Source organism: Asticcacaulis sp. EMRT-3 (genome assembly GCF_030027245.1).
In the GTDB taxonomy this organism is placed as follows: Bacteria; Pseudomonadota; Alphaproteobacteria; order Caulobacterales; family Caulobacteraceae; genus Asticcacaulis.
Map to the genome: position 1 here is coordinate 1,377,747 of NZ_JASERT010000001.1, position 57,671 is coordinate 1,435,417.

Consider the following 57,671-nt stretch of genomic DNA (forward strand, 5'->3'; position numbering starts at 1 on the left):
GAGGGTCACGCCGACGCTGGCCCAGTCGGGGCCATCCTCATGCGGGTGCGCCTCGATCACCCATTGCGTAAAGGCTTCGCGCTGGATCGGCCAGGCATCGTCATGGCCGATCATCTCGGCCACACGGGCGCGCAGGGCATTGTCGGTGGCGGGGGTGATCGAATCGACCATGGTGCACGGGCAGACCAGTTCCGCTGCGATCCAGTCGGCCAGCGCCTTGTCCTGCCGCCCGGCCAGCGCCACCACGGCGGCCTTCAGGCGATGGCCGTTGCTCGGCAGATTGTCGCAGGCGATCAGCACGAAGGGCGACTGGCCATTCTGGTGACGGCGACGCAAGCCCTCCACCACATAGCCGATGAAGCTTTTCGGCGCGGCGGGATTTTGCACGTCATGCACAATGTCGGGATGGGCGAAATCGAGCGTGAAATCAGCACCGAGGCAGTAGCCTTTTTCGGTGACGGTTGAGGTGACGATCCGCACGGAAGGCTTTGTCAGGCGCTGGAAAACCGCCTCGCGGTCTTCAGGCGCCACCAGCACCTCACGCAAGGATCCGATCACCCGGTAGCTGATCTCTTCGTCGAGAATGGCCAGTGTATAAAGGCCGTTCTGCGCTTCCAGCGCATCGCGCACGCCCGCCGAATGCAGCGACACGCCGCAAATACCCCAACGCGGATCCTTGGCCAGCAGCGCATCGACATAGGCCGCCTGATGGGCGCGGAAAAAGGCACCCGGCCCGAAATGGACGATGCCGGTCTGCACAGAGGCCGGATCATAGGCGGGCACGGCAACAGCTTCGGGCAGGCGCGGCAGTTCGTTGAGCGACAGTCTCGTCACAAGGTGACTCCATTTTTCCAGATGGCGATCTCGCGCTCATCATTGATTTCATTGCGGCAGGTTTCGCCCGAAGCGATGGCGAACAGCCTGTCCATCAGCGCATCGGCGGCGGCTTCCACCCCCTCGTCCAGCGCCACACCGGCGTCGAAATCGATCCAGTGCGGCTTTTTGGCCGCCAGGGCCGAATTGGAGGCGATCTTGACCGTCGGGGCCGGAAAGCCGAGCGGCGTGCCGCGCCCGGTGGTGAACAGAACCATCACCGCGCCCGCCGCCGTCAGCGCCGTGGACGACACCGCATCATTGCCCGGCGCTTCGAGCAGGCTCAGGCCCGGCGTATGGACGCGCTCACCATAGCGCAATACGTCATTGAGCGGACTGGTGCCACCCTTCTGCACCGCGCCCAGCGATTTTTCTTCCAGGGTGGTAAGCCCGCCAGCCTTATTGCCCGGCGAAGGGTTTTCAAAAATCGGCTGGTTATGCTCCAGGAAATAGGCCTTGAAATCATTGACCACGCTGACCACGCCGTCAAACGTCGCCCTGTCGCGCGCCCGCGCCATCAATTGCCGTTCGGCGCCGAAAATCTCCGGTATCTCGCTCAATATCGCCTTGCCGCCCGCAAAAGCCACCTTGTCGGCGATGCGTCCGACCACCGGATTGGCAGTCAGGCCGGAAAAGGCGTCCGAACCACCGCACTTGACGCCGATGACCAGATCGGAAGCATCGCACGGTTCGCGGCGGTCTTTTTCGGCCACCGTCACCAGCGCTTCCAGCGCTGCCATGCCCGCCTCGTTTTCGTCATCCACCATCTGGGCGGCGAAATAAGCAAAGCGATCCGAGGGCCGATCCACCAGCTTGATCAATTCGGATAACTGATTGTTTTCGCAGCCTAAGCCTACAATCAGCACGGCCCCGGCATTGGGGTGCGAGGCCAGCGAGGCCAGCAGTTTGCGCGTATGCGACAGATCATCGCCCAGTTGCGAACAGCCCATCGGATGGGTGATGGCGTAAACCCCATCCACCCGGCCACTGAAGCGCTCATGCGCCTGACGGGCCAGCCGCTCGGCCGTGCGCGCCACGCAGCCGACCGTACATAAGACCCAGATTTCATTACGGATACCAACCGAATGGCCGTCACCGCCCCAGTTGCGCTTATAGCCCATAAAACTGCCCTTGGCCGGACGGGGCGTAGCAGGCGCTTCGGGGGCATAGACATAGTCTTCGAGGCCGGTCAGGGCGGTCTTCAGATTATGGTTGTGGACGTGCTGGCCGGGCGCAATATCCGTGGTGGCCAGACCGATGCGGAAGCCGTATTTGCTGACCGCCTCGCCCGACCGGATCGGCACGAGGGCCAGCTTGTGGCCCTTGGGAATGTCATCGCGCAGAACAAGCTCAAGGCCGCCGAGGCGCACGGTTTCGCCCGCTGTCAGATCGCTTAAAGCAACAGCCACCTGATCGGCGGAATCGACGCGGATGGCCCCGGTGATCGGGGCTGTGGAACTGGACGGTATTATTGACATGGTACTGAAAGGGCCTTGCCCGGACTGAGCGCTTCTAGCTTAAATAATTACCCATTGCGGAAACCGGTGTCATAAATCCAAACACCTGCCTTTGGCAAGCTGTTCTTTTATCGTGGTGCAAAGCGCGCGACAATTTATGACTTTAGAGCGCTTTTCGATCTGATAGACCTTTTCGATCTGATAGACTCAGATCGGCGCTCTAAGTTTTTGTTTTTTCGCTCTTCCTCATCCAAAAAGTGGATCCACTTTTTGGGGAAACGCTCTAAGCCTGCGGCCTGCCCTATATCCGGTCGTCATTTTTGACATGAATTTGACGCCAGCCGATTCAAATCTGTTGCCAAATCAATTGACACCGGTTACCTAGGCGCGGGAAGCCCTTGCCGAACAGCGCGGTTCACGCGCGCGGACGCCACAGGCCTCCACTGAACCAGAGTTTCGCACCTATATACGGTTACGCTTATGACCAAGCCTCTCCTCGTGCATGAAGATCGCCTGTTTTCATCCGACCCGACCCAGCGCGGTCTTGCGCGCGAGCTTTATGCGCTGGTGAAGGATTTCCCGATCCTCAGCCCGCATGGCCATACCGATCCGGCGTGGTTTGCCGATAATGCCGGTTTCGGCAATGCCACCGAGCTGTTCCTGGCGCCGGATCACTACATCTACCGGATGCTCTATTCGCAGGGCATCTCGATGCAGGATGTCGGCGTAGGCACACGCTCTGGCCCCTCGCCTGCCGATGCGCGCACGGCCTGGCGTCTCTTCGCCGCCAACCAGCACCTGTTTCGCGGCACGCCGACCGCGATGTGGATGTCGTACGTCTTCGCCAATATCATGGGTTTTGAGGTAGCGCTTGATGAAAGCACGGCGGATTTTTACTTCGACCGCATCGGCGAACTGCTGGCCTCGGACGCCTACAGGCCGCGCGCCCTGTTTGAGCGTTTCAATATCGAACTGCTGGCCACCACCGAAGGCCCTACCGACACGCTGGAGCATCACGCCAAAATTAAAGCTTCCGGCTGGAAAGGCCGCGTCGTCACCGCCTATCGTCCCGATCCGGTCATCGATCCCGAACATGAGGATTTCCACGCCAGGCTCGACCTGTTCGGCGAACTGACCGGCGAGGATGTGCGTTCATGGAAGGGCTATCTGGCCGCCCACCGCCAGCGCCGCCAGTTTTTCATGACGATGGGCGCCACCTCTACCGATCACGGCCACCCGACGGCGCGCACCGCCAATCTGTCGTCCGGCGACGCCAAGAATCTGTTCCATCGCGTGCTGAAAAAGCATGTCAGCGCCGAAGACGCCGAACTGTTCCGCGCCCAGATGCTGACCGAAATGGCGCGCATGTCGCTCGATGACGGCCTGACCATGCAGATCCATCCCGGGGCCTACCGCAACCACAACCGGCAGGTTTTTGACACCTTTGGCCGCGACAAGGGCGCTGATATTCCGATGCAGACCGGCTATGTCAACGAACTGAAGCCGCTGCTCGATGCCTATGGCAATGAGAAAAACCTGACCGTCATCCTGTTCACGCTCGATGAAACCTCCTATGCGCGCGAACTGGCCCCGCTGGCCGGTCACTATCCGATCCTCAGGCTCGGCCCCTCATGGTGGTTCCACGACTCACCCGAAGGCATGATGCGTTTCCGCGAGCAGGTGACCGAGACGGCGGGTTTCTATAATACGGTCGGCTTTAATGACGATACGCGCGCCTTCCTGTCGATCCCGGCGCGTCATGATGTGGCCCGCCGCGTCGATGCCAGCTTCCTGGCCCGTCTGGTGGCCGAACACCGGCTCAATATGGATGATGCGGCGGAAGTGATCAAAGATTTGACTTATAATCTTCCCAAGGCGGCTTATAAGCTCTAAAGAGATCGAAAATGCGCCGATTTGATCGAATTGGCGCAAACAGACCCTGACCGGAGACTCCTACCCATGTGCCAGACCTCGCTCTACAGCAAAATCTATCACGCCACCCACCCCGACATGATGGCCGGAGCGTCGAACGAAGACCTGCGCGAGAAATATCTGGTGCCGGGCCTGTTCGCACCGGACGCCGTGGTGCTCAACTACACCCATTTCGAGCGTTTCGTGATCGGCGGCGCGGCCCCGGTCAAGGGCGCGCTGAAGCTGCCCGACCAGACCGAACCGGCTTCTGCGGCGGGCCATCCGTTTCTTGAACGCCGCGAACTGGGCGTGATCAATGTCGGCGGCGGTTCCGGTAAGGTCACCGTCGATGGCACCATCTATGATCTGGTGCCGAAGGACGGCCTGTACATCCCGATGGGCACGAAGGATGTTCTGTTCGCTTCGGACAACGCCGCCAATCCGGCCCTCTTCTACCTGACCTCGACCCCGGCGCATCAGCGCTATGAGACGGTCAAGATTTCGATCGATCAGGCTGTGCCGCTGGCGCGCGGTTCCTTGGAGCAATCCAATGAGCGCGTCATCTATCAGTATATCGTGCCGTCCACCGCCAAATCCTGCCAGTTGCTGCTGGGCCTGACCATCCTGTCGCCCGGTTCGGTGTGGAACACCATGCCACCGCACCTGCATGACCGCCGTTCGGAAATCTATTTCTACTTCGGCCTTGGCGAAAACGACCGCGTCTTCCACTTCATGGGCGAGCCCGACAAGGCGCGTCATATCGTGATGAAAAACAACGAAGCCGTCTGCTCGCCGCCGTGGTCGATCCATATGGGCGCGGGCACGTCGAACTACGCCTTCATCTGGGCGATGGGCGGGGAAAACCTCGACTATACCGACCTGAACGTGCTCGATATTTGCCAACTGGCATAGGCTCATAACCTCCTATCCCTCCCCGTTTACGGGGAGGGGGGACCGCGAAGCGGTGGGAGGGGGAAAACGCGGACACTACCCATCCCCCTTCCGTCTTGACGCCAAGGCGTCAATCCACCTTCCCCGCAAGCGGGGCAGGATGAAGAAGGGAATTTAAACATGCCTAATCCATTCGATCTCAGCGGCAAGGTGGCTCTGGTCACCGGCGCCAATACCGGCCTCGGTCAGGGCATAGCCCTCGCTCTGGCCGCTGCGGGGGCCGACATCGCCGCCGCCGGTATCGTGCCGGCTGATGAAACCGGCCAGAAGGTGACGGCGCTTGGCCGTAAATTCATCAATATCGACGCCAATCTGATGAGCATCGAGCCGGTCGAGCGCATCGTTTCGGAGACGCTGTCGGGCCTTGGCGGCCTGCATATCCTCGTCAATAATGCCGGCCTGATCCGCCGTCAGGACGCCGTCGATTTCTCGGAAAAAGACTGGGACGACGTGATGAACGTCAATATCAAGGGCGCTTTTTTCATGGCCCAGGCGGCGGGCAAGCACATGATTTCGCAAGGTTACGGAAAGATCATCAATATCGCCTCGATGCTCAGCTTCCAGGGCGGCATCCGCGTGCCTTCTTACACGGCGTCGAAGTCGGGCATAGCGGGCATTACCCGCCTGCTGGCCAATGAGTGGGCGTCGAAAGGCGTCAACACCAACGCCATCGCGCCCGGCTATATGGCCACCGACAACACGGCCCAGATCCGGGCCGACGAGGTGCGTGAAAAGGCCATTCTTGACCGCATCCCGGCCGGTCGCTGGGGCGATCCGGCTGATCTTGGCGGCACGGCAGTCTTCCTGGCCGCCCCGGCTTCGGATTACGTCAATGGCGCCATCATCCCGGTCGATGGCGGCTGGCTGGCGCGATAAGCAGATTTAAAAAAGCCCCGGTTTATGTGACCGGGGCTTTTTTGTATCCACAGATGAACACAGATGTTTCGGCTCATCTCACGCTACCGCTATCTCTTTTATGAGCGGGGGCGAGTTTTTCGCCGTTGCACGGCATAGAAGCGTGTCGATAGCGGTAGCGTGAAGCCTATCCACAACATCTGTGTTCATCTGTGGATTCCCCCGCCTATTTCGTCGCCGGTGCGCCCCTGGCATGGGCCGTTGATAACAGGCTGGCGCAATTGGCGTCGGGCGCACCCTCCAGATTGACGAAGGGCAAGGCGGCCAGCCCCGCGCTGACCGTGCCCAGCACCACGCCGATACCGCCCTGCGCCAGAGCCGGCCCAATCTTGACGCCGAAGGTCGGCGCGGTCAGGTGACCGCCGATCATGATGGGCGTCTTGATGCGCACGAGGCGGAATTTTTTCGCCTGCCCCCTGAAGGCCAGATTCAGGCTTTCATCTTTGAGATTGATACTGCCCGACCCGTTGACCACCACCACGCCCGTGTCGAAAACGATCTGCTGCGCCTGCATTATCCCATCTTGGATACGGAAATTGGCGACGGCGCAGCGCACATCGGTCTGGTGCGGGTCTTTTGACAGCAGCATGAACAGCCCCTTGCTGGCGTCGATCCCCATCAGTTCGGCCAGACTTTGCCGCACTGTGCCGCCCGGCATGACCAGCGCGAACTGACCATCGGCGCTGGCGGCGGCCTTATGGATCGTATTGCCGGTGCCCTGAGCGCGAATGCGGGCACTGATCACGCCCTCCAGCGGCTCGCTGCCCTGAAAGGCCGGTACGAAATCCTGAACGCGCAGATGGGTGACGCGAAAATCGACGGCGTCCTGCTGCACGGCCTTGCGGGCGTCGATGCGCGCCGTGCCCTCCAGATGGCCTTGCGGGAAGCTGAAAACGATTGGATCAAGCGTCATCAGCCCGTGATCGAGCCTGATGCCCAGACTGACCCCGCGCAGCGGCAGATGGGGTGCCAGCACCGACAGAGCCTTATAATGGACATCGGCGTCCATGCCGCGCACGCGCTCAACATCGAGCGGCACATCGGGCAGCAGACGGCGCACAGCGGCGGTGGCGTGCGGATCGGCGGACAGTTTCGGGGCCTGAGGCGCATTGGCAGCGGTGGCCCCGAACAGGGTGCCGAGATCTTTGAAATCGAGACGGCGCGAACGCAGATCGCCGGTCAGGTCGGGGCGGCCATCCGTGGCGATTTTTACCTTCAGCGCGCCAGCCAGATCGCTGCCGCCGACACGACCATCAATGCCGCTGATCGTATAGGTGCGGTCATCGCGCTTTACCTGCGCGGCCAGGCTATAGGCGGGGGTATCGGGCAGGGTGAGGCCCGTGAGGTAATAAAGATCGGCCAGATTACCGCCTTTCAGCGTCATGGCGGCGTCAATCTGGCCAAGATCGAACGGATGCAAAACGCGCCCGCGCGCCGTGATTTGCGTCTCGCCCGCCCGGACGGCCATGTCGAACGGATAAGGCACGCTGGTGCGCACATTGAGCAGAGGCCCGCCTGTCGCCTGCATCTCAAACACCTTGCCATTGAGGCTGCCCTTGCCGTTCAGGCCAAAAGCCTGCCCACCCGCATCGGCCTTTTCGCGGGCAAAAACAGTGCCGGAAAAGCGCAATTTGCGTGACAGGCTGTTCATGCTGATATGGCCGTCATGGATGATGAAATTCTTGATCAGCGGCAGGTGCCGGGGCTGACCCTTATTGGCGCCGTTGCTGAAATCCCAGTTGGCGTGACCGGCGGCGTCCTGAAACAGGGTGACGACGGGCCGGTCGATCTGCAAACGCGGCAGGACGATGCGGCCGATGAACAAAGGCATCAGTTCGGCCCTGACGGCGATTCCGCCGATGTCGGCCAGATCGGCCTTCGGCGCGTCCTTGACCAGGCCGGAAGGTTCGCCAATTTTCAGGCCCTGCAAACTGGCCTCAGGCGTGAAGCTGAACAGATGGACGCGCAAGGGGCCATCGATGCGCACCGGGCGATGCAGACGGGCCGACACGATCGAGGAAAGGGCCGGACGGAACCAGTTCCAGTTGGGCAGGGCCAGAAAGATGATGACGGCCAGCATGGCCACGATGACCGCCGCCGCCGTCCAGCGCACGGTGCGCGATGTGGCGTTCCAGCCGCGATGCAGCCGTTCGGCAGCCCGATGCGGCCACGGACGCATATGCGCATACAGGCTGCGCAGCCGTTCCGTCGACCACTGGCTGAAGGTGCGTGCGTTGAACATGGATTTTTCAGGCTCGTGCGCTTTGTTTTTACAAAGTCCGCATTATCGCTGCGTAGCTGTAAAAAGGCACCACCCGCCACGGCCTGCCTCATAAGGTCTTGATGTGGAGACTGGCGTGGCGACCGAAGGATTGCGGTTGTCAAAAAAAATCTGCTACGCGCCATTTAGCGTCTGGCATTTGCCACAATACGAGACGATAAGCGGATTACAGATTCCCTGTCACATTGACTCTCATGCTCAAACCGATTTTTTACGACCCCAGCGGGCGACGCAGGCGCACCTCCCTGATCGGCGTCCTGAGCCTGATCGGACTGGCTATTGTGCTGTTCGTCGGCCTGATCCTGTCGATCCTGATCGTACCCGTGCCGCAGGGCCTTGACCTGCACATGGAATATCCGCAGGCCCATGCGTCCAAAATCGTGCTCAACCACGCCAATCCGCGCCACCCGGCCCTGACGGCGCGCGGCGGCCATGCCAGTGTGACCCAGACCATCACCGCCTTTTACACGCCGTGGGACGACGCCAGCAGCGTTTCGCTGGAAAAGCACATCAATAATATCGATATTGTCGTGCCGGTTCTGGCCTCGATCACCGGGCCTGATCACAAATTCATCTATCAGGCCGACGATCATTTCAACTATCTGATGCAGAATGCGGCGCACCGGCCCGAAGAACTGATCATGGTGCAGAATGTCAGCAATGAGGCGTGGGACGGCCCCAATACCGCCAAATTGCTGGCCAGTCCGGCGGCCCGGCTGAAACTGATCAACCAGATCGGCGACATGCTGCGCAAGGAAAAGGCGCAGGGCGTGGTGTTCGACTTTGAAACCCTGCCTGACAACAGCCTGAACGCCTATCTGGTGTTTATCCGCGAGTCCCGCACGATCCTGGGCAAGCAGGGCTTCGCCGTCACCCTGACCGCGCCGGTCGATACCGATGTGTGGAATCTCAAGGCGTTTGCCAAGGCTTCGGATCGCCTGTTCCTGATGGTGTATGATCAGCATTCGATGGTCGATCCGCCGGGGCCCATCGCCGCCCAGAGCTGGTTCAACGAACGCCTCGCCTATGCGCTGAAAAGCGTGCCGCTCGACAAGGCCATTATCTGTATCGGCTCGTATGCTTACGACTGGACGAAAATGCCCGATGGTTCGATCAATGCGACACCGCGCACGGTCGAGGAATCGTGGCGCATCGCGCGTGAATCGCAGGCGCAGATCGAATTTGATCCGGTATCGGGCAACGCGCATTTTTCCTATGAAGAGAACGGTCTGACCCACGAGGTCTGGATGCTCGACGCTGTCAGCGCCTGGAACCAGCTCAAATCGATCGATGCCTCCAATGTCTGGGGCGTGGCCCTGTGGCGCATGGGCACCGAAGACCCGGCGGTGTGGCGGGCCCTGCGTGATTTCCAGACCGGCAAAACGCCCGACCTGACCAAGCTGTCGCCCATCGGCGATGTCGATGTCGAGGGCAATGGCGAAATTGTCCATATCGACGCCACCCCCACCAATGGCAGCCGCACGGTCGATTTCGACAAGCACGGAATCGCTCAGGACGAAACCTATCAGGTGCTGCCTACCCCCTATGTGGTGCGCCGCACCGGCTATAGCCCCGGCAAGCTGGCCCTGACCTTCGACGACGGCCCCGATGCGCGCTGGACGCCGCAGATCCTGAAAATCCTCAAAGCCGAGCATGTGCCCGCCACCTTCTTCGTCATCGGCGAAAAGGCGCTCGACCATCCGGCCCTGCTGCGTCAGATGGTGGCTGAAGGCCATACGATTGGCAATCACTCCTATACCCATCCCGACATGTCGAGAGTGCCGCCCGAATGGGTCAGGCTGGAGCTGAACTCGACGCAGCGCGTGGTCGAGGCCTATACGGGCCGTTCGATGCGGCTGTTGCGCATTCCCTATTTCGGCGATGCCGAGCCGACCACGGAAAACGAACTGGGCCCCGCCCTCGCCGCGCAGAATCTCGGCTATACCAATGTGGGTCTGCACGTCGATTCCGAGGACTGGCAAAGGCCGGGCGTTCAGACCATTATCCATAATGTCCTGCAAGGGGTCAAAGACGGCGAGGCCAGTCAGCAGACCGCAGCCTGCAAATATGATTCGTCCGAATGCCGTTCGGGCGAGATCATCCTGATGCACGATTCCGGCGGTAACCGTGAACAGACGATCAAGGCCTTGCCCATCATCCTGAACACGCTGAAGGCCGAGGGCTATACCTTCGTGCCGGTCGGCGATCTGGTGGGGCTGACCTATGATCAGACCATGCCGAAACTGTCGGGCAGCGAACTGTCCGAGGTGCGCTTCGATGTCGGCGTCTTCATGCTTCTCGACTGGGCGGGCGTGGCGCTGAAATGGATGTTCGTCATCGCCATCATCTTAGGGATCAGCCGCGCCCTGATCCTGTCGGCCCTGGCCATCTATGCCGAATATAGCGGCCATATGGATGCACCCGGTACCGGGGACGACAAAGCGCAGGCCGATGCCGTCGTCGCCTTTGTCGAGGCCAGCTTCGTCAGCGTGATCATTCCGGCCTTCAATGAGGCGCGCGTCATCGAGGCCTCGGTGCGGCGCGTGCTCGAAAGCCGTGGCGTGGCGCTGGAAGTGATCGTCGTCGATGATGGCTCAAAGGACGACACCTCGGCCATTGTGGCCGCCGCCTTTGCCGACGATGCGCGCGTCAGACTGATCACCCAGGCCAATGCCGGTAAGGCCACCGCCGTCAATAACGGCATTGCGGCCTCAAAAGGCAGCCTGATCATCGCGCTTGACGCCGATACGCAGTTCGAGCCGGAAACCATCGCCCGGCTGGTGCGCTGGTTCATCCGCCCGGAAATCGGCGCGGTGGCCGGCAATGCCAAGGTGGGCAACCGTTTCAACTGGGTCACCAAGTGGCAGGCGGTCGAATATGTGACGGCGCAAAACCTCGAACGCAGCGCCCTGGCCACCTTTGGCGCCATGATGGTGGTGCCGGGTGCCGTAGGTGCCTGGCGGCGCGCGGCGCTCGATGCCGTGGGCGGCTATCCGCATAATACCCTGGCCGAGGATCAGGATCTGACCATCGCCGTGCAAAGACTGGGCTGGCAGGTCGCCTATGATCAGGAGGCCGTGGCCTGGACCGAAGCGCCGGAAAGCTTCCGGGCGCTGATGAAACAGCGCTTCCGCTGGGCTTACGGCACGCTGCAATGCCTGTGGAAACATAGCGGCTTGCTGCGTTCAGGCAAACCCAAGGGTCTGGCCTTTATCGGCATTCCGCAGGCCTGGGTGTTCCAGATCGGTTTTTCGGTGATCTCACCGCTGATCGATTTCGCCCTGATCGTCAGCGTTTTCGCCACCTGGGTGCAGGTCTATAATCACGGTTGGGCCCAGACCGACAGCGATATTGGCCGGATGCTGATCTACTGGGTGGCCTTCCTGACGATTGATGCCCTGTGCGGTGCCATCGCCTTCTGGCTGGAACCACGCGAAAAATCCTATCCGGTCTTCTGGCTGCTGTCGCAACGCTTCGTCTATCGCCAGATCATGTATTATGTCGTGATCAAGGCCCTGCTGGCGGCGGCGCGCGGTATGGCGGTGGGCTGGGGCAAGCTGGAACGTTCGGGGCGCGGCAGCAAGCTCAAGCGGTAAACAGCCGGGGCTGCTGCCGTTTTCTGACCCGGCAAGGCGCGATAAAAGCCCATGCCATTACATATTCCGTCATGGCATTTTTATTTCCGGACGTGCTTCCTATCTATGCGAAGCCGTCAACGCGAAATCAGGAGCCCCCATGCCCGATAAGCCCGTCAGAATCCCCGGCCCGGATCATCCGATCACTATCCGCCCGGAGCCTTCGCGCATCGTCGTCACCGTGGCAGGCAAGGTGGTGGCCGACAGCCGCAACGCCTTAAGCCTGAAGGAAGCCAGCTATCCGGCGGTGGCCTATATACCGCGCGCCGATGTCGATATGTCGCTGCTCACGCCCACCGACCACACCACCTATTGCCCCTATAAGGGTGATTGCCACTATTTCAGCATCCCGGCGGGCGGCGACAAGGCGCGCAACGCCGTCTGGAGCTACGAACAGCCCTATGAGGCTGTGGCCGAGATCGCCGGACATCTCGCCTTCTACCCCGATCGTGTCGATTCCATCGAGATCCTGCCCGCGTAATGTATTTTTAGCTCAGACGCCGCCACCCTGCTTTTTAAGAATGGGCTCCTCGCATAGGCTCGGGCGGCCATTTCGTTAACAAGCAAGTCGGCCTTGCCAAGATGCGAAAAAGAAAATTATCGCATCTTGTATAACCTTTTCGCCGCGTACCGCGTATCTTTTCCTACCCAACCGCCGGGAAGGCCATCCCATGAAACTCTGCCCGATGCGTAAGCCTGCGCCCGCCAGCCGCCGCGACCGCTATCAGGCCGTGCGTCAGCGCAGCCTCGACCTGATCGCGCCCCTGACGCCGGAAGATATGGTGGTGCAGTCCATGCCCGACGCCAGCCCGGTCAAATGGCACCTCGCCCATACGAGCTGGTTTTTCGAGACGTTTTTGTTGAAGGCGCAGCCCGGCTATGCGCCCTTTGATCCCGACTACGCCTTCCTGTTCAACTCCTATTACGAAGCTCTGGGGCCGCGCCAGCCGCGCGCCGAACGCGGCCTGATGACGCGCCCGCCGCTCGATGAGGTGCTGGCCTATCGCCGCCATGTCGATCACCATATGCAGGCTCTGCTCGATACCGATGCCGACACCGAAGACCTGCTGGCGCTCGGCCTCGCCCACGAAGAACAGCATCAGGAACTGCTCTTGATGGACGTGCTGCACCTGTTGTCGCGCTCGGCGCTCAAACCGGCCTATGACGCAGACTGGCCCGCCGATGCGCCCGGCCGCAAGGGGCATTTCCAGCTTCGCCCCGGCGGTCTGGTCGAAATCGGCGCGGCGGAAGGCTTCGCGTTTGATAATGAAACCCCGCGCCACAAGGTCTGGCTGCCACCGTTTGAGATCAGCGACCGGCTGGTGCGCAATGGCGAATGGCTGGCCTTTATCGAAGACGGCGGTTACCGCCGCCCCGAATTCTGGCTGTCCGATGGCTGGGCGCGGGCGCAAGCCGAGGGCTGGGACGCACCGTTTTACTGGCAAAAGAGCGATGCCGGCTGGCAGGAAATGAGCCTGCGCGGCCTGCATCCGCTCGATCCCGAGGCCCCCGTCAGCCATGTCAGTTTTTACGAGGCCGACGCCTTTGCGCGCTGGGCCGGGGCGCGCCTGCCCAGTGAGGCCGAATGGGAACTGGCGGCCACGGACGGCGCACTCGAACAGGTTGACGACGTGGCCTGGCAATGGACGGCCAGCGCCTATCTGGCCTATCCGGGCTTTCAGGCCGATGCGGGTGCAGTCGGCGAATATAATGGCAAGTTCATGAGCGGCCAGATGAGTTTACGTGGCGGCAGCGCCTTCACGCCGCCGGGCCACAGCCGCCCGACCTATCGTAATTTCTTCGCGCCGGAAAAACGCTGGATGCGCTCTGGCCTGCGCCTCGCCCGCGATGTGACGCTCACAAACGCCGAAGGCGACGATGGCACGGCGGGTTTCGCCGCCGATGTGGTGGCGGGTCTGTCAGCGCGGCAAAAGAGCCTGTCGCCGAAATATTTCTACGACGCCACCGGCTCGGATCTGTTCGAGGCCATCTGCCGGACGCCCGAATATTACCCGACGCGCACTGAAACCGCCCTGCTGGCCGACATCGCGGCTGAATTGACCGCCGACCTGCCAGGGGATGCCATGCTGGTCGAATTCGGCAGCGGGGCCAGCGACAAGACGCAGATCCTGCTCGACGCCGCGCCGCATATCGGTGCCTATCTGCCGATCGACATCAGCGAGGACGCCCTGCGTCTGGCCACGGTGCGACTGTCGCAAGCCTATCCGCACCTGTCGGTGACGCCGGTGGTCGGTGATTTCACGCAAAAGATGGAACTGCCGCGCTCCTTGCGGGATCGTCCGCTGGTCGGTTTCTTCCCCGGTTCGACCATCGGCAATTTCGCCCCCGCCGAGGCCCGCGACCTGCTCAAATCCCTGCGCAGCCTGCTGGGGCCGCAGGCGCGGCTGATCCTCGGCGCCGATATGGTCAAGGACGAAGCGACTCTGGTGGCCGCCTATGACGACGCGCAAGGGGTGACCGAAGCTTTCAACAAGAACCTGCTGCGCCGTATCAACCGCGAACTGAACGGCACGTTCGATCTGTCCGCCTTCGACCACCTCGCCGTCTGGAATTCTGCCCTTCAGCGCATGGAGATGCATCTGGTCAGCCGCTATGATCAGATCGTCAAGGCCGCCGGTCATACCTTCGCCTTCAAGGCGGGTGAGCGTCTGCACACCGAAAATTCGCATAAGTTCACGCCCGATTCGCTGGCCGCACTGGCGCGTGACGCAGGCTGGCGGGTGGCGCAATCCTGGCTCAGCACCGCCCCGCAATTCGGCGTATTCGTGCTTGCCTAGCTCGGCATGGCCTGATTTTCAGGATGTCACGGAGAAAATGTCCTGCAGATTGGGACAATTCGTTTCATTCTTGTACAGTTTGTAAATTATTGAAATTAGGTACCTATCTAAAGGCTTGAGATAAATTTCATATGGTGCAATTTATAATTGATTGACGTTTGACTCATAAGGTTGTTGATATAAATGGCAACAATACCTATTTTGTGTGAACGAGGTGACCTCATCAAAATTGATGCAGTGTTAGGCCTTAGCGTACAGGAACGACGGCTAATTTATGCAACACCACGTGCCTTTGGTCAGTTTGCGACTTCACTTCCAAATATTGAGGCGCAATGGAAGCCAAAAGTCACGGCACCAGAACAGGTAGATGCTTTGATCGCCACATTCTGTAGCGGTGAGGAATTTGCTCATGACACAAATAGAGGCAATGGCGGGGATTTCAAAAGAATCAAAGGCCGGTCAAATGGTATTTGGGAGTTGAAGACGGATGACGTGAGGATTTTCGGCTGGTTTTATAAAAAAGACGTTTTCATAGCGTCTGAGGTTGTTGACGCTAACATCTTGAAACAGATGGAAAATTATACGGCTTACGCTGAGCAAGCGGTTCGACAGCGTGACGCCTTGGAATTGAATGAGCCAAAATTTATCGGGGGAGAGAGCGCTTATGACGTCGTTACCAATTACTTTGACTCCTAGTCGACGCGCAGCCGGTCGTTTGATTGGAAAGGTGCGCAGAGCATTACGGAAGGCTCTCGCGGAGGAGAGTGCTGCCAATGGTATGACTCAGGCTGAAATTGCGCGTACCCTAAATATCCATCGCTCCGTTGTGAATCGCGAATTCAATAGCTCACGTGACATGACGTTGGGTAGAGTGGCGGAACTCGCGGCGGCCCTGAATCGTGAAGTCGACTTTTCTTTTACCAGACAAGCGGTTGATCGAAAATCTAATAGCATCACTGTCTTTAGTTCCCCAACGACAGTATCGGGCCAAGCGGTCATCAGGCCTGAAACCTTGGAAGCTACATCTCCGCGCGTTAGATGGTCTGAAAGAACTGGAGCATAATGTGTCATTTTCAGCGCTTGCCTTCTTTTGCGAAGACGTTCGTCCCGAGGCCAATGGTAGCGAGACTATCGTAGGTTTGATGCCCGATAATTTGATACCTCAAATTCAAACGCCACCGCCAGGACCTAACTTTGCACCCGTCATTCCAAAGCTCTGCATTTATCTACGCATTGGCTTCACACAGGATTCGATACCGTCTTCAATAATTGTATCTATTGCCTCAAGTAATGGAACCGAGTTAGCGAAAAACGACTTGGGTAAAGATGTAATTAATATGGCAAAGGCTGAATTTCAAAATTTTCCTCTCGTCAGCATTAAGAGTATAGTAACAATTGGAAATTTTCCTCTGTTTCCAGGCATTATGAAGGTGACTGTTGAAGCCGATGGTAAAGAATACATTGCTGGCTTACTAAAAATTAACAACCCGGGGTAGTTTATCTGCTGATTAATCATCATTATGACTACAATGGTGTCACTTAGTCAATACACTTCAATATTTATAAATGCTTCGCCGCGGTTAACGTTCATAAACAGATACTCAACGTACTCAGCGCCGGTGCGCGGCCACGAAGCGCGCCACATAGTCATCCGCCGGATGGTTGAGAATATCGTCAGGCGCACCCACCTGCACCACCGCACCATCGCGCAGCATGGCGATGGTATCACCCAGCCTGACCGCCTCGGCCAGATCATGGGTGACGAACACGACCGTCTTTTTCAGCCGCCGCTGCAAGTCCTGCAACATATCCTGCATCTCGGCGCGGATCAAAGGATCAAGCGCGCTGAAGGCTTCGTCCATCAGCAGGATGCCGGTATCAACAGCCAGAGCCCGCCCCAGCCCGACGCGCTGGCGCATCCCGCCCGACAGCGCATCGGGGCGCGCATCCTGATAGCCGTCAAGGCCCAGCGTCGTGATCCACTGGCGCGCCTTGTCATGCGCTTCGGCTTTTGGCTCGCCGCGCGCGATCAGGCCAAAGGCGATATTGTCGCGCACGCTTAAATGCGGCAGCAGGCCGAAGCCCTGAAACACCATGCTGATCTTCTGGCGACGCAACTGGCGCAGAGCTTTCGCATCGAGCGCCAATATGTCTTCGCCGCCGATCTCAATCGCGCCTCGGCTCGGCTCCACCAGCCGGTTGAGGTGGCGCACCAGCGTCGATTTGCCCGAACCCGACAGCCCCATCAGCACGAAAACCTGACCTGCGGGTATGTCGAGCGACACCTGATTCAAGGCTAGAGTCGCGCCCGTGGCAGCCAGAATTTCGGCCCGCCCCGCCCCCTGCCCGGCCATAGCCAGCGCCTCGGCTTCGCGTTTGCCAAACACCTTGCTCAGATCGCGGATCGTGATCATGCCGCTGCCTTTCGGCCGAAGCCCTGTGTGATGCGGTCGAGCACAAAGGCCAGAATGACAATGCCGATCCCGGCCTCCAGCCCCTGCCCGACATCGAGCGTCTGGATGCCGTTCAGCACTTGCTCGCCCAGGCCCCGCGCCCCGATCATCGACGCCACCACCACCATCGACAGGGCCAGCATGATCATCTGGTTGACCCCGGCCATCATAGTCGGCGCGGCCAGAGGCAGCTCAACGCGCCACAGCATCTGCAACGGCGTCAGGCCGAACGCCTCGCCCGCCTCGCGCAGTTCGGGATCGACGCGCTCGATGCCCAGAGCTGTCAGCCGTACCATCGGCGGCAGGCAATAGATCAGGGTGGCCAGAATAGCGGGCACCTTGCCCAGCCCAAACAGCATCAGGGCCGGGATCAGATACACGAAACCCGGCATGGTCTGCATGACATCCAGCACCGGCATGACGATCAGCCGCACGCTGCGCGATTTCGCCGTGATAATCCCCGCTGGCACGCCGAGGATAAAGGCGATACCGCTGGCAATCAGCATCAGGCTCAGGGTCTGGGTCATGGCGTCCCACAGGCCGAGCAGGCCGGTCACCAACATCAGCCCGCCCACCGTAATGCACAGCCAGAGGCGGCGCGCCCCCAGCCAGGCCAGCGCCACGAAGCCCGCGATCAGCAGCCACCACGGCGTTGCTGCCAACAGCCGGTCAAGTGCCACCACCCCGGCCAGCAACACCCCGGAAACCGCCCGAAACGCCCCGCCGTGCTGCGCCACCAGCGCCGCCAGAGCCCGGTTCACCGGCTGGCGGATCGAAATCGTCCAGCCTGCCGGGAAGTTGCTTTTGGCCGCCACGGGCGCGGCTTCCAGACTGGCCTCGATGCGCAAAGCTGCCGCCCGATCCACCCAGCCGCGCCACAGATCGGGCCGCGTTTTCAGAAAATCTACGGCCTGCGCCGCCGGATCGGCATGGCGATCAGCAATGGCCACCAGACTGGCGTTCAGCACATCAATCGGCACATTGGCCTTTTGCAGCACGGCTACCACCTGCGGCGCGCGGCCTGCGAAAGCCGCCGACACACCATAGGCAATATCGGCGGGCGGCGCTTCGCAGCCCCTTATATGGCGGCCATTCTTGCTGATCAGATCCTGCCAGCAGGCCGCCGACCAGGCGGGCTCATGCAGGCGAAACAGCTTCAGCTTCCCGGCAATGGCGCTGGGCGACCAGTAATAAAACAAAAGCGGCTGTTTCTGCGCATAGGCCGACACGATGGCGGCATCCATAGCCGGGCCGGTGCCGGGACGAAAATCGACATAGGCGTGATCCAGCCCATAGGCGTGCAGCTTGGCCGTATTGACGCCCTCGCACGTCCAGCCCGACGGACAGTTGAGAAATCGCCCGCGCGACGGCTGTTCCGGGTCGGCGAACAGGCGCACATAGGCGGGCTCAGCCAACTGGCTGACATCGCGCAAGTCCCGCGCCGTGGCACCGGGGCCATGCACCATGTAATCGGGCACATACCAGCCTTCGCTGGCACCGCTGAACGGATGGCCAATAGCGCGCACCTTGCCCGCATCGGCGGCCTGCTTCCAGGTGTCGCTGCGGCTCACCCATTCTTCGGCGATGATCTGAATATCGTCATCGGCCAGCGCCTGTTCGAGCGTGACCGTATTGCCGGGCACGCTGTTCGTGCGGCAACCATAACCGCGCTCAAGGATTTGGCGCATCACGGCGGTCAGGAACTCACCGCTTTCCCAGTTCAGACCGGCAAAGCTGACCACGCCGCCGCACGCAGGCGCTGCCGGATCCGCCGCGCGGGCAGGCGCGACCATCAGCCAGGACAGCGCCAGACAGGTCAGCACAAGAGAAAGGTATCGGCGCGTCATGCAAACCTTTTTAGCCGTAACCGGCGCATTCGTACAGCGCTGCCAGCGATAAGCATTGGCCAGCCGCCACTTTGGCCTTATGAAGGGCCCATGCTGGAAACCCTCGGTCGCGTCATTATTTTTTTCGCCTTTATCGGCTTAGGCGCTGTGTTGTCACGCGCAGGCAGGCTGGATCGCGCCGGTCTGGACGGCCTGACCGCCTATTTCTACTGGCTGGCCTTTCCGTGCTGGCTGATGGTCAGCTTCGCCCGCCTGCCCGCCATCAACGCCACCCACGCAATGGCCCTGATCGCCTATGCCTGCGCGCTTTTGCTGACGGCAGCGGCGGTTGTGGTGGCCGTGCGCCTCAGTGGCGGCCACATCGAAAAGGGACGCGACATTTCCATTGCGGCGGGCTTTTCCGGCTTCATCAACAATTCGGCTTTTCTCGGCATTCCGGTTGTCACCAGCCTGTTCGGCGCGCGCGTCTCGGCCATAGCGCCTCTGGTGGTGGCCGCCGATTTCCTGATCCTGTTCACCATCGGCTGCGCCAGTCTGGCCAAGGCGTCAGGCCATACCTTCCGCGAAGCCCTGATCCGCACAGCCAAAAACCCGACCGTCATCGGCGCTTTGATCGGCGTTTTGCTGATGCTGTCTCGCCTGCACCTGCCCGAAGCCGTATCCGGCGCCCTCGACCTGCTCGGCCGCTCCGGCCCGCCGGTGGCGCTGGTGGCGCTGGGCGGGATGCTGGGTCTGATGCCCGCCCGCCAGTTGATCCGTCCCGACCGCGCCAGCACGTTTGCCATCATCGGCAAAATCCTGCTGGCCCCCGCTCTGGTGGCGCTGGTTCTGCATTTTCTGCCGGTCGATCCCCTGACCTACAAGGTGTGCGTCTTCCTGGCCGCCACACCCACGGCGGTCAGTGTTTTCGTGCAGAGCCGCATGTACGGCCTGTGGTACGAAGGCGCGGCGCGCACCGTGGCGCAAAGCACGCTGATCAGCCTGTTCACCCTGTCGGGACTGGCCTTGCTGCTATCGGCCTGATTATTTCGGCGAACCGGCAGAACCCGCCAGAATGCCGCCGTCAATATTGAATTCCGAACCGGTAATGAAGGTCGCCTCATCCGAGGCCAGCAGGGTGACGATGGCGGCCACCTCATCGAGACGGCCAAAACGATGCAGCGGGCTGGCCGCCGCCACGGCTTTCGCATCCGCGCCGTCCTTCAGCATGGCTTCCCACATCGGCGTCAGTATGGCCGCCGGATGCACTGAGTTGCAGCGGATATTGAGGCCCTGCTCGGCGCAGTACAGCGCCACGCTCTTGGTATGGTTGCGCACCGCCGCCTTCGAGGCCGCATAGGCCGCCTGATGCGGCACGCCCACCAGACCCGAGCGCGACGACATATTGATGATCGAACCGCCGCCCGTGGCGCGCATGACGCGGATCGCGTGCTTGCAGCCCAGAAAGACGCCGTCGAGATTGACGCGCATCACGCGCCGCCATTCATCAAGCGAGGTATGTTCCGGATCGTTCTGGCCGTCTCCGGCATGGCCGGTCACACCAGCATTATTGACCAGAACATCCAACCGGCCATGCGCCGCCACCACGGCATCCAGCCCCGCCGCCCATGACGTTTCCTCGGCCACGTCGAGTTCGAGAAAATGCGCCTCCGGCCCCAGTTCCTGCGCCAGTTTCAGGCCGGGAGGCCGGTGAATATCGGCGATAATGACGCGCGCCCGCTCATGGATGGCCGCGCGCGCAATCGCTTCGCCGATACCGCTGGCGCCGCCGGTGACCACAATGATCTTGCCGGCCAGCCTGTCCATCAGGCGGAAGCTGTGATCTGGGCCCTGACCGCCGCCAGCCCGTCATCGGCCTTCGCATCGTCGGGCGCGCCGCCCTGGGCGAAATCGGGCTTGCCACCCGCGCCCTGCCCGCCCATAGCGATCACGGCGGCTTTCGCCAGTTCGGCGGCATTGAAGCGGCCCGTCAGGTCGGGCGTCACCGCCACGGTCACCGCCGCCTTGCCGTCCAGCCTGCCGATCAGGGCCACAATGCCCGAACCGACCTGCTTTTTGAAATCTTCGGCCAGCGGACGCAGATCCTTGCCGCCCACCCCATCGAGAACGCGCGCCAGCAATTTGATTCCATTGATGTCTTCGGGGCCCGCCGCCGCGCCACCGCCCCCCACAGCCAGAGCACGCTTGGCTTCGGACAATTCTTTTTCCAGCTTCTTGCGCTCGGCGATCAGGGCCTCGACCCTTGCCTCGACCTGACCTACCGGAACCTTGAACTGGTCGGCCAGATTGCGCGCCACGCCTGCCTGTTCGAGCAGGAATTGCCGCGCGGATTCGCCGGTCACAGCCTCGATACGGCGGATGCCTGCCGCCACGCCGCCTTCGGAGACGATCTTGAACAGGGCGATGTCGCCGGTGCGCGCTACGTGGGTGCCGCCACACAGTTCGACCGAAAAACTGCCGTCGCCGTCCAGCGCGCTACCCAGCGCCAGCACCCGCACCTCGTCGCCGTATTTTTCACCAAACAGCGCCACAGCACCCTCGGCAATGGCCTCGTCGGGCGTCATCATCTTGGTCGAGGCGGCGGCATTTTGCAGGATGACCGCATTGACCTCGGCCTCGATGCGCGTGATCTCTTCGTCGCTCAAAGGCGCGCCGTGGCTGAAATCGAAACGCATCCGGTCGGCATCGACCAGTTGGCCCTTCTGCGCCACATGCGGGCCCAAAACGTGTTTGAGCGCGGCGTGCAGCAGGTGCGCCGCCGAATGGTTAGAGCGCGTGGTGGCGCGTTTATGGGCATCGACGTGCAGTTCCACCTTGTCGCCCAGCTTCAGGCTGCCCTCGACAATCTCCATGCGGTGCACGATCAGCTCACCGGCATGACGATGGGTATCGCGTACGCGCGCCTTGCCATGCAGCAGTTCGGCCGTGCCGGTATCGCCCGCCTGCCCGCCGCCTTCGGGGTAGAAGGGCGTCTTTTCAAACACAACCTCAACCGTATCGCCGGCATGGGCTTCTTCGACGCTTTCGCCGTCCAGCACCAGGGCCTGCACATGGCCCTGAGCATCCAAATGCTCGTAGCCGACAAATTCCGACGCGCCAACGGCGTCGCGGATGGCGAACCATTCGGCGGCCACGGCCTTTTCACCGGAGCCCGTCCAATGTTCGCGGGCGCGATTGCGCTGTTCTTCCATCGCCACCTCAAAGGCCGCCGTATCGACGGTCAGGCCACGGGCGCGCACGGCGTCCTGCGTCAGATCGAGGGGAAAACCATAGGTGTCGTACAGCTTGAAGGCCGTTTCACCACTCATCACGTCGCCCGATTTCAGATCACGTGTCGCCTCATCGAGCAGGTTCATGCCGCGCCCCAGAGTGCGTCGGAACCGTTCTTCTTCCTGACGCAACGTATCGACGATGCTGGCCTCGGCGCGTTTCAGTTCGCCATAATGATCACCCATTTCAGCGACCAGCGCCGGCACCAGACGATGCAGCAACGGCGTTTCGGCGCCGAGCAGATAGGCGTGGCGCATGGCGCGGCGCATGATCCGGCGCAGCACATAGCCGCGCCCCTCATTCGACGGCGTGACGCCATCGGCGATCAGGAAGGAGGATGAGCGCAGATGATCGGCGATGACGCGGTGCGACGGCAGGGCCTCGCCCTCGGCCTTGACGCCGGTGGCGGCAACGGAGGCGGCAATCAGGTTGCGGAACAGGTCGATGTCGTAATTATTATGCACGCCCTGCAAGACGGCAGCGACGCGCTCCAGTCCCATGCCGGTGTCAATCGATGGCTTGGGCAGGTTGAGGCGGGTGCCGTCCGGCTGCTGATCATATTGCATGAAGACCAGATTCCAGATTTCGACGAAACGGTCGCCGTCCTCTTCCGGTGTGCCCGGCGGGCCGCCCCAGATATGATCGCCGTGATCATAGAAGATTTCGGTGCACGGGCCGCACGGGCCGGTATCGCCCATCGACCAGAAATTATCGGAACCGGCGATGCGGGCGATGCGCGATTCGGGCAGACCGGCGATCTTTTTCCACAGATCGAACGCCTCATCATCATCGATATAGACGGTGGCCATCAGGCGGTTCTTGTCGATGCCGTAATCTTCGGTGATCAGTTTCCAGGCAAATTCAATCGCCTCAGCCTTGAAATAGTCGCCGAAGGAGAAATTGCCGAGCATCTCGAAAAAGGTGTGGTGGCGCGCTGTATAGCCGACATTATCGAGGTCATTATGCTTGCCACCCGCCCGCACAACCTTCTGCGATGAGGTGGCGCGTTTATAGGGCCGCGTTTCAGCGCCGGTAAAGACGTTCTTGAACGGCACCATACCGGCATTGGTGAACATCAGGGTCGGGTCATTGTGCGGCACCAGCGACGACGAACTGACGACCTCGTGGCCCTGCTTCGCAAAATAATCGAGGAAGGCCTGGCGAATTTGATTGAGCGTAGGCGAAGTCGTCATGAGCTAAACGGAAAACCGCTCCGGCTAAGGGAATATGAATATCGCCCGTATATAGAGGCGCTTATCCCCAAGCGCAAAGACCTTTCGGCATCTGCGGCATATTTCGTGGCGCGTTCTGCGCAGCAAAGCATAAAAAAGACGCCCCTGTCAGGAGGCGTCTTTCCGATCAGGATGACGGGCTGGGATTGGGGATCGGTACCGCCGCCCCGACCGTAAGCCTTACAGCGACTCATCGCCTTCATTGGCGTCGGGTTCCGGCGTGCCGAGCAGTTCTTCCGACAGGACGTTCGATTTGTGGCGGATGCCCATTTCGATTTCCTTCGCCATTTCGGGATTGGCCTTCAGGAATTCGCGGGCATTATCACGTCCCTGACCGATGCGCGTCGAATTATAGGAGAACCACGAGCCGGATTTCTCGACAATACCGGCCTTGACGCCGAGATCGATGATTTCGCCGATCTTCGAGATACCGTGACCGAACAGAATATCGAATTCCACTTCGCGGAAGGGCGGCGCGATCTTGTTCTTGACCACCTTGACCTTGACGCTGTTGCCGATGTTTTCATCTCGCACCTTGATCGCGCCGGTGCGGCGAATATCCAGGCGAACACTGGCGTAGAATTTCAGCGCATTGCCGCCGGTCGTCGTTTCGGGCGAACCATACATGACGCCGATCTTCATGCGGATCTGGTTGATGAAGATGACGATGCACTTCGACTTGGAGATCGAGCCGGTCAGCTTGCGCAAGGCCTGGCTCATCAGGCGCGCCTGCAAACCGGGCAGGCTGTCGCCCATATCGCCTTCGATTTCAGCGCGCGGCGTCAGCGCCGCCACCGAATCGATCACCACAATGTCCACCGCGCCCGAACGCACCAGCGTATCGGTGATTTCCAGCGCCTGCTCACCATTATCGGGCTGCGACACCAAAAGATCATCGAGATTGACCCCCAGCTTACCGGCATAGGTGGGGTCAAGCGCGTGTTCCGCATCCACAAAGGCCGCTGTGCCACCCGCCTTCTGGATTTCGGCCACCGTATGCAGGGCCAGGGTGGTTTTACCCGATGATTCCGGGCCATAAATTTCGATCACCCGCCCCTTGGGCAGGCCGCCAATGCCCAGCGCCATATCAAGGCCCAGCGAACCGGTCGATACCGATTCGATTTCCTGCACCTTGCCATTGGCCCCCAGCTTCATCACCGAGCCCTTGCCAAAGGCCCGGTCGATCTGCGCCAGCGCTGCTTCGAGCGCCCGTTGTTTTTCTGCTTCGTTCTTAGCCACGAGTTTCAATACCGCCTGCGACATAACCAATCCCTTCTATGTCACGATTCCCCGCCCCGATGTGGGATTTCACGGATCATCTGTTCTCCTGACAGAAAATGTACCCCATTTGTTCCAAGTTCGCAATATGTTCTAAAAAATAAATTTTGCGGAACCTGGTGCGGGCGGCCGGACTCGAACCGGCATGGGGTTGCCCCCGACAGATTTTAAGTCTGTAGCGTCTACCATTTCGCCACGCCCGCTTAAAAACCGTGCGGTCTTCGTTTTGCGCACGTCGAGACGGATTGCAAGCGAAAGCCGCCCGCAAGGCCGTTTTTCAGCATGGTGTGTGCGATCAGACGCTGATGTCTTCAAGCAGAGCAGCGGGATTGCGCGCCTGCGCCTCGGCCACCACCGGTTCGAGTGCCGTCAGCAGCTCCGTGCGGGCCTGATCGACCTGATCGGCGTCGAGGCCCCGAATCACAAGCTGGGTGCCGAATTCGCCATCGGTGGACATACCGAAAGGATAGCTGCCCAGCGACAGTTCGGGATAGCGCCTGGCGGTTTCGCGCAGGGCGTCGGCCGCCCAGCTTTCGCCGATATAGATCAGCTTCAGCGTGCGCGAAACCGCCTGTCTGCCGGTGCGCAAACGCGGGGCGACGTCCTGCAGCATGGATTCCATGATCTTGGGCACGCCCGCCATGACGAAGACATTGCCAAGCTGGAAGCCGGGGGCGGCCGATACCGGATTTTTGATCAGATCAGCGCCCTGCGGAATGCGCGCCATGCGGCGGCTGTTGGCGTTCAGTTCCCATCCCATTTTCAGCGCCCGCGCCTGAAGAATGTCCAGCGCCTGCGGATGTTCGCTGATGGCGACGCCAAAAGCCTTCGCCATGCAGTCGGCGGTGATGTCGTCATGGGTGGGGCCGATGCCGCCGGTCGAAAAGACATAATCATAAGCCCCGCGCAGGGCATTGACCGCCGTGATGATCTGGGCCTCATCATCGTGGATCATGCGCACCTCGGCCAGGTCGATGCCCAGCGCCCCTAAAAAGCGGGCAATGGTGTTGACATTGGTGTCGATGGTACGGCCCGACAGGATTTCATCGCCAATGATCAGGATAGCGGCGGTGGGATTGTTTGGCGTCATGGATCGGTCAGGCTCCGCTTAAGGATCAGGCGTGGTGGGAGGCTTATACAGCCCTTACAGCCAACACGCCAAGCCTTTAGCACGGCACATCAGGCCGGTGCGTCATCGGGCGTGACGCGCATCGGCTTGGGCGTGCGTCCACCCAGCGCCACCACGGCCATCAGGGCCGGCACCAGCGCCGCCTCCTGCCCCGGCACGGCGAAATAGCGCGGTTCCCAGTCGGGTTTGAACTTTTCCTTGTAGGCGCGCAGGCCTTCGAAATTGTAGAATTCTCCGCCCAGTTCCCAGATGAGCGAGGCCAGTTTCGGCCAGGCGCTCGACAGCGGCTTGGCACGTAATCCGGCCAATGGTGCCAGACCCAGCGAAAAATAGCGATAGCCGTGTTCCCGGGTATAAAAGATCAGTTGCAGGAACAGATATTCCATCGTGCTGGGCGGCGCATCGGGCGCATAGCGCATCAGATCGATCGACAACAGGGTGCGATCCTGCGTCGGCCACAGATTGGCGAAGGCGACGATCTCACCGCCGACACGCAGCACCGCCACTGGCGTCAGGCGCATATAATCGTCCTGAAAACAGCCTAGCGAATAGCTCTTTTCCTTGGCGGACTTACCCTTGAGCCAGGCATCGGACACGGCCTTCAGCCGATCCAGTTGCGGGCCGACATCTTCGGGCGCGATGACCTCAAACTCCGCCCCCAGCCCCTCAAAGCGCTTGATGGTCTGGCGGAAACCATAGCCCTTCTTGCCAGCCAGATCGAAGGCGGCGACATCGACCATCGCCTCTTCTCCGATCTTATAGGGGCGCAGGCCCAGATCGATCATCAGCGGCAGCAGATTGGGGCTGACCTGATAGAAGCTTAAGCGTGCATTGCTGAGTGAAGCCAACTCTTTAAGCTGCCAGCACAGGGCCTCGGCCTCGGCCTTGGGGCCGATCGGTTCGCCCATCACCACCCATTGCTGACCCGACACGCCGTACATGATGAAGGCGGTCTGATCGTCGTTCCATAAGATGTGTTTGTCGCGCAACAGGGCCAGCCAGGCCTGTGGATTGGAAGCCCCCGCCACCACGGTTTTCAGGCGCTCGACATCTTCTTCCTGCGGTTCGGGTGGTAACTGGCGTGCAATGCCGAACAGCCTGTACAACAGGATCAGACCCGCCGTCACCGCCATCACCACCAGCCCGCGCAAAAACCGCGACGCCGAGGCGCGATATGAGAAATGCACCCACATCGAATGGGCGTAGGGCACATGCTGATAGGCGTAAAACCCGCTCCAGACGATCACGCCTAAGGTGGCGATACTCAGCCCCGCCCAGATCGGATTGATCGACAGGCTGAGCAGATTGGAGCGACGGTTGAAGGCGTCCTTACACGGGATCAGCAGAAGGGCGCAGATGGTCAGCAAGACGGCAGGCACCACGGCCAGTTCGCGCGTCAGCGACACCACCGCCGCCAGACAAAACAAAAACATGGCCATGTACCAGGCCGTATCGATGCGTTCCCACAGACCGCGCGCCACAAACAGCATCAACACGCCGCTGGCCGTGCCGATGGCGTGCGAAAATTCGACGAGGCCCAGAGGCAGCCACCGGACGACATAGGGCATGAATTTCGGATCAATCGGCGTCAGCACCGACACGAGCAGCAGCCCTCCCGCCGCAAACATCACCACCGCAAACAGTTGTGGAATCAGGCGGGTAGCGGAATCGAGCAAGATATGTTGGATAGTAAGATCGCGATTCATGCGCGTTGTGATCCGGCCCTGCCCTGACCCCATGCGGTCAGCCGACTCACCTATACAGTGAATTCCGTCAAAAATCAGGTCTTATCAACCGGCGCGCTCGCACCAGCTATCGCGCACCGACAGCGCCTGGCACAGAGCTTCGGCGTGCGCGCCATCGGCCACCGGCCCCACCTTCAGGCGCACCATCGCCTGACCGCTGGCCGTGGTGATGGGCTGAAAGCGCGCCTTGTAGCGCAATGCCACCGGATATTGGGTCTGCAAATGATCCCAGGCGGTGCGGGCCGCCTGCACGGACGAGAAAGAGCCGACCTGAATCAGGCGGTTTGATTCCGCAGACGCAGCCGGCGAGGGTGCGACGGGGGCCTTCGCGGCCAACATCGTGCGCCCGGATGTGCCTGACGGCATAACAGACTGAACAACGGCCTGAGTAGCCGCCTGCGCGACCGCCTGAGTAGCCGTTTGGGCGGCAGCCTGCAAGATCGGCAGGTCAGGCAGATCGCGCGCCGCCTGCAAACGGGCGCGTGCAACCGTATCGGCGGGTAAAACCCGCAAGGGCCCGCCATCGTCCGGCGGCGGCATTTTGAGCGGATCGACCACGGCGAAGGTCACCTTATTGGGCTCAGCGGCCTGCGGCTTGAAAAGGCCACCTTGCCCCACCGTCATGGCCTTGGCGGTGCTCACCAGCAGGCGCACATCGTTCTTGGTTAGTCTTTTCTGCGCCGGCTGGCCGCTGTCATCGACCTGAACGGCCTTGAGATCGGCGAAGGTCTTGCGCAGATTGCTGTTGTCGCAGCCATTCAGGCCCAGCGCCAGACTTGCGGCGGCGCAGACAATCCCTACTTTACGAAGATGGGCAAGATCGGTCATAAGCCCGACTATGCGCCCGGCGGTTTAAATGCCGGTTAGGGAGCATGGTTAATGACCAAAAAAACGGAAACCTATATGCCGGATACTGCCGCCCTGCCCCGCATCGCCCACGCCCGCACGCTTAGCGATCTGCGCCGCCAGAGGGAAACCCTGACCGGTCGCGTGGCCTTTGTGCCGACGATGGGTGCCCTGCATGAGGGCCATCTCGATCTGGTGCGCCACGCCCGCAGCCTGGCTGATCGGGTGGTGGTGTCGATCTTCGTCAATCCACTGCAATTCGCCCCCCACGAAGACCTCGACCGCTATCCGCGCGATGAGGCGGGCGATCTGGCGCGGCTGGAAAGCGTCGGCTGCGATCTCGTCTATCTGCCGACGCCGGACGTTTTGTATCCGCAAGGCTTTGTCAGCCGGATCGACATGGCCGGGCCTGCGCTCGGCCTGGAAACGGATTTCCGCCCGCAATTCTTTTCCGGCGTAGCCACGGTCGTCTCCAAGCTGTTCCATCAGGTGCGCCCCGATGTCGCCGTCTTCGGTGAGAAGGACTATCAGCAGCTGGCCGTCATCCGCACGATGGTGCGCGATTTCGACATGGAGATCGAGGTTGTCGGCCTGCCCACGGTGCGCGAGCCCGACGGACTGGCCCTGTCGTCGCGCAACGCCTATCTCAGCCCACAGGAGCGCGCCACAGCGCCCAAACTGCATCAGGTTTTGCAAGAGGTGCGCAACGCCGTGCTGGCGGGCGAAGATGCGGATGCCGCCATCGCGCGCGCCCATACAGCGCTGCAACAGGCCGGTTTCGGCCAGATCGACTATATCGCTCTGCGCGACGCTACAAGCCTTGGCGAGCCGCAATCCGGCCAGACGCTGCGCCTGCTGGCCGCCCTGTGGCTGGGCAAGACCCGCCTGATCGATAATATCGCGGTTTAGCCTTAGAGCAACGAGCGTTTAATTTGACTTACAAATTGAATGCGAGATGCGGAAAAAACGTAAAATGTAGAGCGGTTTGCATGCCTTTGACCGATTCAATCAGAATGCAAACCGCTCTAACAGGCGACCGCCCCGACATGGCCTTCTCCGGCATAGTCGAGGATCAACTGGTCGCGCGTCACAATCGTCAGGCCCATTTCGCGTGCCGTCGCCACAATCACCTTGTCTGCCGGATCGCGTAATGTGTCCGATGGCAGGAAGGAGGCCGCGATCAATATATCGGGCGTCATCTCGGCCAGGCGGATCAGCGGCGCACCCAGCAAACGGCGAAACCATTGCTGCGGGCTGATGGCGATCGACAGGCGGCGGCGCGAAACCAGCATACCGATTTCCCAAGCCGTATAGGGTGAAACATAGAGAGATTCCCCCCTGTCCGCCGCCGCATCGAGCGCCGAAACCGCCGCCTCGGACAGGGCGGCATCCTCGGCCAGCCAGATGGCGGCACACGTATCGAGCAGGAGCGGCCTGTTCATCCCTGTTCCGGCAGACTATCCGCCCATTCCGGATAGGCTGGCTGGGTCAGATCAAGATCGGACGGCAGGGTCATCAGGCCCTTCAGCGCACCGAAAGCCGGATGGCGGCGCGGCTGGCTGCCACTGGTTTTCAGGGTTTCAGACTTCGGCATGGTTTTTTTCATCTTGCGAAAGGTCAGTCGGCCCGCCGCCATATCGACGGCTTCGGTTTCATAACCGGCCTCCAGCCAGGCGCGCGTCATGACATTATTGCTGGGATTATTGCTCCACCAGGCACGCTGGCGACGCGAACTGGGCGGCAGTTCGAAACCGAGCACATTCTCGATTTCGGAAAAGCCCATCAGCACCTGCTCGTCATCGGTCTGTTTCAGATAGTCTTCGAGAGGATCATATTTGCTCATAGCAGCCATGCGCATGCCTCCCCCTGCTCAATAGATTTTCACCCTATCACAAAAATACACCCGCCTCAACAAAAAAACACACACTACCACACACCCGCCTCTTTGAGGGCGCGCGTCATTTCGGGCGGCAGGTCGCTTTCGGCTTCGCTGAGGTCGCGCGGCGCATCGTCGGCCTTGAGATAGCGCCAGCCCTGAAAAGGCCGACGCGGCTGTGATTCGGTCGGAAAATGCCGTGTGCTCAGCCCGATCAGGCATTGCTGCGCCGCCTCGTCATAGTCAATCGACACGATCTCGCGGCGGCACAGGATATGGCCCTTGATCACCCAGTAGAGCGATCCGCCATCGAGCAGTTCCTGCGCCTGTTTGGGCTGGTTGCGTGTATGGACATAGGAAATCTCGCCGCGCACCTTTTCCCAGGCCCGCAGATCATCGACGGAATCGGCACCGACACACAGTTTCACCAGATGAATTTCGCTCACTTGACTTGACGCTCCTGACGCAGTGCGCCCTTTTCGCGGACGCCCCATTGGGTCTATATAGTGAGGATAAGAGGAATCGCATCGTGAGTCTTTCGATGGACACCAAGGAAAATCCATCGCTGCAACAGGCGCTGGAAAACCTGTTCGGCACGGCGCTTGGCCAGAGCGCCAGCGTCATCTCGCTTCCCGGTGGCTCCAGGCTGTTCAGCGCCGGTGATGAGTCCGATCAGCTCTACCTGCTGCGCTCCGGCCGCTTGGGCGCTTTCCGCCACGACGAAGACCATGACGAGCTGTCGCTGATCGGCATTATCCGCCCCGGTGAGCCGGTTGGCGAAATGTCGCTGATCGCCGGCACCCACCACACCTCCACCGTCATGGCGCTGCGCGATTCCGACCTGCTGGCCATGCCGCGCAACGATTTTCTGCGCGCGCTCGATTCACGGCCCGAACTGCTGATCGCTCTGTCGCGCAAAATGATGGAAAGGGCGCGCCGCAACGCGCCCAATGTGACGCCCAATGTCTTCGCCTTCTTCGCCCTGTGCGAAAAACCAATCCGCGGCCTGATCGATGATATTGCCGGTCATATCCGCGAGTTGGGCTACCGGGTGGCGGTGATCGACAAGGATTTCCACGGCACATCACCGGAAGTCTTCACCCAGGTCGAGGCCGAAAACGACTATGTGCTGCATATCGCCGAAAGCCACGAAAGCCACTGGCGGCTGTTGAGCGCGCGCCAGGTTGATCATGTCTTTCTGATCGCCGACGCCGCCCTGCCACCCGACCCCAAGTCCGCCGCCTGGGAAAAATCCCTGCTGCACCGCGCGCCCGACCTGATCCTGCTCTATCCTGAGGGTTTTAAAAAAGCTTCGGTGCCCGGTCGCACCCGCGCCTGGCTCGACATCATCAAGCCGACGCGCTGGTTCCACATCCAGACCGGCGACCACAATGATGCCGCCCGGCTGGCGCGAATCGTGTCGGGCCATTCGACCGGCCTCGTTTTTTCCGGCGGCGGGGCGCGCGCCTTCACCCAGATCGGCGCCATTCAGGCCCTGCGCGAAGCCCACATCCCTATCGATTTCGTTTGCGGATCGTCAATGGGGGCCATTCTGGCGGCAGGCGCGGCGCTGGGCTGGGACGATCACGAACTCGACTGGCGCATCCGCGATGCCTTCGTCACCTCGTCGCCGCTCGACGACATCACCTTCCCGTTCATTTCGATGGTATCGGGCAAGAAGGTCGATCAGCGCCTTCTCAAGCACTTCGGCGACCAGATGATCGAGGACATGCCCCTGCCCTTTTTCTGCCTGTCGTCAAACCTGACATCGGGCGTGCTGAAGGTGCACAAGACCGGCCTGTTGCGCAATGCTCTGCGCGCTTCGATTTCCCTGCCGGGTGTCCTGCCGCCGGTCATCGAAGACGGTCAGGTGCTGGTGGATGGCGCCGTGATGCGCTCCTTCCCGGCCACCATGATGCGCAATACCCACCTCGGCACGGTGATCGGCGTCGATGTGACGCGGGCGCGTGGCCTCGATCCCAAGGCGCTGGTTGTGCCGAAAAAACTGTCCGCATGGTTTTCGCACGGCGACTGGCGGCGCGGCCCGCCTATCGTCTCGGTCATGATGCGTTCGGCCACCGTGATCACGGCCGCCGATCTGGCCCTGTCGCGCGCCGCCACCGATCTTCTGATCATTCCTGAACCCGATGGCGTCGAAATCCGCGACTGGAAGGCTTACGACAAGGCCGTCGAGTCAGGCTACCAGACCACTGTGGCCACTCTGGCCCAGCTCGATTCACCGATCACCACCCTGCGCAAACAGGGCAAGAGCATCCATCCCAATATTCCGGCCTTTACGCCTGACGACAGCTATAGCGACAGCGAAGAGAGCTATGTCGATTCGGCTTCCGAGCCGCCGCGCAAGCGCGATGGCAAGCCGGTTTAGTCCTTGAGGCCGCCCAGCCGTTTCATGATCAGCCACAGCGACACCGACACGCACAGAATGCCGACCGCCGCCATCACCACCGACCAGGTCATATAGTCGGGCACGGCCCCATTGCGGATCACCACGGCGTCGCGCGACTTGTAATAGGCCCCCGCCGCCACGCCGAGACAGCCCAGGCCCAGACCGCTGATGAAAATCCACCAGAAGGTCGAAACGATCATCGTCCACCAGCTCGCATGTTCGGGCTCATCCGTATCCGGCATGGCGATGCGGCCGCCATCGAGTGTCCAGCCAGCGTCATCGCCGTAGGATTCGTCGAAAACGCCCAGACCCGACTGGAGATTCGACTGGAGGCCGACCGGCGGCACGGACTGAGGTGCGCTTTCCGGCTGATGGTTTTGCGGCAACGGGCGGTCAAGCTGTTCACGCCAGTTCAGTTCCGGGCGCGGTTCGTCCTGCGTCGGCAGGGCGGCTTGCGGTGCTATCTGCTGACGGGCATAGGGATTGAGCGCGCTCATAGCCGATGCCTGCACCGTGCTGGCCGCGGTTACCGGCGCAAAGGTCTGAAGCGGCCTATCTTGCAGCGGTGTGTTCTGCGACTCACCCTCTTTTTCTTCCTGCGACAGATCCGGGGTCTGCGCGGATGCTGGCGGCAGATCTTCCGGTCGGGCGGCGATTTCAATCGGCGAAGAGTGCGTGCTGGAGGGTGCGATGACGCTATGCTGGACAAAGGTTTGCGAAGCGGGCGATGCGCTGAGGGGACGGCCGAGCGTTCCTCCGCCATAGGGCGAATAAAGTCGCATAAGGGCCGCCGCCGCTTCAGCCTTGCGCGCCTTTTCGGCGGCGTCTTCAGGCGCGGATTCAGGCGCGGGCATCGCAGCCTGAGCCGCTTCAGAGACTGAGATCTGCGCTTCCCGGTCACGCTGTTCGGCTTCGTGCTTTTCCTGGTCTATTCTGGCGGCTTCGGCCTTCTCGGCTTCGATTTTAGCCGCTGCCAGCTTTTCCGCCGCCAAGCGGGCCGCATCGGCCGCCGCTTCGCGTTCGCGGCGTTCATTTTCCAGACGCGCTAATTCAAGTCTGGCCTGCTCAAGCCTGGCCTGCTCTGCTTTTTCAGCTTCGGCGGCGCGGAGAGCTTCCTGCTGCTGGTGTTCGATACGGGCGCGTTCTTCGGCCTCACGCATCTGACGCGCCTGCTCGGCAGCCCGCGCCTCGGCCAAAGCCTGAGCCTGACGCACAGCTTCCTGGCGTGCATGTTCCTGACGCTCCGCCTCTTCACGCCGGGCCTGTTCATCCTTTTGACGTTGCAGAACTGTCTGAAGATCAGCGCTTGCCTCCGCCTCGTCCTGCGGTTTCACTTCACGGATCACATTCGGCGTCACGCCTTCTGGCAAAGTGGTGGCAGGCAAGACCGGGCCAGGCAAGACCGGGCCAGGCACGACCGGGGCAGGCTCAACCTGCGCCACAGGACTGGCAGCCACAGGACTGGCAGCCACAGGCGCATAGGCGCTGAGATCGATGACCTGGCGCGCAGTCGCGGCCTGAGATGCCGGTTTTCCGACAGGCCCCAGGCCTTCCTCAGGCGCAGACATGTCCGCCTGCATCCTATCTGTATCCGCCACGTCCTCCACCGGCCGCAGGGTCATGACGGACGCATGATCGATGGTTTCCGGCGTCAGAAACAGGCTCTTTTCGGCGGCGCGGCGGCGAATCAGTGGCGCCAGCACATAGGTCTGGCCATTGAATTCCGCCGAGCGCCACGCATCCATAGCCTGCGCCGCTTCGTTCAGCCTGCCTTCGTTGATTCGCTTGAGAACCGTCGAGGCCGTGAAATTTTCCGCGCCGATATTGAAGCAAAACGACACAAGCGCGTCGAACTGGTTCTGGTTGAGCGGCGTCAGCACCAGATTATTGATGGTATCGACAATGGGCAAAAGATCGAAGCGCAACAGGGCGTCGGCGTCTTCCTGCGTCACCTTGGCGCCTTCGCGGGCCGAGAAGGTGTGGCCATAGCCCAGAGTCCAGCGGCCATCGGGCAGACGGGTCGCCGTCTGGCGCAGCCCCTCAAAACTCTTGATGAGCTCGACCCCCGCACGGGAGACCTTAAGACGCGCTCTCATCCCTGATTCCTGACCCCAAGCCTACCCAAAACGGACGAGACGCGCCCGCCTGACCCAAAACGGAACGCTTTGGGCCTAACATGAGTGCGACAAGCAAACCACAGACCGTTTCGGATTTACAAGAGGATAATCACGGCCAGACCGAGGAAACTGAAGAAACCCACACAGTCGGTCACGGTCGTCACGAAGACGGTGGCCGACGCCGCCGGATCATAGCCCATCCGGTCAAGGCCGAGTGGAATGAGGATGCCCGCCACGGCAGCGGCGAACAGATTGATGATCATGGCCATGCCGATAACCAGCGCCATCTTCCAGTCATGGAACCACAGCATGGTGACCAGCCCCATCACGACGGCGAAGGCCAGACCGTTCAGCACACCGGCGGCGATTTCGCGCCACACCGTGCGCAACAGATTGGCGGCGTTCAGTTCGCGCGTCGCCAGGGCCCGCACGGCCACGGTCAGGGTCTGGGTGCCGGCATTGCCGCCCATCGAGGCGCAGATCGGATTGAGCACGGCCAGCGCCACCAGCTTGGCGATGGCGTCCTGAAACAGGCCGATGACGCTGGAGGCCAGCACCGCCGTGAACAGATTGATCAGCAGCCACCAGAAGCGCGATTTCACCACGCCGAAGATCGAGGCGTCGCGCCCCGAATCGGACGACACCCCGGCCAGGGCCAGCATGTCTTCCTGGCTTTCTTCCTGAATGATATTGACGATGTCATCGACCGTAATCTGGCCCACCAGCCGCCCGGAGGAATCGACGACCGGTGCCGAGATCAGGTGATATTTCTCGAAAATATAGGCCACTTCCTCCTGATCCTGATCGACGCGGATCTCGGTGATCGGCTCCATCAGGGCGCTTAGGGCCACATCGCGCCGTGAACGCATCAGCACCGATACCGGCAGGGCACCAATCGGCTTGTGGCTGGGGTCGATGACATAGATGTCGAAGAACAGTTCGGGCAGGTCGTCGCCGTTTTCGCGCAGGCGGTCGATGGTCTGGCCGACGTGCCAGAAGCTGGGCGCGGCCACCACTTCGCGCTGCATCAGACGGCCGGCGGTTTCTTCCTCATAGGCCAGCGAGGTGACGATGGCGGCGCGCTCGGCTTCCGGCATGGCGGCCAGAACGGCCTTTTGCTGATCGGCCTCAAGGTCTTCGAAAACGGCGGCCGCGTCATCGGAATCGAGTTCCTGCAACACCTCGGCCAGATCCTGCGGATGCAGGGTGCCGATCACCTCTTCGCGGATGTCGTCATCGAGTTCGGGCAGGATGTCGGCCAGGGCGTCGGAGGGAATCCACGGAATCACCTCTTCGCGGTAATCCTGCGACAGAAAGCCCAGCAAATCGGCGATGTCGGCGGGATGCAGGGCGCCCAGCAGTTCGCGCAGGCGCAGGCCATCGCCACGATCAGCGGCGTCAATCACCAGTGAAATATAGCGCGGATTGAGGGCGTAATCGTCCTTGAGCGCGAAATCCTCAATGGCTTCGGGCGTGTTGAGCGCCGAACCGTCTTCGCGTTGGTTTGTCAGCAGGTCGTCGGTGGGAGGGGTTTCGGTTTTCTGGCTCATCGCTCAGTGTCCCTCCCTTGCGGCGCAATTCATGCCGCATCGTCAATATTCACCGGATGGTGCGGTCGAGAAGACTCGAACTTCCACGGGTTGCCCCACAGCGACCTCAACGCTGCGCGTCTACCAATTCCGCCACGACCGCACGTCATCCGGAGGAGCGGGCAGATAGCAACACTTTGCGCCTTTGGGAAGCCTTTTATCGTAAATTGTTCAGTTTTTAACAGCACAGACGCCGTATCAGCGAAAATCAGGAGCCGATCGCCATGAAATCATAAACATCGGCCGGGCGCGTCACCACGATCGAAATCTTTTCCTCGAAAATCTGGATTTCGCCGCGCGCAACGGGGTGATTATTGGCGAGAATCCAGACCTCGTCGTGCTCATGGGCATCGAGCGGAATCACGGCGCCACGTCCCATGCGCAGAAGCTGCTGCATGGGCAGGACCGAACGGCCCAGCAATACGGAAATCTCTACGGGAACAGACCCGACCTGCGACATTGATCACGCGCTTTCGTTTTTTACGCCCACAAATCCTTCGGACGCCCTATATTACGGCCACGCCCTTAAGACTTTATGATAAATGCCGTCAGCATGGTTTCCGACCCGTTAAATTTTACCGATTTTCACCGTCATGATGGGGAATTGCCCGAATGGCGCATCGAAAAAGGCTATGTGCCCTATCCCGAAGCCGTCGCCTTCATGGAGGCGCGCGCTGCCGCCATATCCGCCGGTGAGGCGCGTGAACGGATCTGGCTGGTCGAGCATCCGCCGCTTTACACGGCGGGCGTTTCGGCCAAACCCGAAGACCTGATCGCGCCCGATCGCTTTGACGTGTTCGCCAGCGGGCGCGGCGGTCAATATACCTATCACGGCCCCGGTCAGCGCGTGGTCTATGTGATGCTCGATCTCAACCGGCGGCAAAAGGATGTGCGCGGCTTCGTGCAGGCGCTGGAGCGCTGGATCATCGCTACGCTGTGGTGCTTCAATGTCGAGGGCCATATCCGCGAAGGCCGCGTCGGCGTCTGGGTGGTGCGGCGCGATAAGGGGTACGCGCCCCCTCCGAATGCACCTATTGCATTCGGCAAGACCGACGGGTCGCCCGAGCCTTTGCAAGGCGCCCGCGCGGTGCCTGAGCGCGCCTATAAAGAGGATAAGATCGCCGCGATAGGCATCAAGCTGCGCCGCTGGGTCAGTTTCCACGGCATCAGCCTGAATGTCGAACCCGACCTCAGCCATTTCGACGGTATCGTGCCGTGCGGCATCACCGAACACGGCGTCACCAGCCTGCTCGATCTCGGCCTGCCGGTGACGATGGACGAGGTCGATTACGCCCTGCGCTCCAACTTCGAGGCCATCTTCGGGTCGGTTGAGGTGGTATGAAGAGTCTTTCACCACGGAAAACACAGAAAGCACAGACTCAGCGCTTTTTAGGCAGTTTGCCAGTCGCTGAAACGCGCCAAGGGCGCAATCTTCAGCATCACCTGAAAAACTTCTAATATCCGTGCTTTCCGTGTTTTCCGTGGTGGAATCACGGCTCGCGCGCCAGCGACCGGTACAAGGTCGGCCCATAGCGGTTGTCGCCGCGCTCGGCTTGCCTTAGTTTGGCTCTCGCGCCAAAAGCGACCGGTAAAGCGTCGGCCCGTAGCGGTTGTCGCCGCGCTCGGCTTGCCTTAGTTTGGCTCGCGCGCCAACGACCGGTAAAGCGTCGGCCCGTAGCGGTTGTCGCCGCGCTCGGCTTGCCTTAGTTTGGCTCGCGCGCCAACGACCGGTAAAGCGTCGGCCCGTAGCGGTTGTCGCCGCGCTCGCCGGGCATAACGCACAAGTCGATCAGAGCCCAGACCAGAACCAGCACGGCCAGAAAATCGAAGAAGCCGTGCGGTGCCGGCCACACCATCACGAAGGCCGCCAGAATCACCGCCGCCCACCAGCCCGAACGCCCCCGGTCATGCAGGCGCTTCGACAAAACGCACGCTCCGCTGAACAAAAGCACCGGATAGACGATCCAGCCGGTCATATATTGCAACGGCCCGGTCACCAGTGATTCGTACATGGCCAGGATCAGCAGCAAAACACCGGCGGCAATGGTGGAAGGCGCCTGGCCTGCCCGCCCGGACGACGAAAAAAACAGTTCGGTCCAATCGGTTCTGGGGGTCATGCCTGATCCGCTCCTCGAAAATACTCCGGTCACGGGGCTTATAGCATAAGCGCAGACGAGAAAAGCAGGTTTTGCCTGAAAGATGCCCGAACCCGCTACAGCGAACCTATTGCGTCAGGCGGATCTTCTTGATCGACTTCATGATGCCGCCGAGTGCACCATTGATCTGGTTGGAACTCGACAGATTATAATAATAGCCGGTTTGCGACGCGCATTGGCTCAGCATGTCCGAATTGCCGTCTTCGAGACGCACGGTGAAGATGGTGATGCCCAGCGCCTTGGCATTTTTGCAGGCCAGCGCCGTGCGGGCGTCGATCTGGCTGGCATTGGTCGTCCAGCGGTTTTGCGTATTCTCGCCATCGGTCAAAAGGATCATATATTTGTTGATCGTCGGATCGGTGAAGGCCGCGCCGGTGGTGAAGGGCGCGGTCGGCGACAAGACCTCCATGCCCCACTGGACGCCGATGGTGATATTGGTGTTGCCCGCCGGCTGCATCTTGTCGGCATAGGCGCTGGCCCCTGCAATGTCGGTGGTCAGATCCATGATCGGCAGCAGAGACGGCGTGGCGCACTTGGCCGCCGGATACAGGGTGGCCGAATTACTACTGACCGGCGCATCGGCCTGGGTATCGTAGGGCTGGGTGCGGTCGATCACGCAGCCCGACCAGTTACCGGTGCTGACGCCCATCAGATTGTCGGTCGATTCGATGGTGTTATTGTCCATATAGACCACCGACGAGCCGCTGTTATAGCCGCCGCCGGAAGGGGTGGTGGACGCCACCGTGGCCGTGAACTGCTTCCATCCGTAATAATAGGCATTCGGCGGATAGATATAGCCGTTTGAGGTGTAATTATCGCCATTGGAATAAGAACTGACCTTGCTCAGGCTGCCGTCGCTGGCCACCGAATAGGTCGTCACCTCGTAATGGCGGTAGATATAGTTTCTGGTCGTCTGGTTACGATAGCCGGTCTGATAGGTCGTGTTCGATGTCTGGTACGAAGACGACAGAACCGCATAATAGGTCGTGCGGTTATAGCCATAGCCCGATGTGTAGGTCGTCGTGTAATTGACCATATGATTCAAACAGTTTGCATCGCCGTTGCACATGTCGCTGTAATTGGCCACCAGGGCCGTACACGAAGCCGAGGCCTGACCGTTGCAGGTAAAGACCGGCGTGACCGCGCCGAAATCTGTGGCGTAATTGACCATGCTCGATACATTGCTGAGTGCGACCTGGGTATCGAACGGCACAATCGCCACGCGGGTCTTGCCGCTGTTCTGGCCGCTGGAATCAAGCAGGGTGGCGAGCACAGACTTCACACTCGACCGCAGTTCCGTCATCTTGTTGTCCTGCGCCATCGAGCCGGTATTATCGAGCACGAAGGCGATTTCGGCAGCATTCATCGTCACCCCGGCGTGCGACACCACATTGACGCTCAGGGTTTTCATGCCGATCAGATCCAGCATCACGGTCGGCACCTGCGCCGTGGCGCTGTAATTCATGGTCTGCACATTGCCGTTCGTGCTGATCGCCAGGCTGCCGCTGGCCTGATCGAGGCCGGGGGCCACAACACTGTTGCACATCGTATTCAGACTGCCCTTACCCGTGCTGTCGGCGATATTGCCGCAAAAGGCGGTGAGGGCGGCGGCCTGCTGCGTGGCCAGAGTACCGGTCGTATCGAGCGCCGCCGCGATGGCCGCACTATCGGCCGCATCCTGAAGATGGGCGCGCGCATTGAGCGCTGAGGCCAGATCGATGCTGCCGCCGACGGCAGTAGCCACCGGCAGGATGGAAAGCGCAACGATTATCGTCACATTGCCGCCTGCATTCAGGCGGAAGCGACGAAAAAACTGGCTCAGGCTGGTCATGAAGGATCTCGCGCGCGCGTATCGATCAATACGCCCACGCAGAATAGACTTCAGCTTTTTAAGAAGTGTGAAGTTTAGTGGTAAACAAGGCGACGGCTTTTGTTAAGCTTGTTATTGATTAAGCCTTAATCCGCTTTAAGCGTGTCGAGATCGAGGGCTGCGCATTGCGCCTTGAAATCATCCGGCAGGGGCGCGCCCAGCGTCATATCATGGCCGTGCGCCGGATGGGGAAAGGTCAGGCTTCTGGCGTGCAGCATCAGGCGCGGCACAGGCGTCCCGCTTAAAGACAGCGCCCCGCCATAGCGCACGTCGCCGGCAATCGCTGCGCCCATATGGGCCAGATGGACGCGAATCTGGTGCATCCGTCCGGTGACCGGCTGGCAGCGCACCAGAGCGGCCTCGTCATTGCGGCTCAAAACCTCGAAACGGGTGGCGGCGCTCTGGGCATCGGGGTGATCGGCCTCACAGACGCGCGACCACGCCTCACGGCCCACCTCTTCGCGACGCAAGGGGGCATCGATCACGCCGGACTCAGGCAGGTTGTGAGGGTTGGAAACGATGGCCAGATAGGTCTTGGCGAAGGCGCGGCGCATCATCGCCTTGCCGAGATAGGAGGTGGCGGGCTGGGTGCGCGCCACCAGAAGAATGCCCGACGTATCGCGGTCGAGCCGGTGGATCAGCATGGGCTTACGCCCGCTCGATTTGACGAAGGCCCACATCATATCATCGAGATTATGGCTGTCCGGCCCGCGCCCGCCCTGCGACGACAAACCCGAAGGTTTGTTGAATCCCATGATCAGCTCGTCTTCATAGACGACCATCGACTTGACCCACGCCACGTCCTCAGGCGTCAGCCGCGCCGCTGGACGGGCGGGCCTCTGCTGTTTCGGGCGCGGGCCGCGCTCGGTCAGGGCCTTGACGTGTTGGGGGGAATGCTTGGACATGGACGGGCTTTAGCGCGCCATCACCGCAAGGTCAAAAGACATTCGCAATGTGATCGGGATCGTCTTTTTGAGACGGCAGTACCATCAAGACCAGAAAGGTAATGAAGCCAGGCAGACTGGTATTCAGTAACAACCACCATGCACTACGGTTCGTGTCATGCAGTCTGCGGACCGATACGCCAAAAATCGGTACTAAGCAAATGAGCCATATGATCAGCACAATAAGACCTTGATCGATCCGCCTTGCTAGACCTAGGAATAGATTGATAGCGACAATAAAAAACCAGAATTCAGAGCGTCTTGCACGGCCCGAGAAAACGACACATTTACGAAACCCTTCTGTAAAGGCTTCCCACAATTCTACTCTTGGCCCCGTCGCTTGTTGTCCGAAGCGATTAGGTCCTTTTGGATAAACAAGAACTGCAATGAATACCGCGGGAATACCACCTAACAGCAGAAAAAAACCAACTCAACAAATGCCCAATCGAAAACGTATCCATTCCCTCCCCTGATCGCGCTATTCCCCGCGCGCCTGCTGCTTTTTGTGGCGCAGATCGGCCCAATAGTCCAGCCTTTGCCTGACCTTGCCTTCGTGGCCGCTGCCCGCCGGATCGTAGATGACCGGGCGCTTCATGCCGTCGGGGAAGTAGTTCTGGCCGGAAAAGCCATCCGGGTCGTCGGGGTCATAAATATAGCCCGCGCCATAACCGATCTCTTTCATCAGCTTTGTCGGCGCATTGAGGATGACGGCCGGCGGATCGAGGTGGCCGGTGTCCTTGGCCAGCGCCGTCGCCTTTTTAAACGCTGTATAGACGGCGTTCGATTTGGGTGCCGACGCCATATGGACCACGGCCTGGGCCAGGGCCAGTTCACCTTCGGGCGAGCCCAGAACCTCATAGGTATCGCGCGCCGCGTTGCACATCATCAGCGACATCGGATCAGCATTGCCAATGTCCTCGCTGGCCATGCGGATCAGGCGGCGCGCGATGAACAGCGGATCATCGCCGCCATTCAGCATCCGCGCCAGCCAGTAAAGCGCCGCATCCGGATCGGAGCCGCGCACCGACTTATGCAGGGCCGAAATCAGATTATAGTGCCCCTCGCCCGACTTGTCGTGATTGGGGCGGCGCTTCTGCAACTGCGCCAGCAGCTCATCCGACGACAGCGGCTCGGTAAAGCCCATATGGTCGAGCGATTCGATCAGGCTCAAAATATAGCGCCCGTCGCCATCGCTGAGCGCTTTCAGCGTTTCATAGGCTTCATCTGTCAGGGGCAGTTTGTGGCCGATATGCTCTTCGGCGCGGGCGATGATCTCATCCAGCGCCGCCGCATCGAGCCGCTTCAGCACAAACACCTGACAGCGCGACAACAGAGCGCCGTTCAGCTCGAACGATGGATTTTCGGTCGTGGCCCCGATCAGGGTCACCACACCGGCCTCAACATAGGGCAGGAATCCATCCTGCTGGGCGCGGTTGAAGCGGTGGATTTCATCGACGAACAGAACCGTGCGCTGGCCCATCTTATGGCGGGTTTGCGCCTGCTCGAAGGCCTTTTTCAGATCGGCGACGCCGGAAAAGACCGCCGAAATCTGCTGGAACTCATAGCCCGCCGCCTCAGCCAGCAAACGCGCAATCGTCGTCTTGCCGACGCCCGGCGGGCCCCACAGAATCAGCGAGGGCAGAAAGCCGCGTTCGATCAGGCGCGAAATCGCCCCGCCTTCGCCGAGCAAATGCACCTGACCGACCACCTCGCCCACGCTGCGCGGACGCAGACGGTCGGCCAGCGGTTTGGCGGCATCATCGACCTGAAGGGTCTGGGTCTGGGTCTGGGTGGGTTCGGCATGGCCGAAAAGATCAGCGGACATAAGAACACATATAGAACATTACAAAGACGATGCAAGCACCCTGTCGTATTCTGGTATAGGCCTATCTATATAGGCATTTCTTTAGCTCAAACGCCGCATGGCTTCCTCGCATAAGCTCGGGCGGCCAGTTGGCCTTGCCAAGCGCTCATGAGAGAAGATCATAAGCGCTTGGAATCACCGCACAGGACGACATATGGATTCGGTCATCTCCATTTCGAAGCTCGAAAAGACCTATAAGAGCGGTCATCAGGCGTTGAAATCCATCGATCTCGACATCAGGCGCGGCGAAATCTTCGCCCTGCTGGGCCCCAATGGCGCGGGCAAGACCACGCTGATCGGCATTGTGTGCGGGCTGGTGCGCCCCACCGGCGGCACAGTGATCGCTGATGGTTTCGACATTGCCAGGGATTACCGCGCTGCCCGCACCCGTATCGGCCTGGTGCCGCAGGAACTGGCCACCGACATGTTTGAAACCGTGCGCCACACGGTCAGCCATTCGCGCGGCCTGTTCGGCAAATCGCCCGATCCGGCCCTGATCGAGCAGATCCTGCGCGATTTATCCTTGTGGGACAAGCGCGACAACAAGATCGCCACGCTTAGCGGCGGCATGAAACGGCGCGTGCTGATCGCCAAGGCCCTGTCGCACGAACCGACCATCCTCTTCCTCGATGAGCCGACCGCCGGGGTTGATGTCGAGTTGCGCCGCGATATGTGGAACATGGTGCGCCGTCTGCGCGCCAAGGGTGTGACCATCATCCTGACCACCCACTATATCGAAGAGGCCGAGGAGATGGCCGACCGCATCGGCGTCATCAACAAGGGTGAGATCATCCTCGTCGAAAAGAAACAGACCCTGATGAAGACGCTGGGCCAGACCAAGGTCAGCATCGGACTGAAAGCGGCGCTTAGCACCCCGCCCGATGTCGGCCGCGAGATGAGTTTGAGCCAGGACGGCCTGACGCTCAGCTTCAGCTTAAGCGGTGAAGATCAGGATCAGGAATCGGGCGTGGCCGAGGTGTTGCGAACCATGCTGGCGCAAAATATCGATTTCACCACCGTCAATACCGAGCGTTCGTCGCTCGAAGACATTTTCGTCAATCTGGTCGAGGGCCGCACGCAATGAGTTCGCAAAATCAGGCCATGACCTTCAATTATAACGCCGTGCGCGCCATCTATATGTTCGAACTGGGCCGCACCTGGCGCACCCTGTTCCAGAGCATCGCCGCGCCGGTGCTTTCGACCTCGCTCTATTTCATCGTCTTCGGCTCAGCCATCGGCGGGCGCATGACCACGGTGGACGGCGTCTCCTACGGCGCCTTTATCGTGCCGGGCCTGACCTTGCTCAGCATCCTGACCGAGAGCGTGTCCAATGCCTCGTTCGGCATCTATCTGCCGCGCTTTACCGGCACGATCTATGAGCTGTTATCCGCGCCGGTTTCGGTGATCGAGGCCCTGCTCGGCTATGTCGGGGCGGCAGCCACCAAGTCGGTGATTTTGGGCATTATCATCCTTCTGACGGCGCGTCTGTTCGTCGATTACCAGATCGTCCATCCGGTCGTGATGGTGGCCTTCCTGCTGCTGATCAGCCTCACCTTTTCGCTGTTTGGCTTTATTCTCGGCGTCTGGGCCGATGGATTTGAGAAGTTGCAGGTGGTGCCGCTGCTGATCATCACGCCCCTGACCTTTTTGGGCGGCACCTTCTATTCGCTGCATATGCTGCCGCCGCTCTGGCAGAAGATCACCCTGTTCAATCCGATCGTCTATCTGGTCAATGGCTTCCGCTGGGCCTTTTACGGCAAGGCCGACGTCAATGTACTGATCAGCCTGGGCATGACGCTCGGCTTCATGGCGATCTGCGTGGCCATCATCGCCTGGATCTTCAAGACCGGCTATCGCCTGCGTACCTGACCGGGGCCCACAAAAGTACCGGGCCGAAACCATGACCAGTGGCTTCGGCCCGGATTTTGCGCACCGGACAAGGGGAGACAAACCGGCGCGTCCCGCGTAAGCGCTCCGGTGTCAGGGGATAACCGGGGCGACAGGATCACCATAACAACTAATAGTTGTATTTAGGTTAATGCATACCTTGGGAAGATTTTCTCATCCATGCACAACGGACTCGCGCATCAGCCTATAGGCAGGGCGCTGCGAATAGGGCATAAGGGCAAAAAACGACGGAGACCCCATGCCAGCCGCACCCGGAGCCCCAAATACGCAACCCGCGCAAAACGTGCGCACCTTCTTAGACCGGCTGTGGAATGCTGATGACAAGATGCTGCGCTGGCTGCTCGGCCTGCTGATCGTGGTGCTGGCCTGTTTCAACTTCCTGCGCGATCTCAATAATCCCAACCACGCCTTCTGGGACGAAAGCTATTACCTGACCTCGATGCAGCGCTATGTCGAGGGCACGGCGCAGTATGCTTCGCACCCGCCGCTGGCCTTCATGTTCATGGACGCCAGCCTGAAACTGTCGGGCGCCAATCACCAGCTCAACCTGCATCCCCTGGCTGAGGTGAAAAAGATCGACACCCGCGTCGTGCCTGCGGGCTATGATTTCACCTTCATCCGCCTGCCCGCCGCCCTGTTTGCGGTGGTGGGCGCGCTTCTGTTTTACCTGATCATCCTGCGTCTGGCCAATGAGCCGTTCGAGGCGTTCGTCTTCTCGCTGCTGTTCGTGTTTGAGAACGCCTATATCGTCCATTTCCGCGCCGCCCAGCTCGATTCCTACCAGATGACCTTCACATTGGGTTCGGTGCTGGTGTGGCTGTACACCTTCGGGCGCGAACCGAAACGGCCCTTGCTGACCTATCTCGGTTTCGGCGTCTTGTGCGGCCTCAGCTTCATGTGCAAGGTCAATTCAGTGGTCATGCTGTTTTTGGGCGCCCTGAGTCTGCTGCGCGCCCTGTGGATGGAACAGACGCGCGCCAATTTTCTGCGCCAGTTCGCGCGCGGCTGGGTGGTGCTGGGCGGCTTTTTCGCCGTGGTGGTGCTGATCTTCAGCCTGCATGTGGTTTTCAATCCCAATGCCCCCGATCCGAATACCGAGGCGGGCAAACGCGATCTGCACTATATGGATCAGGTTTATCAGGACTATCTGCACCACAAGCGCGGCTTGTCGCCCACCGTCATCTGGCACGCCACGACGGGTTATTATGCCTATATGAAGCATGACTTCACCGGCGAGGTGAAGACCGAACCGAACGGCTCGCAGCCAATCCTGTGGCCTTTCATGGCCAAGGTGATCAATTATCGCTGGGATTTCGACGGCAAGCGCACCGCCTATACGCAAATGGTCGGCAATCCGGTCAATTGGGGACTGGGGCTGATCGGCATCATCGGCGCGGCCATACTGGTGGCGCGCCGCCGTTTCCGCAATGAGAGCCCTGAGGATCGCCGCGATCTCGACCTGCTCGAACCGCTGCTGGCCATGTACGCCGTCTTTATGGGGGTACATATCTATCTTGGCCTGCAACGTGTCATGTATATCTACCACTATTTCATCGGCCTGGGCTTGAGCTTCATGATGGTGCCGCTGGTCTTCCGGCTGGTGGCGCGGCGCTTTAGCTTCATTGACAGACACCGCTTTACCATCCTGTGCGCCATCAGCCTGCTGATCGCCGGCAGCTATCTGTTCTATGCGCCGCTCACCTATCACCAGCCCATGACGCGGCAAGCCTGCGAGGCGCGCAATTTCCCGGTGCGGCTGGTGGTCTGTCAGCCGGTGAAGACGCCGCACGCCCTGCCCAAGCCCGCCTCATGACGTGAAAGGCTTTGACATCATGATCGACGCCACGACCTATCTCGGCCTTGCCCGACGCGGCAAAAACGCCTGGTGGCGCTATCTGCTGGCCTGGCCGCTGGCGATCGTCATGGCCATGCTGATCGTGCCCGCCGTGCTGCTGCCGCTGATCATGACGCATGTCATTACGGCCGGTTTCGTCACCGAGATGCAGTCGCCCAGCCATCCGGTCAGCTTCTATCTCGGCTATGCGGCCTTGAGCTTCGGGGCGTTTCTGGCGGGCTTCATCCTCGCCATTTACATCATGCACCGCAAGCGCTTTGCCGATATTCGCGGCGTCTGGCGCTGGCGCGATTTTCTGAGCGGTGCCGGGCTCTGGCTGGCCCTGCTGATCCTGTTTGGCCTGATCGATTACGCCCTGCGCCCGCACGGCTTCCACCTGACCTGGCGCAGCCTGACCCCCGCCGTGGTGCTGGTGGCCGTGGCCGGACTGGCCGTGCAGACCTTTACCGAGGAATTCGTCTTTCGCGGCTATCTGACCCAGAGCCTGCTCCTGCTCAGCCAAAGGCCGCTGGTGGCGGCCCTGTTAAGCGGACTGGCCTTCGGCGCGCTGCACATCCCTAACGGCATTCCGCAGGCCGTGTTTGCCACGGTGTTCGGCAGCGTCATGTCGCTGGTGGCCATCCGCACCGGCGGGCTGGCCATGAGCTATGGCTTTCACCTCGTCAACAACCTGTTCGGCTCGCTGGTTGTCGTGTCGATGCAGGATGTGTTCAGCGGCACCCCGGCCCTGATCACGCAGAACACGCCCGATCTGATGGGGTGGGATGTCATCACCGGCTGCGTGGCGGTCAGCGCCGCCGCGTGGTTTTTGCTCAGGCAAAAAAAGGTTTAAATTCAGGCTTCGGCAAAAACGACGGTTACGCCCTTTTTGCGGAAATAGGACTGCATCAGCTTGCGGCCCTGACGATTATTCTGCGCCAGACGGGCCGGCTCGACCACGGCGGTCTTGACGCCCTCGGTGGCCATAGCCGCCTTCAGGGTCGTGATGCGGGCGTCCAGTTCGGCATTATCATTGGCCAGGGACTCATAAATCTGTTCGAGGGCTTCGGCTACGGTCGTCAAGGCGGCAAGTCTCCTGAAATTACCCGCCGCACTAACAGGATTTACCGCCGCCGGTCAATATGGCGGCTGCGCCTTCCCCTGCTGTTACGTACATAATCCCCTTGGAAAAAAGACGTTTAGCGGCAAATTGGCGCTTTGAGGGATCGGGATTTGCCTATAGGCTCCGTTGTAAAAAGTCACGAACCTTAAGGGAGCTGCGAAGCGCATGAGTCTGTTTGCCAATATCAAGCGTGACGCCACCTTCCTCAAGCGCCTGCTGCGTATCCTGCGCCACATCAAGAGCGTTTCGCCCGACTCGCCCGATCTGGTCTGCGACGATTACGAGAAGGTGGCCGACCGCTACCCCACCCGTCCGGCCATCCGTTTCGAGGGCAAGAGCCTCACCTATCAACAGCTCGATACCCTGGCCAACCGCTATGCCCACTGGGGCCGTCAGCGCGGGCTGAAAGCGGGCGATACGGTGGCCCTGTTCATGCCCAACCGGCTCGACTATATCGCCATCTGGCTGGGCCTCAACAAGATCGGCGTCATCACCGCCCTGATCAACAATTCCCTGACCGGTTCGGGCCTCGCCCACTGCATCAATATCTCGGTGGCCAGCCTGACTCTGGTGGACATGACCACCAAGGCGGCCTTTGACGAGATCGAGAGCCAGGTCGAGCGGTTCCAGGCCCTGTGGGTGCTCGATCTGCCGCGCGAGATGGAAAGCGAGAACTGCCGCAGCCTCGATGCTGCCTTGAAGGGCGTCTCGACCGTGCGCCCCGACCGCACACCGCGCGCCGCCCTCAATGCCGGAACCATCGCGCTGTATATCTATACGTCGGGCACCACCGGCCTGCCCAAGGCGGCCAAGATTTCCAACGCCCGCGCCCAGCTTTACATGAAAGCCTTTGCGGGCCTGACGCGCATGAAGCCCGACGACAAGCTCTATTGCGTCCTGCCGCTCTACCACGCCACGGGCGGGCTGTGCGCCGCAGGGGCTGCGCTTTTGAACGGTGCCGAACTGGTGCTGAAGCGTCGCTTTTCGGCCAGCCAGTTCTGGAGCGATGTGCGCAAAGAGGGCATTACCCACCTCGTCTATATTGGCGAACTGTGCCGTTATCTGGTCAATTCGCCGCCCGCTCCCAATCCCGATGACGAAACGAAGCATAAGGTGCGCATGGCGTTTGGCAACGGGATGCGCCCCGAAGTGTGGGATCATTTCAAGAAGCGCTTCAAAATCCCGGCCATTGTCGAATTTTACGGCTCGACCGAAGGCAATGTGTCGCTGTTCAATCTCGACGGCCAGCCGGGTGCGGTGGGGCGCGTGCCGAAACTGCTGCGCAACAAGTTCAATGTCCGGCTCGTGCGTTTTGACGTGGAAAGCGAAATGCCGATCCGCCAGCTCAACGGTCTGTGTCAGGAATGCCGCCCCGGTGAGATCGGCGAGGCGCTGGGCCTGATCGGGGCCGATGCGCGCCACGCCTATTCCGGCTATGCCGACAAGGCGGCGACGCAGAAGAAGATCCTGACCGATGTGTTCAAAAAGGGTGATATGTGGTTCCGCACCGGCGATCTGATGCGCCAGGACAAGAACGGCTACCTCTATTTCGTGGACCGCATCGGCGACACCTTCCGCTGGAAGGGCGAGAATGTCTCAACCTCGGAAGTGGCCGAATACTGCGCCTCGGCCCCCGGCGTCGAGGAAGCCATCGTCTATGGTATTCCGGTGCCGAATCACGATGGCAAGGCGGGCATGGTGGCCCTGATCACGCGCGAAGGTTTCGACCTCAACACCTTCAAAAACCACATCGATTCCTACCTGCCTGTCTATGCGCGACCGCGCTTCGTACGCCTTTTGACCGAGGTGGAAACGACCGGCACCTTCAAATACAAGAAGATGGATCTGGTGCGCGAGGGTTATGATCCTTTGCGCATCAAAGACCCCCTGTTCATCTGCGCCGACAGGGACGTGTACGAGCCCATGACCGCCGAACAGGCCAATGCGATTGAAACCGGCCAGCTTCGGCTGTAAAACAGGATTATGAGAGCCCCCGCCCCCCTGAACCGTTTCACCCTCGATTTCCTCAAGACCGAAGCCGGTTCCGGCACCATTCTCGCCCTGTGCGCCGTGATCGCGCTCGTCTGGGCCAATTCGCCGTGGGCCGAATATTATTTCAGCTTCATCCACTACCATATCGACATCAATGTCGGGGCGTGGCGCTTCAATGAAAGCGTGCTGGAATGGACGAAGGAGGGGCTGATGGCCATCTTCTTCTTCGTCGTCGGCCTGGAGATCAAGTACGAAATCGTGCGCGGCGCCCTGTCCAGTCCGCGCAAACTGGCCCTGCCGGTGATTGCCGCCATCGGCGGGATGGCCGTGCCTGCCCTTATCTATCTGGGCCTTAATATCGTCGATGGCGGCGATCTGCGCGGCTGGTCGGTGCCGACCGCCACCGACATCGCCTTTGCCCTGGCCGTGCTGGCGATGGCGGGCAAGAGTTTGCCATCGTCCCTGCGCGTCTTTTTGCTGACGCTCGCCATTGTCGATGATCTCGGCGCGGTCATCATTATCGGCGTGTTTTACAACGCCCAGTTCAACCTGTTGTTCGTCGCCATCGTGCTGGCCCTGCTGGCGGGCATGGCCTCGCTCAAATACCTGTTTCCGCGCACGCGCATCGGCTTTTCGATGATCTATATGGTGTTTTTCGTCGCCATCTGGGCCATGAGTCTGGAGGCGGGCTTAAGCCCTTCGCTGACCGCCGTGGCCGCCGCCTTCTGCGTCAGTATCGATCCGTGCCATCCGGGCGAAGAAGGTATGGTCAAATGGATCGCCAGCGAACTGCACCCTTATGTCGCCTGGCTGATCCTGCCCTTCTTCGCCTTTACCGCTTCCGGTTTTTCGCTTGAGGGCATGGGGCTGGCCAATCTGATCGACCCGCGCTTTCTCGGCGTCATGCTGGGGCTGTTCGTCGGCAAACAGGTGGGAGTGTTCGCTGCCAGCCAACTGGCCATCAGCTCTGGTCTGGCCCGCCTGCCCGACGGGGCCACTGCGGGACAGGTCTATGCCGTATGCCTGTTGTGCGGCATCGGCTTCACCATGAGCCTGTTCATGGCGGCCCTGGCCTTTCGTGGTGCCGAAGAGGGCTTGGTGGCGGTCAAGGCAGGCGTCATTGTCGGCTCGCTGCTGTCGGCAGCCGGCGGGGCTGGGCTTTTAACATGGCTCAGCCGTAAAGTTTAACACTAACCTGCACCTAATTAGGTGCAGGTTAGTGTTAAACTTTATTTTGCAGCTCAAACGCCGCATGGCTCGCCGCATAAGCGGCGGCGCGCAGTCGCGCTTGCCAAGCTGCGATGAGTCAAAGCATCGCTGCTTGGTGTACTGGCTTGACATAAGCGGCTGCCGCGCCGACATGCGCATCATGCCCTATCGTCCCGCCCCCCGCCTCAGCCAAAGCGCGCTTGCCCTGCATGATCAGGTGAGCGCCGCCGATTTCCCGCAAACCGTGCTGCGCTATCGCAACGCTCAAGCCGCGGCCAGCGTCGGGCTTGGTGATATGAGCGATGCCGACTGGATCCGTCATTTCGGCCGCTTCGCCCCCCTGCCCGATAACCAGCCCATGCCTCTGGCCCTGCGTTATCACGGCCATCAGTTCCGCCACTATAATCCCGACCTCGGCGATGGGCGCGGCTTTCTGTTCGCGCAACTGCTCGACAACCATGACCGCCTGCTCGATCTCGGCACCAAGGGATCGGGCACCACGCCGTGGTCGCGCGGTGGCGATGGCCGCCTGACGCTGAAAGGCGGAGTGCGTGAGGTTCTGGCCACCGCCATGCTCGAAGCGCTGGGCGTCAATACATCGAAATCGTTTTCACTGATCGAGACGGGCGAGGCCCTGATGCGCGGCGATGAACCCTCGCCCACCCGCTCATCGGTGCTGGTGCGCCTCAGCCACAGCCACATCCGTTTCGGTACGTTTGAACGGCTGGCCTTTCTCAATGATGCCGATACGATGCGCGATCTGGCGGACTTTGTGCGCGAGAACTACGTCTCCCGCCCCGTTTACGGGGAGGGAGAACCGCGAAGCGGTGGAAGGGGCAACGCAAACGAAATCTTAGCGGAAGCGCCCGACACCGCCGCCCTGTTCGATGCGGTGGTGACGCGAACGGCGGCGCTGGCGGCAGGCTGGATGGCGGCGGGCTTCGTGCATGGCGTGCTCAATACCGACAATATGAACATTACCGGCGAAAGCTTCGATTACGGCCCCTACCGCTTCCTGCCCTATGCCGATCTGGGCTTTACCGCCGCCTATTTCGACGAGGGCGGCCTCTATGCCTATGGCCGCCAGCCCGATGCGGTTCTGTGGAACCTGGCCCAGCTTGGCCGTTCGCTCACCCTGATCTGCGAACAGGCCCCGCTGGTGGCCAGCCTCAACGCCTTTGCCGACCGCTATCAGGACGCGCTGCAACGGGCCCTGTGCGCGCGCTTTAATCTGCGGCCTGTTGACGACGCGCCGCCTCTGGCCGAAGCCTTTTTTGCCTTTGCCGGAACCTTGCGCTTCGATGGCAGTTTCGAGGGGTTGTTTTATGACTGGTTCGGCGGCGTGATCAGCGAACCGCGCGCCATGCAGGGGCCGCGCGGCCCGCATTATCAGGGTGCGGCCTTTGATGCTTTTCGCGCCGCCCTCGCCGCCTATGCGCCTGCTGCTCCTGACAAGCTCGATCATCCACGTTTTGCCAAGGCCGATCCCGAAACCCTGCTGATCGCTGAGATCGAAGCCATCTGGGCGCAGATTGCCAAGGCCGATGACTGGTCGGCATTCAACGCCAAGCTTGCGGCGATCAGCGACTATGGTCAGGCGCTGCAAGCGGTATCTGTCTTCCGGGCATAAGACGCGGCCATGCTTATATCAAAGTAAGAAACCCCACCACCACTTCGCTACGCTCGGAGGTATAGACCACGTCCCTCTTATACCCTCCCTGAACCCGTCAGGGTTTGGGGAGGGGGACCGCACGAAGGCGCCTAAGCGCCTGAGATGTGGTGGTGGGGTTTCTGACTTTGAGATAATCCGTAAGCGGTGTTTCGCTCACACCTTGACGGCGTAGTTGCAAGGGAGAAGGTGGTCGATCTGGCTTTGCTTATGTCCGCCCGCGATGGCCCTTAGGGTGTTGGTCAGGTAGGCATGGGGATCGATGCCGTTCAGTTTGCACGTTTCGATCAGTGACGCGATGATGGCCCAGTTTTGAGCGCCGGCGTCATGGCCTGCAAAGAGAGCGTTTTTCCGGTTCAGGGCGATAGGCCGGATCGTGCGTTCAACAGTGTTGTTGTCCAGCTCGACGCAGCCGTCGTCGAGGAACTGGCAGAGGCCGCCCCAGTATTTGGCGATGTAATTCAATGCCTCGCCAAGCGGCGATTTGGCGGCGACACGGCTGCGGTGATTGTTGAGCCATGCCTCTATATCGGCCACTACGGGGCCAGATCGTAATTGTCGTGCAGCCAGACGCACCGCCGGATCGCTACCGCGGATGTCCGCTTCGATCTTGTAGAGATCGGCGATGCGCCTGAGGCCCTCTTCGGCGATTGGCGCCGGACCGGCGCGGGTAATCTCAAACAGCTTACGACGGGCATGCGCCCAGCAATAGGCCAGCCGGATTGCCGGGCCGATACGGTCGGGTGCGATCAGGCGATTGTAACCAGCATAGCCGTCGACCTGCAGAATGCCGGTGAAGCCCTGCAAGATATGTTCGGCATACTGCCCGCCACGCCCGGGCGCGTAGGTGAAGGCGACACCAGGCGGCGCCGCACCGTTCCACGGTCGGTCATCGCGGGCCAGGGCCCAGAAGTATCCGGTTTTTGTTTTACGTGCGCCGGGATCAAGTACCGGGGCGCGGGTTTCATCCATAAAGAGCTTGGTGGATTGCTTCAGATTGGCGATCAGGGCGCCCCACACCGGGCGCAACTCGAACGCGGCCCGGCCAACCCAGTCAGCCAGCGTAGACCGGTCAAGGTCAACGCCTTGGCGGCTATAAATCTGGGCCTGCCGATACAGGGGCAGATGGTCGGCATACTTACTGACCAGCACATGAGCCACAGTCGCCTCAGTCGGCAGGCCACCGGGAACGAGGCGCGCCGGAGCAGAGGCTTGAGTTATGCCATCCGTGCAGGCCCGGCAGGCATATTTGGGGCGGCGGGTGACGATGACGCGGAACTGCGCCGGGATCACGTCCAGCCGCTCGCACCTGTCTTCACCAATGCAATGTAAGCCGTTGCCGCAGGCACAGAGCAGACTGTCAGGCTCAATAACCTCTTCGATGCGGGGCAGATGGCCGGGTAAGGCCCCGCGATTGCCAGCGCGAGACTTTGCAGCCCGTTTACCACAAGGCGCATCGGCCTCTTCCTCAGCATGGATCGCGGCGATAGCGGTTTCAAGGTCTTCCAGGGCCAGTTCAAACTGACCCGGCTCGGCCTTCTCGGATTTGCGCCCGAAGGCGGCCTGCCTGAAGGCGGCGACCAGCTTCTCCAATCGCTCGATCCGGTCATCCTTGCGCAGATTGCGGGCCTCAGAAGCCACCAGCATGGCTTTGAGAACCGCTATATCATCAGGCAAATTGGCGGGGTTGAGCATGACGGCAATCTAACAAAATCCGCTTTTACCTTCCTGCCTAAAATGCCCCCCGAGTCATCTTGTCGCAGCTATTCCACCGCCTCCGGTGCACGCGCCTCCAGGGCCCGGACTCGGCGCCAGTCCAGCCCCGAGAACAACGCCTCAAACTGAGCATGGCTAAGGCTCATAAGTCCGTCCTTGATCGCCGGCCAGGTGAACACATGCGCCTCCAGCCGTTTATAGGCCATCACCAGTCCGGTGCCGTCCCAATAGAGCAACTTCAGGCGGTCCGCCTTGCGCGACCGGAAGACGAAGACCGTGCCGGTGAAGGGGTCTTTGTGCAATTGGTTCTTCACCAGTGCGGCAAGACCATCATGCCCTTTACGGAAGTCGATTGGCTTGGTCGCCACCATGATCCGTACCCGGTTTGACGGGAAGATCATACCGACGCCATCATGGCACACGCAACTGCCGCAATACGATCTGCTGAAGCGTCGTCTTCAAGACGGATCGTCACATTCCCGACCACGATCTCAGGCCTGATAGCCGGATGCGTAGCCGCGACCGGGGCCGGTTCGCTGACCACCAGAGCGCTAAATTCAACGTCGTCCTCAGGCGCCGGCAAGATCAACTTGCCCCTCCGCGCCAAGGTGCGCCATGAAGACAGGTGGTTCGCCTTTACCCCGGCACGGCGCGCCACTTCATTGACGCTTACCCCAGGCCGCAAGGTCTCTGCAACAAGCCGCGCCTTGACCTCATCCGGCCATCGGCGCGAACGCCGGGTCCCACTGCGGACCGCCCTTCCAGTGAGAATCTCCGGTGTAGTCTCCATGGAGAAAGTCCCTCTCGTTCAACTCTGAACAAGCCATGCGCAGATCAATGCCGAAAAGGGAACGTGGGGGCAGAACACCGCTTACGATAATCCCCCCAGAATCAGGTGTTTATTGGCTGCCTTGCGAGCTTGACGACTCCGCCGTACCGCTCAGACCCAGCGTATCGAAGACCAGGCGCGTAATATCGGCGATGGTCTGGTCGCGGCCCGCATCGTCGAGATTGCCGCCCGAAGTATAGATGGCGAGAAACACCGGTTCGGCTTGCCCCTCAGGCCAGATGACGGCCACATCATTGGCCGCGCCATTGGCGCCCGTGCCGGTCTTGTCGGCCACCAGCGCCCCGGCGGGCACACCGGCGCGGATGCGTTTGTCGCCGGTTTGACAATGCACCATCCAGTCCTTCAGTTGCGCCACACTGTCCGGTTTCAACGCCGTGCCGGTAAAGACGGTACGCAAAAGCCCGGCCATGGCGGCGGGCGTGGTGGTGTCGCGGTCATCGCCCGGCAGATTGGTATTGAGGGTGGGTTCAAAGCGGTCAAAGCGCGTCACATCATCACCCAGCCCGCGCACAAAGGCCGTCAGGCCCGCAGGCCCGCCCACCAGCCCCAGCAACAGGTTGGCGGCAGTATTATCGCTGACGCCAATCGCCGCCGCACAGAGTTCCGCCACCGTCATATGGCCGGTTTTGACGTGCTGGCGCGTGACCGGCGCATAGTCGAGCAGGTCTTTTTCGCCATAACGGATGATTTTCGACAGGCTCAAATGGCCCTGATCGCACATGTGCAGGATGGCGGCGGCCAACACCCATTTGAAGGTCGAGCAATGGGCGAAACGCCGATCGGCATCGAGATCAAGACGGCCCTTTTTGTCGCTGCCGCGCAAAGCCGCCACCCCGATGCGTCCGCCATGTCGCCTCTCGATTTTCACCATGTGGCGCGCGAAACTGATCGCCTGTGTCACCTTCGACGAACAGGCCGCCAAACCACCGAAAAGGCCGAGCCCGATCGTGCCCGCCAGTAGCCCACGTCGTGAAAGCGTCATACCGCCCCTCTGTTACTCAAAAAAATTATGCCGCCATCTGACGCGCCAGCAGGCCGCGCAACGACTCCATCGCCTGTTTCGTCTGCTGCGGCAACTTCGCGCGGATCATCGGCGTCAGCAGGCGCGCCATGAAGGATTGCGGCATGATCTCGATACGATGGGTGAGGCGCGTGCCATTGCCCGAAGGTTCGAGCTGAAAATCGACAATCACCTGCATCATCTTGTCGAAATACCGGCAGGTCATGCGGTAAGGCGCATCGTGGGTCAGGATGACGCCATCCATCAGCCGGTGCTTGCCGCCCTCGACATAGGCATAGCGCAGCTTATCGCCCGCCGCATTGGGGCCGTGGCCCTGCTTGGCCAGACCTTCGCAGCGCGTCAACCAGTCGGGCACACGGCTGAAATCATCGAGCAGGGCAAAGACCTGCGCGGGCGCTTGCGGCAGGTCGATATGGGTTTCGCAAACCAGGGTCATGGCACGTGGCCTCCACATCCCAAAAGGTAAATTGACAATCCCCTCGGGATCAAGCCTAAGATTGCGCCGATCACGGACAAATGTTCAATAAGGTTTTGCAGGTTTAGGGCTGGACGGGTGCATGAGTAATAACGGGCGCGGCTTTCTCGATCTGGTCGTGGTGCGCTATTTCCGCCAGAAACCGCAATTGCTGATCGCCGTGGTGCTGGGCGTCATCGCGTTTCTGGCCTGCCAGACCTTCACCCCGCTGAAAACGGCCACCACCAGCCTGATCGGCTGGAATGTCATGGCCATCCTCTATCTCGGCATGGGGATGCACAACATGTTTACCGCCGAACGTGAACGCCTGACGCAAAACGCCCATCTTTATGATGATGGCGAAGGCGTGATCCTCATCCTGACCATTATCGCCTCCGCCCTGAGCTTCGTGGCCATCGTCTTCGAACTGGCCACCTCAAAGGACGCCACC

Annotated in this window: 48 protein-coding genes, 2 tRNA genes and 1 pseudogene (2 of these 51 cut by a window edge); 21 read left to right on the forward strand and 30 right to left on the reverse strand. The window is 60.6% G+C overall.

Features of this window, described 5'->3' with window-relative positions:
- On the reverse strand, positions 1-834 hold the 5' portion of the coding sequence (locus tag QB905_RS06675; RefSeq protein WP_282973844.1) for a mannitol dehydrogenase family protein. It extends 585 nt beyond the left edge of the window; 834 of the gene's 1,419 nt are visible here — the first part of the coding sequence; its start codon is at positions 832-834; the stop codon falls past the left edge of the window.
- The gene (locus QB905_RS06680) at positions 831-2,351 is read right to left on the reverse strand and encodes a UxaA family hydrolase (protein ID WP_282973846.1); all 1,521 of its coding nucleotides are present in this window, start codon (positions 2,349-2,351) and stop codon (positions 831-833) included. The genes QB905_RS06675 and QB905_RS06680 overlap by 4 nt, the downstream gene beginning before the upstream one ends.
- Positions 2,352-2,810: 459 nt before the next feature.
- Here QB905_RS06680 and uxaC point away from each other — a divergent pair, with 459 nt between their 5' ends.
- The 3 genes from uxaC (at position 2,811) to kduD (ending at position 6,068) form a co-directional block, all read left to right on the forward strand.
- Entirely contained in the window at positions 2,811-4,223 is a 1,413-nt protein-coding gene (uxaC, locus tag QB905_RS06685; RefSeq protein WP_282973847.1) for a glucuronate isomerase, read from the forward strand.
- Between the two features lie 66 nt (positions 4,224-4,289).
- Positions 4,290-5,153 (forward strand): 5-dehydro-4-deoxy-D-glucuronate isomerase, encoded by an 864-nt coding sequence (kduI, locus tag QB905_RS06690; protein WP_282973849.1) that lies wholly within the window; start codon positions 4,290-4,292, stop codon positions 5,151-5,153.
- A 159-nt stretch (positions 5,154-5,312) separates the two neighbouring features.
- Entirely contained in the window at positions 5,313-6,068 is a 756-nt protein-coding gene (gene kduD, locus QB905_RS06695; protein WP_282973850.1) for a 2-dehydro-3-deoxy-D-gluconate 5-dehydrogenase KduD, read from the forward strand.
- A gap of 205 nt (positions 6,069-6,273) precedes the next feature.
- Here kduD and QB905_RS06700 read toward each other — a convergent pair whose 3' ends face one another.
- A complete protein-coding gene (locus QB905_RS06700) occupies positions 6,274-8,349 on the reverse strand; it encodes an AsmA family protein (RefSeq protein ID WP_282973851.1) in 2,076 nt (691 codons plus the stop codon).
- Positions 8,350-8,582: 233 nt separating this feature from the next.
- Here QB905_RS06700 and QB905_RS06705 point away from each other — a divergent pair, with 233 nt between their 5' ends.
- From QB905_RS06705 to QB905_RS06725, 6 genes and pseudogenes are all read left to right on the forward strand, one after another.
- Positions 8,583-11,984 carry a glycosyltransferase gene (locus tag QB905_RS06705; protein ID WP_282973853.1) on the forward strand — a complete coding sequence of 1,134 codons (3,402 nt, stop codon included), beginning with the start codon at positions 8,583-8,585 and terminating at the stop codon, positions 11,982-11,984.
- Between the two features lie 139 nt (positions 11,985-12,123).
- Positions 12,124-12,504: a DUF427 domain-containing protein gene (locus tag QB905_RS06710; RefSeq protein ID WP_282973854.1), complete on the forward strand. Its 381-nt coding sequence runs from the start codon at positions 12,124-12,126 to the stop codon at positions 12,502-12,504.
- 190 nt (positions 12,505-12,694) lie between these two features.
- Complete coding sequence (gene egtB / locus QB905_RS06715) at positions 12,695-14,821, forward strand: ergothioneine biosynthesis protein EgtB (RefSeq protein WP_282973856.1); 2,127 nt, start codon at positions 12,695-12,697, stop codon at positions 14,819-14,821.
- A gap of 183 nt (positions 14,822-15,004) precedes the next feature.
- Positions 15,005-15,517: a hypothetical protein gene (locus QB905_RS06720; protein WP_282973858.1), complete on the forward strand. Its 513-nt coding sequence runs from the start codon at positions 15,005-15,007 to the stop codon at positions 15,515-15,517.
- Between the two features lie 82 nt (positions 15,518-15,599).
- Positions 15,600-15,671, forward strand: a pseudogene (locus tag QB905_RS15305) (hypothetical protein); the annotation flags it as partial.
- A 49-nt stretch (positions 15,672-15,720) separates the two neighbouring features.
- Positions 15,721-16,317, forward strand: a complete 597-nt coding sequence (locus QB905_RS06725) for a hypothetical protein (RefSeq protein WP_282973859.1) — start codon at positions 15,721-15,723, stop codon at positions 16,315-16,317.
- Between the two features lie 114 nt (positions 16,318-16,431).
- Here QB905_RS06725 and QB905_RS06730 read toward each other — a convergent pair whose 3' ends face one another.
- On the reverse strand, positions 16,432-17,235 hold the full coding sequence (locus QB905_RS06730) for a betaine/proline/choline family ABC transporter ATP-binding protein (protein ID WP_282973861.1): 804 nt from the start codon (positions 17,233-17,235) through the stop codon (positions 16,432-16,434).
- Positions 17,232-19,121: a glycine betaine ABC transporter substrate-binding protein gene (locus QB905_RS06735; RefSeq protein WP_282973862.1), complete on the reverse strand. Its 1,890-nt coding sequence runs from the start codon at positions 19,119-19,121 to the stop codon at positions 17,232-17,234. Before QB905_RS06735 ends, QB905_RS06730 begins: the two co-directional genes overlap by 4 nt.
- A 90-nt stretch (positions 19,122-19,211) precedes the next feature.
- On the opposite strand from QB905_RS06735, the gene QB905_RS06740 reads away from it, so the two are divergent.
- The gene (locus QB905_RS06740; RefSeq protein ID WP_282973864.1) at positions 19,212-20,144 is read left to right on the forward strand and encodes an AEC family transporter; all 933 of its coding nucleotides are present in this window, start codon (positions 19,212-19,214) and stop codon (positions 20,142-20,144) included.
- On the opposite strand, the gene QB905_RS06745 is transcribed toward QB905_RS06740, so the two are convergent.
- From QB905_RS06745 to QB905_RS06775, 7 genes are all read right to left on the reverse strand, one after another.
- Positions 20,145-20,927 (reverse strand): glucose 1-dehydrogenase, encoded by a 783-nt coding sequence (locus QB905_RS06745; RefSeq protein WP_282973866.1) that lies wholly within the window; start codon positions 20,925-20,927, stop codon positions 20,145-20,147.
- A complete protein-coding gene (gene alaS / locus QB905_RS06750; protein WP_282973868.1) occupies positions 20,927-23,584 on the reverse strand; it encodes an alanine--tRNA ligase in 2,658 nt (885 codons plus the stop codon). The genes QB905_RS06745 and alaS overlap by 1 nt, the downstream gene beginning before the upstream one ends.
- A gap of 219 nt (positions 23,585-23,803) precedes the next feature.
- Positions 23,804-24,886 carry a recombinase RecA gene (gene recA, locus QB905_RS06755; protein ID WP_282973869.1) on the reverse strand — a complete coding sequence of 361 codons (1,083 nt, stop codon included), beginning with the start codon at positions 24,884-24,886 and terminating at the stop codon, positions 23,804-23,806.
- A 132-nt stretch (positions 24,887-25,018) separates the two neighbouring features.
- A tRNA-Leu gene (locus QB905_RS06760) sits at positions 25,019-25,104 on the reverse strand.
- 92 nt (positions 25,105-25,196) lie between these two features.
- Positions 25,197-25,991, reverse strand: a complete 795-nt coding sequence (locus tag QB905_RS06765; protein ID WP_282973870.1) for a competence/damage-inducible protein A — start codon at positions 25,989-25,991, stop codon at positions 25,197-25,199.
- A gap of 89 nt (positions 25,992-26,080) precedes the next feature.
- Positions 26,081-27,736 carry a phosphatidylglycerol lysyltransferase domain-containing protein gene (locus tag QB905_RS06770; RefSeq protein ID WP_282973872.1) on the reverse strand — a complete coding sequence of 552 codons (1,656 nt, stop codon included), beginning with the start codon at positions 27,734-27,736 and terminating at the stop codon, positions 26,081-26,083.
- A gap of 84 nt (positions 27,737-27,820) precedes the next feature.
- Complete coding sequence (locus tag QB905_RS06775) at positions 27,821-28,603, reverse strand: SPOR domain-containing protein (protein WP_282973873.1); 783 nt, start codon at positions 28,601-28,603, stop codon at positions 27,821-27,823.
- A 75-nt stretch (positions 28,604-28,678) separates the two neighbouring features.
- Between QB905_RS06775 and panC the strand changes: the two genes are divergently transcribed.
- A complete protein-coding gene (gene panC, locus QB905_RS06780) occupies positions 28,679-29,530 on the forward strand; it encodes a pantoate--beta-alanine ligase (RefSeq protein WP_282975596.1) in 852 nt (283 codons plus the stop codon).
- Positions 29,531-29,646: 116 nt separating this feature from the next.
- Here panC and QB905_RS06785 read toward each other — a convergent pair whose 3' ends face one another.
- The 3 genes from QB905_RS06785 to QB905_RS06795 form a co-directional block, all read right to left on the reverse strand.
- Entirely contained in the window at positions 29,647-30,063 is a 417-nt protein-coding gene (locus tag QB905_RS06785) for a type II toxin-antitoxin system VapC family toxin (RefSeq protein WP_282973875.1), read from the reverse strand.
- Positions 30,060-30,473, reverse strand: a complete 414-nt coding sequence (locus QB905_RS06790) for a DUF7662 domain-containing protein (protein ID WP_282973876.1) — start codon at positions 30,471-30,473, stop codon at positions 30,060-30,062. The genes QB905_RS06785 and QB905_RS06790 overlap by 4 nt, the downstream gene beginning before the upstream one ends.
- 74 nt (positions 30,474-30,547) lie before the next feature.
- Positions 30,548-30,943 carry a DUF1489 family protein gene (locus QB905_RS06795; protein WP_282973877.1) on the reverse strand — a complete coding sequence of 132 codons (396 nt, stop codon included), beginning with the start codon at positions 30,941-30,943 and terminating at the stop codon, positions 30,548-30,550.
- Between the two features lie 83 nt (positions 30,944-31,026).
- Here QB905_RS06795 and QB905_RS06800 point away from each other — a divergent pair, with 83 nt between their 5' ends.
- Positions 31,027-32,883, forward strand: a complete 1,857-nt coding sequence (locus QB905_RS06800) for a patatin-like phospholipase family protein (RefSeq protein ID WP_282973878.1) — start codon at positions 31,027-31,029, stop codon at positions 32,881-32,883.
- Here QB905_RS06800 and QB905_RS06805 read toward each other — a convergent pair.
- The 4 genes from QB905_RS06805 to QB905_RS06820 all read right to left on the reverse strand — a co-directional run bounded on the left by QB905_RS06805 (position 32,880) and on the right by QB905_RS06820 (position 37,070).
- Entirely contained in the window at positions 32,880-35,000 is a 2,121-nt protein-coding gene (locus QB905_RS06805; protein WP_282973880.1) for a lysozyme, read from the reverse strand. The genes QB905_RS06800 and QB905_RS06805 overlap by 4 nt on opposite strands.
- A 116-nt stretch (positions 35,001-35,116) precedes the next feature.
- Positions 35,117-36,571, reverse strand: a complete 1,455-nt coding sequence (gene mgtE / locus QB905_RS06810; RefSeq protein ID WP_282973882.1) for a magnesium transporter — start codon at positions 36,569-36,571, stop codon at positions 35,117-35,119.
- A gap of 57 nt (positions 36,572-36,628) precedes the next feature.
- Positions 36,629-36,713, reverse strand: a tRNA-Leu gene (locus QB905_RS06815).
- A gap of 105 nt (positions 36,714-36,818) precedes the next feature.
- Complete coding sequence (locus QB905_RS06820) at positions 36,819-37,070, reverse strand: FliM/FliN family flagellar motor switch protein (protein ID WP_282973884.1); 252 nt, start codon at positions 37,068-37,070, stop codon at positions 36,819-36,821.
- 93 nt (positions 37,071-37,163) lie between these two features.
- Here QB905_RS06820 and lipB point away from each other — a divergent pair, with 93 nt between their 5' ends.
- The gene (gene lipB / locus QB905_RS06825; protein ID WP_282973885.1) at positions 37,164-37,952 is read left to right on the forward strand and encodes a lipoyl(octanoyl) transferase LipB; all 789 of its coding nucleotides are present in this window, start codon (positions 37,164-37,166) and stop codon (positions 37,950-37,952) included.
- Between the two features lie 361 nt (positions 37,953-38,313).
- Here lipB and QB905_RS06830 read toward each other — a convergent pair whose 3' ends face one another.
- The 5 genes from QB905_RS06830 to QB905_RS06845 all read right to left on the reverse strand — a co-directional run bounded on the left by QB905_RS06830 (position 38,314) and on the right by QB905_RS06845 (position 43,405).
- Positions 38,314-38,727: a DUF805 domain-containing protein gene (locus QB905_RS06830; RefSeq protein WP_282973887.1), complete on the reverse strand. Its 414-nt coding sequence runs from the start codon at positions 38,725-38,727 to the stop codon at positions 38,314-38,316.
- A gap of 106 nt (positions 38,728-38,833) precedes the next feature.
- The gene (locus tag QB905_RS06835) at positions 38,834-40,597 is read right to left on the reverse strand and encodes a vWA domain-containing protein (protein ID WP_282973888.1); all 1,764 of its coding nucleotides are present in this window, start codon (positions 40,595-40,597) and stop codon (positions 38,834-38,836) included.
- Between the two features lie 125 nt (positions 40,598-40,722).
- The gene (locus QB905_RS06840; protein WP_282973890.1) at positions 40,723-41,541 is read right to left on the reverse strand and encodes an RluA family pseudouridine synthase; all 819 of its coding nucleotides are present in this window, start codon (positions 41,539-41,541) and stop codon (positions 40,723-40,725) included.
- 31 nt (positions 41,542-41,572) lie between these two features.
- Positions 41,573-41,899, reverse strand: coding sequence for a DUF805 domain-containing protein (locus tag QB905_RS15310; RefSeq protein WP_461781775.1), 327 nt, complete (start codon positions 41,897-41,899; stop codon positions 41,573-41,575).
- Positions 41,900-42,058: 159 nt separating this feature from the next.
- Positions 42,059-43,405: a replication-associated recombination protein A gene (locus QB905_RS06845; protein WP_282973891.1), complete on the reverse strand. Its 1,347-nt coding sequence runs from the start codon at positions 43,403-43,405 to the stop codon at positions 42,059-42,061.
- Between the two features lie 193 nt (positions 43,406-43,598).
- On the opposite strand from QB905_RS06845, the gene QB905_RS06850 reads away from it, so the two are divergent.
- The 4 genes from QB905_RS06850 (at position 43,599) to QB905_RS06865 (ending at position 48,039) form a co-directional block, all read left to right on the forward strand.
- Complete coding sequence (locus QB905_RS06850; protein WP_282973893.1) at positions 43,599-44,528, forward strand: ABC transporter ATP-binding protein; 930 nt, start codon at positions 43,599-43,601, stop codon at positions 44,526-44,528.
- 17 nt (positions 44,529-44,545) lie between these two features.
- A complete protein-coding gene (locus QB905_RS06855) occupies positions 44,546-45,313 on the forward strand; it encodes an ABC transporter permease (RefSeq protein WP_282975597.1) in 768 nt (255 codons plus the stop codon).
- A gap of 277 nt (positions 45,314-45,590) precedes the next feature.
- Positions 45,591-47,165, forward strand: coding sequence for a phospholipid carrier-dependent glycosyltransferase (locus QB905_RS06860; RefSeq protein ID WP_282973894.1), 1,575 nt, complete (start codon positions 45,591-45,593; stop codon positions 47,163-47,165).
- Positions 47,166-47,184: 19 nt separating this feature from the next.
- The gene (locus tag QB905_RS06865; RefSeq protein ID WP_282973896.1) at positions 47,185-48,039 is read left to right on the forward strand and encodes a CPBP family intramembrane glutamic endopeptidase; all 855 of its coding nucleotides are present in this window, start codon (positions 47,185-47,187) and stop codon (positions 48,037-48,039) included.
- 2 nt (positions 48,040-48,041) lie between these two features.
- Here QB905_RS06865 and QB905_RS06870 read toward each other — a convergent pair whose 3' ends face one another.
- Positions 48,042-48,269, reverse strand: coding sequence for a hypothetical protein (locus tag QB905_RS06870; RefSeq protein WP_282973898.1), 228 nt, complete (start codon positions 48,267-48,269; stop codon positions 48,042-48,044).
- A gap of 205 nt (positions 48,270-48,474) precedes the next feature.
- Between QB905_RS06870 and QB905_RS06875 the strand changes: the two genes are divergently transcribed.
- From QB905_RS06875 to QB905_RS06885, 3 genes are all read left to right on the forward strand, one after another.
- Positions 48,475-50,283, forward strand: coding sequence for a long-chain-acyl-CoA synthetase (locus tag QB905_RS06875; RefSeq protein WP_282973899.1), 1,809 nt, complete (start codon positions 48,475-48,477; stop codon positions 50,281-50,283).
- Between the two features lie 9 nt (positions 50,284-50,292).
- Positions 50,293-51,489, forward strand: coding sequence for a Na+/H+ antiporter NhaA (nhaA, locus tag QB905_RS06880; RefSeq protein ID WP_282973900.1), 1,197 nt, complete (start codon positions 50,293-50,295; stop codon positions 51,487-51,489).
- Positions 51,490-51,661: 172 nt separating this feature from the next.
- On the forward strand, positions 51,662-53,140 hold the full coding sequence (locus QB905_RS06885; protein WP_282975598.1) for a protein adenylyltransferase SelO family protein: 1,479 nt from the start codon (positions 51,662-51,664) through the stop codon (positions 53,138-53,140).
- Between the two features lie 195 nt (positions 53,141-53,335).
- Here QB905_RS06885 and tnpC read toward each other — a convergent pair whose 3' ends face one another.
- From tnpC to QB905_RS06905, 5 genes are all read right to left on the reverse strand, one after another.
- Positions 53,336-54,874 (reverse strand): IS66 family transposase, encoded by a 1,539-nt coding sequence (tnpC, locus tag QB905_RS06890; protein ID WP_282973902.1) that lies wholly within the window; start codon positions 54,872-54,874, stop codon positions 53,336-53,338.
- Positions 54,875-54,942: 68 nt separating this feature from the next.
- Complete coding sequence (gene tnpB / locus QB905_RS06895; RefSeq protein WP_282972945.1) at positions 54,943-55,296, reverse strand: IS66 family insertion sequence element accessory protein TnpB; 354 nt, start codon at positions 55,294-55,296, stop codon at positions 54,943-54,945.
- Positions 55,293-55,685 carry an IS66-like element accessory protein TnpA gene (gene tnpA, locus QB905_RS15315; protein WP_461781760.1) on the reverse strand — a complete coding sequence of 131 codons (393 nt, stop codon included), beginning with the start codon at positions 55,683-55,685 and terminating at the stop codon, positions 55,293-55,295. The genes tnpB and tnpA overlap by 4 nt, the downstream gene beginning before the upstream one ends.
- Positions 55,686-55,794: 109 nt before the next feature.
- Positions 55,795-56,727, reverse strand: a complete 933-nt coding sequence (bla, locus tag QB905_RS06900; protein WP_282973904.1) for a class A beta-lactamase — start codon at positions 56,725-56,727, stop codon at positions 55,795-55,797.
- Positions 56,728-56,752: 25 nt separating this feature from the next.
- Positions 56,753-57,202, reverse strand: a complete 450-nt coding sequence (locus tag QB905_RS06905; protein ID WP_282973905.1) for an SRPBCC family protein — start codon at positions 57,200-57,202, stop codon at positions 56,753-56,755.
- A gap of 121 nt (positions 57,203-57,323) precedes the next feature.
- On the opposite strand from QB905_RS06905, the gene QB905_RS06910 reads away from it, so the two are divergent.
- Positions 57,324-57,671 carry the 5' portion of a DUF1345 domain-containing protein gene (locus QB905_RS06910; RefSeq protein WP_282973906.1) on the forward strand. It continues 342 nt past the right edge of the window, so the window shows 348 of its 690 coding nt (coding positions 1-348); its start codon is at positions 57,324-57,326; its stop codon lies off the right edge, out of view.

Coding starts and splice junctions, on each gene's coding strand:
- QB905_RS06680 (WP_282973846.1), bottom strand. CDS start 2,351: ATGTCAATAATACCGTCCAGTTCCACAGCCCCGATCACCGGGGCCATC.
- uxaC (WP_282973847.1), top strand. CDS start 2,811: ATGACCAAGCCTCTCCTCGTGCATGAAGATCGCCTGTTTTCATCCGAC.
- kduI (WP_282973849.1), top strand. CDS start 4,290: ATGTGCCAGACCTCGCTCTACAGCAAAATCTATCACGCCACCCACCCC.
- kduD (WP_282973850.1), top strand. CDS start 5,313: ATGCCTAATCCATTCGATCTCAGCGGCAAGGTGGCTCTGGTCACCGGC.
- QB905_RS06700 (WP_282973851.1), bottom strand. CDS start 8,349: ATGTTCAACGCACGCACCTTCAGCCAGTGGTCGACGGAACGGCTGCGC.
- QB905_RS06705 (WP_282973853.1), top strand. CDS start 8,583: ATGCTCAAACCGATTTTTTACGACCCCAGCGGGCGACGCAGGCGCACC.
- QB905_RS06710 (WP_282973854.1), top strand. CDS start 12,124: ATGCCCGATAAGCCCGTCAGAATCCCCGGCCCGGATCATCCGATCACT.
- egtB (WP_282973856.1), top strand. CDS start 12,695: ATGAAACTCTGCCCGATGCGTAAGCCTGCGCCCGCCAGCCGCCGCGAC.
- QB905_RS06720 (WP_282973858.1), top strand. CDS start 15,005: ATGGCAACAATACCTATTTTGTGTGAACGAGGTGACCTCATCAAAATT.
- QB905_RS06730 (WP_282973861.1), bottom strand. CDS start 17,235: ATGATCACGATCCGCGATCTGAGCAAGGTGTTTGGCAAACGCGAAGCC.
- QB905_RS06735 (WP_282973862.1), bottom strand. CDS start 19,121: ATGACGCGCCGATACCTTTCTCTTGTGCTGACCTGTCTGGCGCTGTCC.
- QB905_RS06740 (WP_282973864.1), top strand. CDS start 19,212: ATGCTGGAAACCCTCGGTCGCGTCATTATTTTTTTCGCCTTTATCGGC.
- QB905_RS06745 (WP_282973866.1), bottom strand. CDS start 20,927: ATGGACAGGCTGGCCGGCAAGATCATTGTGGTCACCGGCGGCGCCAGC.
- alaS (WP_282973868.1), bottom strand. CDS start 23,584: ATGACGACTTCGCCTACGCTCAATCAAATTCGCCAGGCCTTCCTCGAT.
- recA (WP_282973869.1), bottom strand. CDS start 24,886: ATGTCGCAGGCGGTATTGAAACTCGTGGCTAAGAACGAAGCAGAAAAA.
- QB905_RS06765 (WP_282973870.1), bottom strand. CDS start 25,991: ATGACGCCAAACAATCCCACCGCCGCTATCCTGATCATTGGCGATGAA.
- QB905_RS06770 (WP_282973872.1), bottom strand. CDS start 27,736: ATGAATCGCGATCTTACTATCCAACATATCTTGCTCGATTCCGCTACC.
- QB905_RS06775 (WP_282973873.1), bottom strand. CDS start 28,603: ATGACCGATCTTGCCCATCTTCGTAAAGTAGGGATTGTCTGCGCCGCC.
- panC (WP_282975596.1), top strand. CDS start 28,679: ATGCCGGATACTGCCGCCCTGCCCCGCATCGCCCACGCCCGCACGCTT.
- QB905_RS06785 (WP_282973875.1), bottom strand. CDS start 30,063: ATGAACAGGCCGCTCCTGCTCGATACGTGTGCCGCCATCTGGCTGGCC.
- QB905_RS06790 (WP_282973876.1), bottom strand. CDS start 30,473: ATGGCTGCTATGAGCAAATATGATCCTCTCGAAGACTATCTGAAACAG.
- QB905_RS06805 (WP_282973880.1), bottom strand. CDS start 35,000: ATGAGAGCGCGTCTTAAGGTCTCCCGTGCGGGGGTCGAGCTCATCAAG.
- mgtE (WP_282973882.1), bottom strand. CDS start 36,571: ATGAGCCAGAAAACCGAAACCCCTCCCACCGACGACCTGCTGACAAAC.
- QB905_RS06820 (WP_282973884.1), bottom strand. CDS start 37,070: ATGTCGCAGGTCGGGTCTGTTCCCGTAGAGATTTCCGTATTGCTGGGC.
- lipB (WP_282973885.1), top strand. CDS start 37,164: ATGGTTTCCGACCCGTTAAATTTTACCGATTTTCACCGTCATGATGGG.
- QB905_RS06830 (WP_282973887.1), bottom strand. CDS start 38,727: ATGACCCCCAGAACCGATTGGACCGAACTGTTTTTTTCGTCGTCCGGG.
- QB905_RS06835 (WP_282973888.1), bottom strand. CDS start 40,597: ATGACCAGCCTGAGCCAGTTTTTTCGTCGCTTCCGCCTGAATGCAGGC.
- QB905_RS06840 (WP_282973890.1), bottom strand. CDS start 41,541: ATGTCCAAGCATTCCCCCCAACACGTCAAGGCCCTGACCGAGCGCGGC.
- QB905_RS06845 (WP_282973891.1), bottom strand. CDS start 43,405: ATGTCCGCTGATCTTTTCGGCCATGCCGAACCCACCCAGACCCAGACC.
- QB905_RS06850 (WP_282973893.1), top strand. CDS start 43,599: ATGGATTCGGTCATCTCCATTTCGAAGCTCGAAAAGACCTATAAGAGC.
- QB905_RS06855 (WP_282975597.1), top strand. CDS start 44,546: ATGACCTTCAATTATAACGCCGTGCGCGCCATCTATATGTTCGAACTG.
- QB905_RS06860 (WP_282973894.1), top strand. CDS start 45,591: ATGCCAGCCGCACCCGGAGCCCCAAATACGCAACCCGCGCAAAACGTG.
- QB905_RS06865 (WP_282973896.1), top strand. CDS start 47,185: ATGATCGACGCCACGACCTATCTCGGCCTTGCCCGACGCGGCAAAAAC.
- QB905_RS06875 (WP_282973899.1), top strand. CDS start 48,475: ATGAGTCTGTTTGCCAATATCAAGCGTGACGCCACCTTCCTCAAGCGC.
- nhaA (WP_282973900.1), top strand. CDS start 50,293: ATGAGAGCCCCCGCCCCCCTGAACCGTTTCACCCTCGATTTCCTCAAG.
- QB905_RS06885 (WP_282975598.1), top strand. CDS start 51,662: ATGCGCATCATGCCCTATCGTCCCGCCCCCCGCCTCAGCCAAAGCGCG.
- tnpC (WP_282973902.1), bottom strand. CDS start 54,874: ATGCTCAACCCCGCCAATTTGCCTGATGATATAGCGGTTCTCAAAGCC.
- tnpB (WP_282972945.1), bottom strand. CDS start 55,296: ATGATCTTCCCGTCAAACCGGGTACGGATCATGGTGGCGACCAAGCCA.
- tnpA (WP_461781760.1), bottom strand. CDS start 55,685: ATGGAGACTACACCGGAGATTCTCACTGGAAGGGCGGTCCGCAGTGGG.
- bla (WP_282973904.1), bottom strand. CDS start 56,727: ATGACGCTTTCACGACGTGGGCTACTGGCGGGCACGATCGGGCTCGGC.
- QB905_RS06905 (WP_282973905.1), bottom strand. CDS start 57,202: ATGACCCTGGTTTGCGAAACCCATATCGACCTGCCGCAAGCGCCCGCG.